This window comes from Nonomuraea sp. NPDC049152 (assembly GCF_040648355.1).
In the GTDB taxonomy this organism is placed as follows: domain Bacteria; phylum Actinomycetota; class Actinomycetes; order Streptosporangiales; family Streptosporangiaceae; genus Nonomuraea.
Map to the genome: position 1 here is coordinate 1 of NZ_JBEZDO010000028.1, position 55,432 is coordinate 55,432.

At 70.7% G+C, this 55,432-nt stretch carries 53 protein-coding genes and 3 pseudogenes; 30 read left to right on the plus strand and 26 right to left on the minus strand.

Annotated elements, in window-relative coordinates:
• Positions 1–482 precede the first annotated feature (482 nt).
• On the plus strand, positions 483–1,784 hold the full coding sequence (locus AB0B45_RS37760) for a hypothetical protein (RefSeq protein WP_358140940.1): 1,302 nt from the start codon (positions 483–485) through the stop codon (positions 1,782–1,784).
• A 176-nt stretch (positions 1,785–1,960) separates the two neighbouring features.
• On the opposite strand, the gene AB0B45_RS37765 is transcribed toward AB0B45_RS37760, so the two are convergent.
• From AB0B45_RS37765 to AB0B45_RS37775, 3 genes are all read right to left on the minus strand, one after another.
• Positions 1,961–2,176: a hypothetical protein gene (locus AB0B45_RS37765; RefSeq protein ID WP_358140942.1), complete on the minus strand. Its 216-nt coding sequence runs from the start codon at positions 2,174–2,176 to the stop codon at positions 1,961–1,963.
• Positions 2,173–2,583, minus strand: coding sequence for a hypothetical protein (locus tag AB0B45_RS37770; RefSeq protein WP_358140945.1), 411 nt, complete (start codon positions 2,581–2,583; stop codon positions 2,173–2,175). Before AB0B45_RS37770 ends, AB0B45_RS37765 begins: the two co-directional genes overlap by 4 nt.
• A 539-nt stretch (positions 2,584–3,122) precedes the next feature.
• Positions 3,123–3,791: a TetR/AcrR family transcriptional regulator gene (locus AB0B45_RS37775; protein ID WP_358140948.1), complete on the minus strand. Its 669-nt coding sequence runs from the start codon at positions 3,789–3,791 to the stop codon at positions 3,123–3,125.
• Between the two features lie 141 nt (positions 3,792–3,932).
• Here AB0B45_RS37775 and AB0B45_RS37780 point away from each other — a divergent pair, with 141 nt between their 5' ends.
• From AB0B45_RS37780 to AB0B45_RS37790, 3 genes are all read left to right on the plus strand, one after another.
• Complete coding sequence (locus AB0B45_RS37780; protein ID WP_358140951.1) at positions 3,933–4,973, plus strand: NAD(P)-dependent alcohol dehydrogenase; 1,041 nt, start codon at positions 3,933–3,935, stop codon at positions 4,971–4,973.
• Positions 4,974–5,060: 87 nt separating this feature from the next.
• On the plus strand, positions 5,061–5,549 hold the full coding sequence (locus AB0B45_RS37785; RefSeq protein WP_358140953.1) for a DUF6326 family protein: 489 nt from the start codon (positions 5,061–5,063) through the stop codon (positions 5,547–5,549).
• Between the two features lie 154 nt (positions 5,550–5,703).
• Entirely contained in the window at positions 5,704–5,886 is a 183-nt protein-coding gene (locus AB0B45_RS37790; protein WP_358140956.1) for a hypothetical protein, read from the plus strand.
• 139 nt (positions 5,887–6,025) lie between these two features.
• Here the strand turns inward: AB0B45_RS37790 and AB0B45_RS37795 are convergent, their stop codons facing one another.
• The gene (locus AB0B45_RS37795; RefSeq protein WP_358141348.1) at positions 6,026–6,367 is read right to left on the minus strand and encodes a Tn3 family transposase; all 342 of its coding nucleotides are present in this window, start codon (positions 6,365–6,367) and stop codon (positions 6,026–6,028) included.
• Positions 6,368–6,437: 70 nt separating this feature from the next.
• A pseudogene (locus tag AB0B45_RS37800) lies at positions 6,438–7,010 on the minus strand (Tn3 family transposase); the annotation flags it as partial.
• A gap of 66 nt (positions 7,011–7,076) precedes the next feature.
• On the opposite strand from AB0B45_RS37800, the gene AB0B45_RS37805 reads away from it, so the two are divergent.
• From AB0B45_RS37805 to AB0B45_RS37815, 3 genes are all read left to right on the plus strand, one after another.
• Positions 7,077–7,490: an FCD domain-containing protein gene (locus AB0B45_RS37805; protein WP_358140959.1), complete on the plus strand. Its 414-nt coding sequence runs from the start codon at positions 7,077–7,079 to the stop codon at positions 7,488–7,490.
• Entirely contained in the window at positions 7,487–8,206 is a 720-nt protein-coding gene (locus AB0B45_RS37810; protein ID WP_358140962.1) for a haloacid dehalogenase type II, read from the plus strand. The genes AB0B45_RS37805 and AB0B45_RS37810 overlap by 4 nt, the downstream gene beginning before the upstream one ends.
• 104 nt (positions 8,207–8,310) lie before the next feature.
• On the plus strand, positions 8,311–8,490 hold the full coding sequence (locus AB0B45_RS37815) for a hypothetical protein (RefSeq protein ID WP_358140965.1): 180 nt from the start codon (positions 8,311–8,313) through the stop codon (positions 8,488–8,490).
• A 67-nt stretch (positions 8,491–8,557) separates the two neighbouring features.
• Here the strand turns inward: AB0B45_RS37815 and AB0B45_RS37820 are convergent, their stop codons facing one another.
• Positions 8,558–8,917: a hypothetical protein gene (locus tag AB0B45_RS37820; RefSeq protein ID WP_358140967.1), complete on the minus strand. Its 360-nt coding sequence runs from the start codon at positions 8,915–8,917 to the stop codon at positions 8,558–8,560.
• A gap of 89 nt (positions 8,918–9,006) precedes the next feature.
• Between AB0B45_RS37820 and AB0B45_RS37825 the strand changes: the two genes are divergently transcribed.
• Positions 9,007–10,245, plus strand: coding sequence for a hypothetical protein (locus AB0B45_RS37825; RefSeq protein WP_358140969.1), 1,239 nt, complete (start codon positions 9,007–9,009; stop codon positions 10,243–10,245).
• Here the strand turns inward: AB0B45_RS37825 and AB0B45_RS37830 are convergent.
• Positions 10,220–10,861 carry a response regulator gene (locus AB0B45_RS37830; protein WP_358140972.1) on the minus strand — a complete coding sequence of 214 codons (642 nt, stop codon included), beginning with the start codon at positions 10,859–10,861 and terminating at the stop codon, positions 10,220–10,222. The genes AB0B45_RS37825 and AB0B45_RS37830 overlap by 26 nt on opposite strands.
• A 94-nt stretch (positions 10,862–10,955) precedes the next feature.
• On the opposite strand from AB0B45_RS37830, the gene AB0B45_RS37835 reads away from it, so the two are divergent.
• The 4 genes from AB0B45_RS37835 to AB0B45_RS37850 are packed head-to-tail and all read left to right on the plus strand — an operon-like array spanning position 10,956 to position 17,193.
• Complete coding sequence (locus AB0B45_RS37835; RefSeq protein WP_162795572.1) at positions 10,956–11,144, plus strand: DUF6229 family protein; 189 nt, start codon at positions 10,956–10,958, stop codon at positions 11,142–11,144.
• Between the two features lie 15 nt (positions 11,145–11,159).
• Entirely contained in the window at positions 11,160–13,997 is a 2,838-nt protein-coding gene (locus AB0B45_RS37840; protein WP_358140975.1) for a type 2 lanthipeptide synthetase LanM family protein, read from the plus strand.
• A 5-nt stretch (positions 13,998–14,002) separates the two neighbouring features.
• On the plus strand, positions 14,003–15,853 hold the full coding sequence (locus AB0B45_RS37845) for an ATP-binding cassette domain-containing protein (protein WP_358140978.1): 1,851 nt from the start codon (positions 14,003–14,005) through the stop codon (positions 15,851–15,853).
• Entirely contained in the window at positions 15,850–17,193 is a 1,344-nt protein-coding gene (locus tag AB0B45_RS37850) for an FAD-binding oxidoreductase (protein ID WP_358140981.1), read from the plus strand. Before AB0B45_RS37845 ends, AB0B45_RS37850 begins: the two co-directional genes overlap by 4 nt.
• A gap of 204 nt (positions 17,194–17,397) precedes the next feature.
• On the opposite strand, the pseudogene AB0B45_RS37855 reads toward AB0B45_RS37850, so the two are convergent.
• A pseudogene (locus AB0B45_RS37855) lies at positions 17,398–17,502 on the minus strand (aldo/keto reductase); the annotation flags it as partial.
• Positions 17,503–17,725: 223 nt separating this feature from the next.
• On the opposite strand from AB0B45_RS37855, the gene AB0B45_RS37860 reads away from it, so the two are divergent.
• Positions 17,726–18,538 carry a hypothetical protein gene (locus AB0B45_RS37860; protein ID WP_358140984.1) on the plus strand — a complete coding sequence of 271 codons (813 nt, stop codon included), beginning with the start codon at positions 17,726–17,728 and terminating at the stop codon, positions 18,536–18,538.
• A complete protein-coding gene (locus AB0B45_RS37865) occupies positions 18,535–18,912 on the plus strand; it encodes a GntR family transcriptional regulator (protein ID WP_326822967.1) in 378 nt (125 codons plus the stop codon). The genes AB0B45_RS37860 and AB0B45_RS37865 overlap by 4 nt, the downstream gene beginning before the upstream one ends.
• Positions 18,913–19,333: 421 nt before the next feature.
• Here AB0B45_RS37865 and AB0B45_RS37870 read toward each other — a convergent pair whose 3' ends face one another.
• Complete coding sequence (locus tag AB0B45_RS37870; protein WP_358140988.1) at positions 19,334–20,620, minus strand: sensor histidine kinase; 1,287 nt, start codon at positions 20,618–20,620, stop codon at positions 19,334–19,336.
• Positions 20,621–21,346: 726 nt separating this feature from the next.
• Here AB0B45_RS37870 and AB0B45_RS37875 point away from each other — a divergent pair.
• Both AB0B45_RS37875 and AB0B45_RS37880 read left to right on the plus strand, forming a co-directional pair.
• Positions 21,347–21,790, plus strand: coding sequence for a CBS domain-containing protein (locus tag AB0B45_RS37875; protein WP_358140991.1), 444 nt, complete (start codon positions 21,347–21,349; stop codon positions 21,788–21,790).
• Entirely contained in the window at positions 21,787–23,079 is a 1,293-nt protein-coding gene (locus AB0B45_RS37880) for an ArsB/NhaD family transporter (protein WP_358140994.1), read from the plus strand. Before AB0B45_RS37875 ends, AB0B45_RS37880 begins: the two co-directional genes overlap by 4 nt.
• Before the next feature lie 58 nt (positions 23,080–23,137).
• On the opposite strand, the gene AB0B45_RS37885 is transcribed toward AB0B45_RS37880, so the two are convergent.
• The gene (locus AB0B45_RS37885) at positions 23,138–23,545 is read right to left on the minus strand and encodes a MerR family transcriptional regulator (protein ID WP_358140997.1); all 408 of its coding nucleotides are present in this window, start codon (positions 23,543–23,545) and stop codon (positions 23,138–23,140) included.
• 49 nt (positions 23,546–23,594) lie between these two features.
• On the opposite strand from AB0B45_RS37885, the gene AB0B45_RS37890 reads away from it, so the two are divergent.
• Positions 23,595–24,479 carry an NAD(P)-binding domain-containing protein gene (locus AB0B45_RS37890; RefSeq protein ID WP_358141000.1) on the plus strand — a complete coding sequence of 295 codons (885 nt, stop codon included), beginning with the start codon at positions 23,595–23,597 and terminating at the stop codon, positions 24,477–24,479.
• An 85-nt stretch (positions 24,480–24,564) separates the two neighbouring features.
• Here AB0B45_RS37890 and AB0B45_RS37895 read toward each other — a convergent pair whose 3' ends face one another.
• The gene (locus AB0B45_RS37895) at positions 24,565–25,494 is read right to left on the minus strand and encodes a LysR family transcriptional regulator (RefSeq protein WP_358141003.1); all 930 of its coding nucleotides are present in this window, start codon (positions 25,492–25,494) and stop codon (positions 24,565–24,567) included.
• A 144-nt stretch (positions 25,495–25,638) separates the two neighbouring features.
• On the opposite strand from AB0B45_RS37895, the gene AB0B45_RS37900 reads away from it, so the two are divergent.
• Positions 25,639–26,538, plus strand: a complete 900-nt coding sequence (locus tag AB0B45_RS37900) for a DMT family transporter (RefSeq protein ID WP_358141006.1) — start codon at positions 25,639–25,641, stop codon at positions 26,536–26,538.
• On the opposite strand, the gene clpX is transcribed toward AB0B45_RS37900, so the two are convergent.
• Both clpX and AB0B45_RS37910 read right to left on the minus strand, forming a co-directional pair.
• Positions 26,535–27,803 carry an ATP-dependent Clp protease ATP-binding subunit ClpX gene (gene clpX / locus AB0B45_RS37905; RefSeq protein ID WP_358141009.1) on the minus strand — a complete coding sequence of 423 codons (1,269 nt, stop codon included), beginning with the start codon at positions 27,801–27,803 and terminating at the stop codon, positions 26,535–26,537. The two genes, AB0B45_RS37900 and clpX, sit on opposite strands and share 4 nt — an antisense overlap.
• 5 nt (positions 27,804–27,808) lie before the next feature.
• Positions 27,809–28,996 (minus strand): cytochrome P450, encoded by a 1,188-nt coding sequence (locus tag AB0B45_RS37910; protein WP_358141011.1) that lies wholly within the window; start codon positions 28,994–28,996, stop codon positions 27,809–27,811.
• 105 nt (positions 28,997–29,101) lie between these two features.
• On the opposite strand from AB0B45_RS37910, the gene AB0B45_RS37915 reads away from it, so the two are divergent.
• The 4 genes from AB0B45_RS37915 (at position 29,102) to AB0B45_RS37930 (ending at position 32,909) form a co-directional block, all read left to right on the plus strand.
• Entirely contained in the window at positions 29,102–30,202 is a 1,101-nt protein-coding gene (locus AB0B45_RS37915; RefSeq protein ID WP_358141014.1) for a helix-turn-helix domain-containing protein, read from the plus strand.
• 106 nt (positions 30,203–30,308) lie between these two features.
• The gene (locus AB0B45_RS37920) at positions 30,309–31,022 is read left to right on the plus strand and encodes a helix-turn-helix domain-containing protein (protein ID WP_358141016.1); all 714 of its coding nucleotides are present in this window, start codon (positions 30,309–30,311) and stop codon (positions 31,020–31,022) included.
• Entirely contained in the window at positions 31,019–31,969 is a 951-nt protein-coding gene (locus tag AB0B45_RS37925) for a VOC family protein (RefSeq protein ID WP_358141019.1), read from the plus strand. Before AB0B45_RS37920 ends, AB0B45_RS37925 begins: the two co-directional genes overlap by 4 nt.
• Before the next feature lie 127 nt (positions 31,970–32,096).
• Complete coding sequence (locus AB0B45_RS37930) at positions 32,097–32,909, plus strand: aminoglycoside 3'-phosphotransferase (RefSeq protein ID WP_358141022.1); 813 nt, start codon at positions 32,097–32,099, stop codon at positions 32,907–32,909.
• Positions 32,910–32,991: 82 nt separating this feature from the next.
• On the opposite strand, the gene AB0B45_RS37935 is transcribed toward AB0B45_RS37930, so the two are convergent.
• On the minus strand, positions 32,992–33,429 hold the full coding sequence (locus tag AB0B45_RS37935) for a transcriptional regulator (RefSeq protein WP_358141025.1): 438 nt from the start codon (positions 33,427–33,429) through the stop codon (positions 32,992–32,994).
• A 113-nt stretch (positions 33,430–33,542) separates the two neighbouring features.
• Positions 33,543–34,274: a class I SAM-dependent methyltransferase gene (locus AB0B45_RS37940; protein WP_358141028.1), complete on the minus strand. Its 732-nt coding sequence runs from the start codon at positions 34,272–34,274 to the stop codon at positions 33,543–33,545.
• A 230-nt stretch (positions 34,275–34,504) separates the two neighbouring features.
• Here AB0B45_RS37940 and AB0B45_RS37945 point away from each other — a divergent pair, with 230 nt between their 5' ends.
• Positions 34,505–35,515 (plus strand): ABC transporter substrate-binding protein, encoded by a 1,011-nt coding sequence (locus AB0B45_RS37945; protein WP_358141031.1) that lies wholly within the window; start codon positions 34,505–34,507, stop codon positions 35,513–35,515.
• On the opposite strand, the gene AB0B45_RS37950 is transcribed toward AB0B45_RS37945, so the two are convergent.
• The 8 genes from AB0B45_RS37950 to AB0B45_RS37985 form a co-directional block, all read right to left on the minus strand.
• A complete protein-coding gene (locus AB0B45_RS37950; RefSeq protein WP_358141034.1) occupies positions 35,512–36,312 on the minus strand; it encodes a transporter substrate-binding domain-containing protein in 801 nt (266 codons plus the stop codon). The genes AB0B45_RS37945 and AB0B45_RS37950 overlap by 4 nt on opposite strands.
• Positions 36,309–37,637 carry a hypothetical protein gene (locus AB0B45_RS37955; RefSeq protein ID WP_358141037.1) on the minus strand — a complete coding sequence of 443 codons (1,329 nt, stop codon included), beginning with the start codon at positions 37,635–37,637 and terminating at the stop codon, positions 36,309–36,311. Before AB0B45_RS37955 ends, AB0B45_RS37950 begins: the two co-directional genes overlap by 4 nt.
• Before the next feature lie 114 nt (positions 37,638–37,751).
• Complete coding sequence (gene menC, locus AB0B45_RS37960) at positions 37,752–38,861, minus strand: o-succinylbenzoate synthase (protein ID WP_358141040.1); 1,110 nt, start codon at positions 38,859–38,861, stop codon at positions 37,752–37,754.
• Positions 38,858–39,619, minus strand: coding sequence for a GNAT family N-acetyltransferase (locus AB0B45_RS37965; RefSeq protein WP_358141042.1), 762 nt, complete (start codon positions 39,617–39,619; stop codon positions 38,858–38,860). The genes menC and AB0B45_RS37965 overlap by 4 nt, the downstream gene beginning before the upstream one ends.
• 54 nt (positions 39,620–39,673) lie before the next feature.
• Entirely contained in the window at positions 39,674–41,242 is a 1,569-nt protein-coding gene (locus AB0B45_RS37970) for a helix-turn-helix domain-containing protein (protein WP_358141045.1), read from the minus strand.
• Positions 41,239–42,774 carry an amidohydrolase family protein gene (locus tag AB0B45_RS37975; protein ID WP_358141048.1) on the minus strand — a complete coding sequence of 512 codons (1,536 nt, stop codon included), beginning with the start codon at positions 42,772–42,774 and terminating at the stop codon, positions 41,239–41,241. The genes AB0B45_RS37970 and AB0B45_RS37975 overlap by 4 nt, the downstream gene beginning before the upstream one ends.
• A 209-nt stretch (positions 42,775–42,983) precedes the next feature.
• Positions 42,984–44,456, minus strand: a complete 1,473-nt coding sequence (locus AB0B45_RS37980) for a serine hydrolase domain-containing protein (RefSeq protein ID WP_358141050.1) — start codon at positions 44,454–44,456, stop codon at positions 42,984–42,986.
• Positions 44,457–44,777: 321 nt separating this feature from the next.
• On the minus strand, positions 44,778–45,389 hold the full coding sequence (locus tag AB0B45_RS37985; protein ID WP_358141053.1) for a TetR/AcrR family transcriptional regulator: 612 nt from the start codon (positions 45,387–45,389) through the stop codon (positions 44,778–44,780).
• Between the two features lie 92 nt (positions 45,390–45,481).
• Here AB0B45_RS37985 and AB0B45_RS37990 point away from each other — a divergent pair, with 92 nt between their 5' ends.
• Complete coding sequence (locus AB0B45_RS37990; RefSeq protein WP_358141056.1) at positions 45,482–45,886, plus strand: hypothetical protein; 405 nt, start codon at positions 45,482–45,484, stop codon at positions 45,884–45,886.
• A gap of 116 nt (positions 45,887–46,002) precedes the next feature.
• Here the strand turns inward: AB0B45_RS37990 and AB0B45_RS37995 are convergent, their stop codons facing one another.
• Entirely contained in the window at positions 46,003–46,761 is a 759-nt protein-coding gene (locus AB0B45_RS37995; protein WP_358141059.1) for a class I SAM-dependent methyltransferase, read from the minus strand.
• Positions 46,762–46,874: 113 nt separating this feature from the next.
• Positions 46,875–47,840, minus strand: coding sequence for a helix-turn-helix transcriptional regulator (locus AB0B45_RS38000; RefSeq protein WP_358141062.1), 966 nt, complete (start codon positions 47,838–47,840; stop codon positions 46,875–46,877).
• A 208-nt stretch (positions 47,841–48,048) separates the two neighbouring features.
• On the opposite strand from AB0B45_RS38000, the pseudogene AB0B45_RS38005 reads away from it, so the two are divergent.
• A pseudogene (locus AB0B45_RS38005) lies at positions 48,049–48,582 on the plus strand (aldo/keto reductase); the annotation flags it as partial.
• A gap of 116 nt (positions 48,583–48,698) precedes the next feature.
• Here the strand turns inward: AB0B45_RS38005 and AB0B45_RS38010 are convergent.
• The gene (locus AB0B45_RS38010; RefSeq protein ID WP_358141065.1) at positions 48,699–49,937 is read right to left on the minus strand and encodes an MFS transporter; all 1,239 of its coding nucleotides are present in this window, start codon (positions 49,935–49,937) and stop codon (positions 48,699–48,701) included.
• 110 nt (positions 49,938–50,047) lie between these two features.
• Between AB0B45_RS38010 and AB0B45_RS38015 the strand changes: the two genes are divergently transcribed.
• The 5 genes from AB0B45_RS38015 to AB0B45_RS38035 all read left to right on the plus strand — a co-directional run bounded on the left by AB0B45_RS38015 (position 50,048) and on the right by AB0B45_RS38035 (position 55,215).
• Positions 50,048–50,614, plus strand: a complete 567-nt coding sequence (locus AB0B45_RS38015; protein WP_358141068.1) for a TetR/AcrR family transcriptional regulator — start codon at positions 50,048–50,050, stop codon at positions 50,612–50,614.
• 51 nt (positions 50,615–50,665) lie between these two features.
• On the plus strand, positions 50,666–51,850 hold the full coding sequence (locus AB0B45_RS38020) for a Cmx/CmrA family chloramphenicol efflux MFS transporter (RefSeq protein ID WP_358141071.1): 1,185 nt from the start codon (positions 50,666–50,668) through the stop codon (positions 51,848–51,850).
• A gap of 30 nt (positions 51,851–51,880) precedes the next feature.
• Positions 51,881–52,471 (plus strand): winged helix-turn-helix domain-containing protein, encoded by a 591-nt coding sequence (locus tag AB0B45_RS38025; RefSeq protein ID WP_358141074.1) that lies wholly within the window; start codon positions 51,881–51,883, stop codon positions 52,469–52,471.
• A 68-nt stretch (positions 52,472–52,539) separates the two neighbouring features.
• Positions 52,540–53,697, plus strand: a complete 1,158-nt coding sequence (locus AB0B45_RS38030; protein WP_358141077.1) for an MFS transporter — start codon at positions 52,540–52,542, stop codon at positions 53,695–53,697.
• 654 nt (positions 53,698–54,351) lie between these two features.
• The gene (locus AB0B45_RS38035) at positions 54,352–55,215 is read left to right on the plus strand and encodes an alpha/beta fold hydrolase (RefSeq protein ID WP_352068816.1); all 864 of its coding nucleotides are present in this window, start codon (positions 54,352–54,354) and stop codon (positions 55,213–55,215) included.
• Positions 55,216–55,432: the final 217 nt, after the last annotated feature.

The window sequence follows — 55,432 nt, forward strand, 5'->3', positions numbered from 1 at the left end:
TCAGTTGCACTCGCGTCACGGAACAAGATCTACCGGTCCAGGCCTCACCACGAGGGCGAATCGACAGATTGATCACGACCCAATACGCGCCCTAGATGAGACACCGAGTGCGCGCGATCGGGGAGTCACGCCAACTAGGTGAGACGGAACGGCGAATCACGCCAGGTAGATGAGACGCACGCCAGGTCTCTTGAGATCCCTGGCCACTCTGATCTCGGGCAGAGACTGTGCACGAGGTCGTTAGACAGGACAGCTGCGGGAACTGCACTTCTCGCAAGTTTGGTGCCCATAGCCGCAGCGCAACAGATCGTATTTTCTGATTTTTATTTTCTGGAAAACCATTAATGCTAGGGTCGGCTTGTGACAGCGGAGACAACGGTCGTGACAGAGTGACGCCGTGTGCGCACTGTGGGGCGCCGATCGAGCAGCGCAAGGGCAGGGGTCGTCCCAGGGCGTACTGCGCCGATACCGACTGTCAGGCGGTGGCCAAGCGTGAACGCGAGCTTCGCAGGGCGACGCCGGGGCTCGAAGGTTCGCTGGCCAGGGCCGAGCAGCTGTACGAGCGCATGGAGACGGGGCTGGCCGCCGCGATCGAGCCGCTGGCGCGGGCACTGGCCGAAGAGCTCAGTCCTGCGGGGGTGGAGGCCAAGCTGAGCGCGGTGCAGGCCGAGGCGCACACCAGGGTGGCCATCGCGAGGACGGAGCGGGAGCAGGCGTTCGAGCAGGTACGGCTGGCCCGCGAGGCCGCCGAGCACGCCCGCAAGCAGACCGCGGAGATGCGTCAGGTGGCCGAGGAGGCGCAGGCCGAGCGGGACACGGCGCTGCGTGATGCGGAGACCGCGCGCGAGCAGGCGCTGGCGGCGTTGCGCGAGGCGGCGACCACCGAACGGGTGGCCAAGCAGGCGGCGGTCGCGGCTGAGGGCCGGGCGGGGGAGGCCGAGCGGGCGCGGGATCAGGCGGTCAGGGAGTTGGCCGAGCGGGTGGAGGCGGCCGAGGCGCTGGTGGCGGAGGCGGAGGCGCGGGCCGCGGGGGTCCAGGAAGAGGCGCGGGCCGAGATCGCGAGGGTACGGGCGGACGCGAAGGCCGAGGTCAAGGCCGCTCGCGAGGAGGCCAAGGCGCAGGTCAGGAAGGCTCAGGAGGAGGCGGAGCGGGCGGGGCTCGCCGTACGGCACGCACAAGAGGAGGCGGAGCGGGCGGTCGCGGTCGCGTGGGAAGAGCGCGACGCGGCTCAGAGTAGCGCGGCCCAGGCGACGAAGGCGCGCGAGCGGGCTGAACGAGAGCTCGCTGCTGCGCAGGCACGGGCTGTGGCGGCGGAGGCCGAGCGGGACAGAGCCGCCGGGCGAGCCGAAGCCGAGCGTGACCGGGCTGTTGAGCGGGCGGAGGCCGCCGAGGCACGCGCCGTGCAGGCGGGTGAGGCGAACGCCAGGCTGGCGGCTGAGGTCGAGGCCAGGATCGCGGCGGTCGAGAAGGAACGCGACATGGCGGTGAGGGCTGCTGAGCGGGATCGCGACGCTGCTGTGGCGCGGGCCGAGAGCGAGCGCGACCACGCCGTGGCGGAGGCCGGGCGGGAACGTGACCTCGCCGTGGCGGCTTCGCGGGAGGACGGGGCGCTGGTGGAGGAGCGTGACCGGCTACGCATGGAGTTGCGGCTGGAACAGGCGAGGCTCGAGGACCTTCGCGCCGATCTGGAGGTGGTGCGGGCGGAGGCGGCTCAGCTGCGAGAGCGGGCGGTGGCGGCGGAGCTCCGCGCGGGCGCGCCGAGGGACAACCCTGACGGGGGATGAGTGCGGATCGGCCCGGGGCGGGGGATTGTTGACGTCGCTGCACCCGGTCGCCGGCGTCAAGCGACGCCAGGTCGACAGCGCCCGCATGCGCGCCGCCGCCCGCCGCGACCCGCGACAAGACGAGCTGAGCGGGGCCGGAATACGGCACGAACGGCGGCGGGCACTCGGGCCCCGGGTCACTGACGTCGGCGCATTAGGGTGCGGACGCCGAGGTCGTAGGCCATGGAGCCCAGAGCGAGGACGACGAGGGGCCAGACCAGAGGGGAGTCGGCGGAAACCATACCGGTCAGCAGCGCAGTGCCCACCGAGCTGGTGCTCAGTACGGCAGTGGCGGTGGGGACGCTGGGCACCCGTACGTAGATGGGGCGCTGTGCGCGGTTGGAGTGGTTCACCGGGCACCATCCCGGGTGACGGCGGCCTGGGATCGGGCGGTGTAGCGGTTGCCAAGTCGCTTCAGCTTGCGTCGCACCCGCTCGCCGTACGCTTCCGGGTCGGCGGCGCCCGCGAAGCGGGCCGCTTCTGTCCAGGTGGCGATGGCCGGGTGGGCCCAGGCCATCGCCACGCGGCGCTCGGCCGCGTCGAGCTGTGCGAGGACGGCGTTGATGCGTTCGTCGTCGAAGGCGGCCTCGAAGACCAGATCGTCCATCCGCAGCTCGCCGACGATCAGGTCGCACAGGGTCAGGTTGTCGCCGTACGGGGTCTCCAGGAGGAGCACGCGGGAGCGGCGCACTCGGCGTCGCCAGATCGGCACCAGCTGCCGGTGGGTGGTCTGGGCGTCGGATTTGATGCGGCTCAGCACCGACTGCGCGGCAGAAGCCCAAGCTCAACCCCGACAGGAAGCTCACCTGGTAAAGCTGCACCGCGCCGGCCAGCACACCACCTCCGAACTGGCCGAACGGTACACCGTGGAACGTACAGGCATCAAACCAGGCCAATGGGTAACTGGCGCTGCGCGGTCAGATCAAATAGCCGAGCATTTCAGGCCAAGATCATCGTTAGCGCCAGCCTTTACAAGATCACGCATCGTGGTCGTCAACTCAACGGGTTCGGGCTCCCCCCATTACCACATCAACGATGAGAGCGCAATCATTGCCTTGCTCGTCATGCACTGCAAAGATCGCTCCCCGCCGCTCACCACGTGGTGAGTTCGGCAGCGGGTGTTGTTAGATGCGGACAACTGGCTGTGGCCGATGTGGCTGCTGTTGCCAGTGCAGCAGAGGCAATCGACGAAGTCACGTAGGCACCCCAGGCGCACGGCCGCTACGAGCCCCACTACAACACGGCGGTTATGGATCGGAGCTGCGGTGCAGAGGGCCGCGCGACGGTCCGTGAGCGTCGCTATGCGGAGGCTCTCAGGGGCTCGAGGGCGGCTAGGATGAGGTCGAGGCCGAAGATGAACTCCTCTGCCGGGTCGTAGCCGGCAGCGACGAGCGCCGCGGCGGACTCGTTGAGGTAGGGGAACTCGTCAGGAGGAAGCTGGGGCAGGAAGACGTCCTCGGCCATGTCCGCGAACTCATCGGCGGTGTCGAACGGCAGGCTGGCTTCCTGCAGGGCGAACCCGTAGACGTAGACGTCGAGCAACCAGTTGGCGTGCGTCGCCATCAGAACCGGGAAGCCAGCCCTCCGCAGGCAGGCGGTGACCGCTTCGCGGTGGCGGAGGTGCGCGGGCCCCGGCGATGTCCGCGACTCCATCAGGCCGATCGCCCACGGGTGGCGTGCGAGAACCTGTCGGGCGGATACCGCCCGCCGTCGCATCGCCGACTGCCAGTCGGTCTCCTCGGGCGGGAGCTCGATCTCCTCGAACACGACGTCGATCATGGCGTCCAGCAACTCCTCCTTGCTCGCCACGTAGTGGTAGAGCGACATCGCGCCCGCGCCGAGCGCGCCAGCCAGCCGGCGCATGCTCAGCCCGTCGACCCCCTCGCGGTCGGCGAGCCGGACCGCCTCGACCACCACCCGCTTCTTGCTCAGCCCCGCGTCTGACGCGACCTGGCGTTGCTTCCTCACAGACACGGGTCTCCTCGCTCCCTCGAACGGCTTGACTATCGTACAGCGTACGAGCATAGTACGGCGTACGAGCATAGTACGGCGTACGACGTACGGTGTACGAGCAAGCGAGGGTCGCAGCTCGGACGTGAGGAGGCTCCTATGGGAACCGAACAGCGATCGAACGGCTCAGCACGCCTGGTGCCAGGGGCCAGTCCGGCCGGGGCGGCGACGATGCGGGCCGCCGTCCAGCACCGCTACGGCCCGCCCTCAGTGCTCGAGTCGTGCGAGGTCGGGCTACCGCTGCCCGGTCGAGGCGATGTGCTCGTCCAGGTGGGCGCGGCCTCAGTACATCCCGGCGACTACTTCGTCATGACCGGTGAGCCGTACGTGGTGCGGCTGGCGTTCGGGCTCCGCCGGCCGCGCCACGGCATCCCTGGCAGGGACCTCGCTGGCGTGGTGGCAGCGGTCGGGAAGGATGTCACCGCTCTCCGCCCCGGCGAGGAGGTGTTCGGCTGGAGCACCGCTGGAACGCTCGCGGAGTACGCCTGCGTCCCGGCGGACAACCTCGTGTCCGTGCCTGCCAACCTGTCGGTCGTGGACGCGGCAGCGGTCCCCACGTCGGCCATGGCGGCGTTGCAGGCATTGCGCGACATCGCGAACGTTCGACCGGGCCAGACGGTGCTGGTCACGGGCGCGTCGGGCGGCGTGGGCTCCTTCGCCGTACAGATCGCCAAGGCGTTTGGCGCCGAGGTGACGGGTGTGTGCAGCACCCGCAACGTCGACTTGGTCCGGTCGCTCGGTGCCGACCACGTCGTTGACTACACGAGGACCGACTTCACCCGCACCGAGCAGCGCTACGACGTCATCCTCGACAACGTGGAAGCTCAGCCCCTGGCGGCTGTCCGCCGAGCGCTGACGCCCACCGGCACCCTCATCCCCAACAGCGGACGCGGCGGCCGCTGGCTCGGCCCCCTCGGTCGGATCGTCAAGGCGCGCGTGCTGTCCGGGTTCACCCGTCAGCGGCTGAAGCCCTTCCTGTCGGTCCCGAAGCGCCAGGACCTGCTCACCCTGGCCGACCTGCTCACGACCGGGCAGGTCACGCCCGTCATCGACCGCACCTACCCCCTCGACGAAGCAGCCGACGCCCTCCGCTACGTCGCGGCCGGCCACACCCGAGGGAAGGTTGTCGTCACCGTCTGACGACCAGACCGACCCAACCCGTGCGTATGCACGCCCAGACCTGCCGCCACTCCGGCGGAGGGACCGCTCCTCTCGAAAGAAGAACCGATGACCATCCGAACGAACACCCCGAGCCTGCTCGACAACCCGCCGATCCCCGTGCAGGCCAAGCTCGCGGCAGCCTGGACCAGCTTCATGTTCCTCTACATCTACGTCGACTACTTCCACCTCTACAAGCCCGGCGCCATCGACGAAATCCGGGGTGGCGTCATCTTTGAGTTCGACATCAGCGGGACATTGTTGACCATTTTCCTCGCGCTCATAGGGATCCCGGCCCTGATGGTGCTGCTCTCCATGACGCTGCCCGCCCGTGTGAACCGCGCCACGAACCTCGTCGTTGCATTGCTTTACATCCCCGTCTCGGTGTTCAACGCGGCAGGGACGTCCTGGGACTGGGCCTCCTTCTACGGCCTCTCCATCGGAATCGAGGTGCTGATCCTGGCCTTCATCCTGCGCTCCGCCTGGACATGGCCTCGAACCCCCGCCGTCCCAGCCGGTCCCGCGACGACCGACCTTCGACAGGACCTTCGACAGTAGGTATCCGTGTAAAGTCCTACGGCGTGAAGCCCGCCGCCGCGGACACCGGGCCGACCGTGACCAGCTCAGTCGCGGTATACGCAGAGAACCTGCTCACGAACGGTCCGGTGTCCTGTCCGCGCGGGGGCTCACTGGCCGGTGGACAACGCCCGTGATGGGGACCCTGCTGCCGACACCGGTGCTACTCATCGCCGGCCTGGTCCTTCTCGTACGGGCGAAGGATCTGCGCTCCGGTTGGCGTGTTTCGCTTATGGTCTCGCTGTTAGCTGGAATAGCGTTCATGGTGTTCCAGGTCACCGCTCTCGCGTCGACCATGACGGCATGGACCTTGAACTGAGCTTGGTCCGTATCGAAGCGCCAGTCGTCTGAAAATCCTCGTTGAAGGGATCGCCGCCCGGCATCCGGCTTCTTGAGTCCATAGAATCGCGCCCGCTCCGATGCCGGAGCGGGCGCGTTCGTCTACAAGCGTCCACAGCTCAGCCCTCGTCATCGGTCTGGTCCGGGTCCCGTAGCGGTCGCCATGTTCCGCCGAGGTCGGGCAGTTGGAATGAGTAGTGGCCGTGGACGTTGATGTGCTTGCGCACGTAGGCCGAAAGGCGGGCCACGTCCTCGTCCAGCACCGGGTAGTCCTGGGCTCGCAGCACGTCCAGGGCCCGATCCAGATATACGGTGTTCCACAAGGTCACGCAGTTCAGGACGAGTCCGAGCGCGCCGAGCTGGTCTTCCTGCCCGTCGCGGTACGCCTGGTGCAGTTCGCCTTTGCGGCCGTGGAAGATGTGCCGCGCGAGGTCGTGGCGGCCCTCGTTCAGGTTGCGCATCGCCTTCGGGCAGGTCGGCCGGGACCGGCCGGTAGTCGAACCCGAGCAGGGTGACGATGCCGAACACGATGTCGGAGTAGGAGCCCTGGTCGGTGATCAGCACTTCGGGCCGGTGGTCGCTGTCGGGGTTGTAGACGAGGTCGACGAAGTGCAGGGTGTCTTTCGGGGTGCCGGACACGACCTTCCCTGCGAGGCCGACGCGCTGGTCGGAGATCATGTTGAGCCAGGTGACGCCCTTCTTGCGGGCGAAGTATTTCGGGTTCGGCCGCGCGTCGATGCTGCGCACCGGGACGATGAACCGCAGCCCGTCCACGGCGGCGACCATGCCGCCACCCCACGCCTGCGCAAGCGTGATCTCAGCTTGGGCGTCGATGAGGACTCCGTTGGCGGTCGAGTAGTTCTCCGACCGCAGATAGTGCTGGTCGACGTGGGCGAGCCGGTCGCGGGTCAATGCCGGCGAGTCTCCGAGCACCGGCGGGAGTCCGACGTTGAGCGCGTGCGCGGTCAGCAGCGCCGCGACCGACACGTGCAGATCGGCCAGGCGCGTCGCGCCGCCGCTGACCGAGGTGAACGCCGCGGCGAACCCCGGCTGCCACGACATCACCTCCAGGATCTGCTCCGACAGGTCAACCCGCGGGATCATTCCTTCCAGCCGTTTGCGCAGGTCTTTCAGGCTCGGTCGGTCCTCCAGCGCGTCGTCTTTGCCCAGGTGCAGGCGGCCGTCGGCGTCCACCGTCACGTCCGCGTTGGCGACCAGCGCACCGGCCGTGTCGCGCCACACCGAGTCCAGGTCCGCGCTCACGCCGGCCAGCAGGGCGGCCGGGTCCTCGGACAGCAACAGCGCACCCAGGGCCGGGCCTCTCGCCGTCTCCCACGCCAGCCCGGACAGCAGCTTGGCGCGCGGGTCGGACCAGCGGTCAGACAGCTCAGCGCCGAGCTGCGCCTGCTCATCGCTCAGCTTCACCCGACCTACGGCAGCGTCTCCGACCTGGCGTACGAGCACGAGCTGCTGCTCGAGGCGCTGCGCTCCGGCAACGTCCAGCGGACCAAGGCCGCTTGGAACGAGCACTTCGACGGCTCGGAACGGTTCTTCCTCGAGCTCATCCAGGAGCGTGCACTGTGAACTCCAGCGACTTCGATGCCCTCAGCTTCGACTGCTACGGGACCCTCATCGACTGGGAGGCCGGCATCGCGGCCGTGCTGCGCAAGTGGGCCGACGCGCATGGTATGCAGATGACCGATGAGCAGCTGCTGACGGCGTACTCGACGCACGAGGCGCAGGCTGAGGTCGAGCACCCCAGCGACCTCTACCCGCAGATCCTGGCGCGGGCGATGCGTGGCCTGGGTGCGAAGCTCGGCGTGCCGGTCAGCGACGACGAGGCCGAGTCGCTGGCGGTCTCCGTGCCTGACTGGCCGGCGTTCCCCGACTCGGCGGAGGCGCTCGAACGGCTCGCGAGCCGGTACAAGCTCATCATCTTGTCCAACGTCGACCGGGCCTCCTTCGCCGGTTCGAACAAGCGCCTCGGCGTCACCTTCACCAGCATCCTCACCGCTGAGGACATCGGCTCCTACAAGCCGTCTCCCCGCAACTTCGAGGCGCTGGTGCGCGAGGTCGAGCGGCTCGGGGTGCCCGAGGACAACTTGCTGCACGTGGCGCAGAGCCTGTTCCACGACCACGTGCCGGCCAAGGCCGCGGGCCTGCCGACAGTGTGGATCAACCGCCGTCACGGCAACCCGGGCGGGGGTGCGACGCCGGAGCCGTCGGCCGACGTCACCCCGGACTGGACCTTCACGTCCATGCGCGCGTTCGCGGACGCGGTCGATGCCGAGAACCCCTGACCCTCCTTCTTCTCGCCCGCCCCGCCCCGGTGACCTGCACCGTTGATGTTGGCGAAGCCGCTCGTTTGGGCCGTGTGACGCGATTCTTGCCACCGGGCCAAGTAGTGCATACCTTCCGCCCAGCCGCCGCCGACATCTGCCCGCACACCGGCCGAGCCCGCCTCGGCTACGATCGCGCCCGCGTCCTGCTCGACACCTACGCCGGACTCGACCTCCACCGACTGCGCCACAGCGCCGCCACCCACCTCGGCGAAGCCGAGGTCCCGCTCCAGCCCTCTGACTGATCTTCGGTGACCTCCACCCGCAAGACCCCAGGGGCGCGGTCGCCGGCCAGGTGGCGGCCCACCGTAGCTACGGGAGGGCGGAACGTGGGCTACTACCGGTAAGCCTGATCGACCAGGCGGCGGTGACCAGCTCGTAGGTGTGACGCCCGGCCGTCAGCGGCGACGGGCGGCTCGACGTCCCTGAGATCAGCCCGGTCGCGGTGGACGACATCTTCAGCGTCCGCGCGAGCCCGAAGTCGATCACCCGGGAGCCGTAGGGACCGAGCAGGACGTTGTCCGTTTTCATGTCCCTGCGGATCGCGCCCGCGTCGTGAATCGCGGTCAGCGCGGTGGCGACGCCGCTCGCCGGCCGGTACAGGTCTCCCGCGGTGAAGACCCTGCCGTTCCGTACGGCCGCGCCCGGACCGGGCCCCCTCGGGGGGCGCAAATCTGGACATCCGTTTACGGCCTGCACTTGAGATCACGTCGCGCTCGATGGAACTTTGAAGCCAGCTCGTCAGAAGGGCATCGATCCTCATGCAGCCACCACCCGCGCGTGACCCCGTCGAGCAGGCCGCGGCGGGCGGGAGGGGCTCCCTCGGCTGGCGAGATCCGCTGTTCCTCGCGTCCAGGCCCAGCGGCGAGCGGGTGCGCCGGTTCGTGGCGATGCTGCTGATGTTGCAGCGGCTCAGCTACCTGCTGCCCGCGTGCGCGAGCCTGGTCGCCGACGAGGCGCTCTTCTCCGACCGCGGACGCAACGCGATGCTGCTGACGCTGGCGCTGGCCTGGAACGTGAAGCTGTTCCACTGGGTCGCGCGGCGCGGCTGGTTCGCGCCCCGTGCCGTGGTGATCGACGTCCTGGCCACCTGCGTGTTCATGATCGGAGTCACCGGTGCCTGCCTGCCCGAGTCGGGCACGTGCGTGGCCAACTGGTCTTCGCACGCCCTGCTGGCGACCGGAGCGCTGATCGGTGCGGTCAGCGAGCGTCCGATCCAGTTCGCCGCCCTGCTGCCGCCGATCGTGGTCTACGCGATGGCGCACGCCGACGATCTCGGCCAGCGCTTGCCGCCTGTGCTGGAGCTGGCCGTGCGAGTCAACAGCTACGTCTGGTTCGCGGTCATCGTCTTCTTCATCCGCTCCTACCTGGCGGCCCAGGCGAAGCGGCTGGACGGGCTGGCCGAGCAGCGGCTGGCGGCCGAGGCGGAGAGGGGCGCCGAGCAGGCCCAGCTGGCGCACTACCGGCAGTTGCACGACACGGTACTGGCCACGCTGACCGCGATCGCCCGAGGAGGGCTGGATCACCACACGGAGGAGGTAAGGCGGCGGTGCGCGGCCGACGCGGCCTACGTGCGGGCGCTGATCAGGCAGGATGCCGCGGGCCCCGCCACCGGGCTGTGCAACGGCCTGGCCCGCGCCGTGGCCAGGGCGGCGGGGCTGGGGTTGTGCGTGCGCTACGCCGCCGAGGCGTTGCCCGAGGATCTGCCCGCCGACGTGGCCGTGGCCATGGCGGAGGCAGGCGCGGAGGCGCTCAACAACGTGGCCAGGCACTCCGGGGAGCGGGAGGCCTGGCTCACCGCCGTCGTGGTGGACGGCGTGGTCACCGTCCGCGTGGTCGACCGTGGCAGGGGCTTCGATCCCGGCTGGGCCGAGCCCGGTTTCGGGCTGCGTTCCTCGGTCATCGGGCGCATGAGCGAGGTCGGCGGCTGCGCGAAGATCATCACGGCTCCCGGGGAGGGAGTGTGCGTGGAGCTCAGCTGGCCAAGCCGTCCTCCCTGACGCGGGCGGCGAGCTCCAGCTTGGTGTAGGTGGGACGGCCCGCCTTCCGGTACTTGTCCTTGACGCGTTCCAAGTAGTTCTTGGCGGTCCCGGGCTGCACCCCGGCGCTGCGGGCCGCGGCGGTGAGCGTCATGCCGGAGGCATAGGCGAGCAGCACCGCACGTTCCTGCGGAGACAGGATGGGCCGATCGCCGTCCCGGTCGGCCAGCCAGCCCAGCGCCAGTTCGGGGGACATGGCCACCTCCTCCTTCGCCACCTCTCTGATCTTCTCGACCAGGGCCGCCAGGTCGTGGTCCTTGGTGAGGTAGCCGCCCGCTCCCGCGTCGATCATCTGCCTGGCCATGTCGCCCGAGGTCACCACGCTGACCACGAGCACCCGCCGCCGCAGCCGTACCAGCGTGCGCACGTTGCCCACGGGGTCGGAGCGGTCGGCCAGCAGCAGGTCGAGCAGCACCACGTCGGCCGGTGAAGGCTCCGTTCTGAGAAGCTCGGCGACGGTCGCGGCCCATCCGGTCAGTCGTACGTCGGGCACAGCGGCCAGCCAGGCGGCCAGCCCCTCGATGAGCATCCGGTCATCGTCTACTACAGAAACGGTGATCACGCCTGTCTGTCTCATATCCGGAATGTCATGTCAAGTGAGCAGTTATGGCGGCTACCGGTCATAGGCCCCGCAACGGGAGCATGGCGCCAAGTCCGAGAAGGGAGCAAGCATGACCGTCACCCTCGAGAGGGCCGAGGAGATCATCGCCGCCTGGAGGACAGGCGACGACCCCGACAGTCCGGTTGGCCCGCTGCTGCCCGGTATGTACGTCGAGTCCGAGATCACCATGACCGGGCCGGGTCACTCCGGCAGGTGCGGGACCGCCTGCTCGGGTTCCAGAACCTATCAGTGCTGCTGAGCGGGGGCGGAGCGCATGGCCGGTGAGTTCGACCCTCCACTGGACCCGCTGATCGGACCGGCTCTGGCCGACCTGAAGGCCCGGTTGGGGGCGCTCACCGGCCTTACCCCGGCCGAGCGCCGTGCCGTCCTGGCGGGCGCTGCTCGGTCTGTCGAGGAGGACGTCCGCCGCAAGATCACCAGGGTGCTGGTGCTGGAGCTCAACGCCGCCCGGTTGTCCGGGCGCCTGACCGCCGCCGACCCCGCAGCTCGATGGGAGGAGTGGAAGCGAAGTGTGGCCGAACCGGCGTTCTGGCACGCCCTGGCGGTGCCGTACCCCGGCATGATGGCCAGGCTCACGACGGCCGTACGCAACAGGTGCGAGGCCGCCAACCTCATGGCCGAACGCTTCGCGGAGGACCGCGCGGTGCTGGCCATCCTTCCTGGAGCACCGTCAGGTGCGCTCGAACGCGTCGAGTTCGGCGCCGGCGACAGCCACCGGGGCGGGCAGACGGTCGTGATGCTGCACGGCGAAGACGGCCGGGTGATCTACAAGCCACGCTCGCTGGCGGTGGACGCGGCGCTCGCCGACCTGCTTACCCACCTCGGCGTCTCCACCATGCGTGTGCCCGCGGTCGTGACCAGGCAGCGGTACGGCTGGGCCGAGCACATCGAGCACCGGCACTGCGCCGACGCCGAGGAACTGCGCGCGTTCTATCGCGGCATGGGCCACTGGCTGGCGCTCATGCGCCTGCTCGGCGGCAACGACCTGCACGCCGAGAACCTCATCGCCGCGGGCCCGCACCCTGTGGTCGTCGACTGCGAGACCCTGTTCACCCCGCACGCCAAGGCGCGTCCCTCCGGGTACGGCCAGGCCTTCGACCGGGCGGTGGAGCTGGTGAACACCTCGGTGATGCGCACCGGACTGCTCCCGGGACGAGGGGTGGCCCTGGGCTGGCGGGGCGTGGACATGTCGGCGACGGGCGCGCTGCCCGGCCAGCAACCGCAGATCGAGCTGCCGGTGGTGCTTGGCGCGGGCACCGACAGCCCTCGGCTGGGCACCGAGCGGGTGGAGCTGCCCGCGGCGGCCAACCATCCCAGCCCCGAGCCGGTGCTCGGCCACTACTGGGACGCGATCATCGCCGGATTCGACGAGCTCGACGACCGCCTGACCGACCTGGACCGGTCGGGCAAGCTGGAGCCGCTCCTGGCGGGCTTCGCCGACTGCCCGGTCCGTGCGGTGCTGCGCTCCACCGAGGCGTACGCCGAGCTGGGCCGCATGCTCTGGCATCCCGCCGCGCTGCACGACGAGGCGCCCGCCCGCGCGAAGGCCGCCATGCTGCTGGCCAAGATGTCGGAGAACGTGCCGGGCGCTCCCGGCGACCCCGCCATCATCGCCGCCGAGGTGGACGAGCTGTGCCAGGGTGACATCCCGATGTTCGACACCACCCCGCGCGTCGGCATGCTGCGCGGCCCCGGCGACACCAGGTGCGGCCCGGAGAGCGATCTGATCGCCGACGCCGTGACCCGCTGGCGGGCGCGCGACCACGGCCTGGACCGCAGGGTGGCGCAGGCGGCCCTGGTCAGCGCCTACCTCAACGAGGGCTGGATGCCGGACCTCGAGCGGCTCTCGCCGGGCCTCGTCCGTGCCGACCGACTGGAGCCCCGGCGGCGCGCGGCCGCGGCCGGCATCCTGCGCGGCGTGCTGGACAGCGCCGTGCGCGGCGCGGACGGCACCGTCACCTGGATCACGCCCGTGCTCAACCTCACAGGCTGGGCCGTGCAGCCGCTGTCGCTCGACGCGTACGGCGGAGCCCACGGCGTGGCGATCCTCCTGACCGCCTACCTCCAGGAGACCGCCCACGGCAGGGCCGAACCGATCGAGGAGCTGTCCGATCTCCTGAAGGCGGTCCTGCGCACCATCCGCGTCACGGAGGACCGCGACGCGGCCAGGCGGGAGGAGGGCATGCGGATCCGGCCGGAGCCCCCCGGCGCCTACATCGGGATCACCTCGCAGGTGTGGGGCTGGCTGCTGCTGCGCGCCTTCGGCGTGGCCGGAGGCGAGGCGCTGGCACGCGCTCTCGCGCTGGCCGAGCTGCTCCCCGAGTCGATCGAGGCCGACGACAGCTACGACCTGCTCTCAGGGATGGCTGGGGCGATCGTCCCTCTCCTGCGGCTGAGCGAGCAGGCAGGAGAAGCGCGGTGGGCCGAGCTGGCCCGATCGATCGGAGCGCGCCTCGCAGACCTGGCGGAACGCCGGCCCGGTGGGGTCTGCTGGCCCAGCCCGCGCTTCCCGCAGGGGCTCGGCGGGCTGGCCCATGGCGCCACCGGCATCGGCTGGGCCCTGGCACGGCTGGCGGAATCCCCCGGCGGCCCCGACGGCATGCGGGAGCTCGCCGAGGCGGCGTTCGCCTATGAGGACACCCTCTACGACCCCGACCAGCGCGGCTGGTTGGATCTGCGTAACGACGGCTTCACCGCCAAGGCATGGTGCCACGGCGCGGGCGGTATCGGGCTCGTCGCCGCCGACCGGCTGGCCCGCGAGGGCGGCGCCCGGTGGCGCGACATGCTGGAGCGCGCCGCCGCCTCCTGCTGGGCCGACGGCATCGGCTGGAACCACACGCTCTGCCACGGCGATCTCGGGTGCTGGGAAGTGATCGAGCAGGCGCGAGCGGCCGGGGTCGCGCCGGTGGACCGGGCGCGGCTGGACTCCCACATCCTGGGCAGCCTGGAGGCCAACGGCCCGGTCAGCGGCCTGGCCAGGGACGCCTTCGCGCCGGGCCTGCTGCCCGGCCTGGGCGGGGTGGCCTACCAGCTGTTGCGCATGCACCGGGACTGCACGCTGCCTTCCGTCCTGCTACCGGACCTGGAGTGAGCCCCGTGGAGGAGGAACTCGTCACTCCCTACTGGCACCTGGACCGGACGGACGGACCTCGGCGTACGCTACGGCGCCTGCCGGCGCTCACCACGCCGGTGCTGCGACTCATCTGGCAGTGCGGGCGGTGGCCCGCACTCACCATCCTCGCCCTCCAGCTCGCCGCGGGCGCGGCGACGGCCAGCGGGCTGCTGGCGACCACGGCGGTGCTGGACGAGCTGCTGGCCGAGGGGGCGGCGCCCGATCGGCTCCTGGCGGCGGTGCCCGGCCTGGCCCTGGTCGCCGCGATCGTGGCGCTGCGCGGGGCGGCCGAGGCGGCGGTGGAGCTGGCCAGAGCGCGGCTGGAGCCCGCGCTGCGGCGGGCGGCGGAGGAGCGCCTGTTCGCCGCCTCCCTCGGCGTACAGCTGGCCGACTTCGACGACGTGGACTTCTACGACGGCCTGCACCGGGCACGCGACCGCGGGCTGTTCCACCTCGACCGCGCGGCAGGCAACACCATCGACCTGCTCGGCGCCACCTGCGGGGTGACGGCGGCGGCCGTCGGACTGGCCGTCCTGCACCCGCTGCTCGTGCCGCTGATCGTGGCCGGCGTGATCCCGGAGGCGTGGGCGGTGCTGAAGGCCGCGCAGCGCGGATACACGGGCATGAGAGGCATGGTCACGCTGAACCGCCGCGTGGACATGCTCGCCGAGCTGGCCACCGAGCGCGAACCGGCGGGCGAGTTGCGGGCCTGCCAGGCCCAGCCGTACGTGCTGGCCGAATACCGCCAGGCGGCAGAGGTGCTGAAGGGGGAGGAGACGCGGGTCGGGCTGTCCATGGCGCGGGTCAGGGCCGCGGGCCGGGCGGCGGGCGGCCTGGCCATGGCCGGGGTGCTGGCCGTACTCGGGCTGATGCTGCACGCCGGCTGGATCGCGCTGGCAGGGGCGGGCACCGCGGTGATCGCCGTCAGGGTGGCGGCCGCGGCGCTGAGGCAGCTCGCCCAGGCCGCCAACCAACTGTTCGAGCAGTCCCTGTACGTGGCCGACTACCACGACTTTCTCGCCGACGCCGAGGCCAGGAGGCGACCGGCAGGCGGTACGGCGGCGCCGCGCTCTCCCGAACGCATCACCCTGCACGGCGTCGGCTTCACCTATCCGGGCAGCCCGCGCCCCGCGCTGCGGGAGATCGACCTGACCATCCACGCGGGCCAGACGATCGCGCTGGTCGGCGAGAACGGTTCCGGCAAGACCACGCTGGCCAGGCTGCTGGCCGGGCTCTACCGGCCCACCAGCGGCACCATGCGATGGGACGGGCTCGACAGCGCCGACCTGGACCCGGACACTCTGGCCGACCGGGTGGTCCTGGTGCCGCAGCACCCGGTCCGCTGGCCGCACGACGCCAGGACCAACGTCCGCATGGGCCGTCACGACCGCCCGGACCCTGGAGACCACGCCCTGCGCGAGGCCGCCTCGCTCGCCGCGGCCGACGACGTGGTGGCCGGCCTACCCGCCGGCTGGCACACCCTGCTGTCCAAGCAGTTCAGGGGCGGTCACGAGCTGTCGGCGGGGCAGTGGCAACGCCTGGCCGTGGCCCGCGGGCTGTTCCGCGACGGGCCCCTGCTGATCTGGGACGAGCCGACCGCGCCGCTGGACGCCAAGGCGGAGTACGCCGTCTACGAGACGCTCCGCAAGATCGCGGGAGAGCGGACCGTCCTGCTCATCACGCACCGGCTGACGAGCGTGCGGCACGCCGACCGCATCTACCTGCTGCACCGGGGGCGTGTCGCCGAGGAGGGCACGCACGAGGAACTGCTGGCGTTGCGGGGACGCTACGCCGAGCTGTACGCGTTGCAGACCGGGAAGGCGGCCCGCCGATGAGGGGCCCGCACGTGATCCACCCCGGTGAGCCGGGCTACCAGGCCAGGCGCAAGGCCTTCCTCGGCACGCTCGCCGAGGAACTGCCCGCCGCCGTCGCCTGCTGCGCCTCGGAAGCGGACGTGGTGAGCGTTCTGGAGCTCGTCCGCGCCCGAGACCTGCCGTTCGCCCTGCGCGGCGGCGGCCACAGCTTCGCCGAGCACTCCTCCACGACCGGGCTGCTCGTCGACCTCGGCGCGATGAAGGGGATCGAGGTCGGCGCTGACAGCGTGCGGGTGGGCCCCGGCGTGCAGATCGGCGAGCTGGCCCAGCGCCTGGCCGCGCACGGGCGCATGGTGCCCTGCGGCTGGTGCCCCACGGTCGGCGTGGTCGGAGCGGTGCTCGGCGGCGGATACGGCGTGTTCGGCCGCCTGTACGGGCTCGGCGCCGACCATCTGCGGGCGGCGCGCGTGGTTCTGGCCAACGGGCGGAGCGTCGAGGCGGGAGACGACCTGCTGTGGGCGCTGCGCGGAGCCGGTGGCGGCAACTTCGGCGTGGTCACACAGGTGACGCTGCGCACCCGGCCCATCGTGCCGATCACCACCGTCCAGGCGATCTGTGACTTCGGCCGCGCCGCCGATCTCATCGACGCATGGCAGCACTGGGCGCCCGAAGCGCCGGACGAGGTCAACCTGGAGATCGCCGTCATCGCGGGCGACGAGCCCGAAGAACCGCCCCACGCCGTGCTCTTCGGCATCGTCGCCGGGCCGGAGGAGTGGGCCAGGAAGCTGGTCGGCGAGCTCGCGCCGTTGGACCGGCTCCGGCTCACCCGCGTGGAAGGCGCCGCGGCCGCCTGCCACCACGCCTACGCCGACGGCGGGGAGGGCGCCGTCACGGAGCTGCCGTACGGCGAGCGACCAGGGCTTCGCCTGAACAAGTCGGGCTTCTTCGACGGGTACCTGCCCCGGACGGCCGTCGAGGACCTGCTGGGACGGCTCGCCGCCGACCGCGTGCGCGGCGAGATCCGGGATCTGGAGTTCGTGCCCTGGGCGGGCGCGATCGCCCGCGTCGCCCCAGGCGCGAGCGCCTTCGTCCACCGCGCCCCGCGCTTCCTGCTCAAGCAGGCCGTCCAGGTGGGATTCCGCGCCACCGACAGCCGCAGACGGGACGCGCATGCGTGGCTGTGCCGGTCGTGGGCGCGGCTGTCGCCGTGGGCCTCCGGCGCCGTCTACCCTAACTACCCCGACGCCGACCTGGAGAACTGGGCGCAGGCGTACTACGGGAGCAACCTGCCGCGGCTGCGAGAGGTGAAGGCCGCCTACGACCCCGTCGGCCTGTTCCGCTTCGCCCAGTCCCTGCGCTGAAGCGGTCCGCACCCGCCGGCCATGGCAGAGGCACCTTCCCCAACCCCACCAAGACGGTGGTCAACCTCATCCCTGCCTCCTGAGTCTCCCTTGCGATGGGAAGCGGCGGCGGTGAAAGAGCCACCGAGGGGCCAGACGTGGTCCCGTCGCGACGGGTGAACTCGCCGGACAGGATGCCACCGGCCAGCGGCGACCATGCCGCCCGTACAACACCTTGCCGGCGCGGACCACGTCGTCCAGGGCCCGGATGGTCTCTTCGATCGGGGTGCCGGGATCCCAGATGTGGACCCGCAGCAGGTCGATGTAGTCATGGACAGCTCGCGCCCGATCTGCCGGCTGGACAGGCCGCGGGCGACGGCGAGGACTACCTCGTGCTCGCGGTCAGTCCTCCCGGGCCGTGACAAACGCGATTGCGTGTACCTGGTGACAGCTTCGTCAACGACATGCCGACGACGAGAGTCCACGGGGCGTTGACTTTGTCGCAAGATATGACGCACCATGTTGCTACAAAGCTTGCGACAAAGGAGGCGCTATGACCCGTGAACCGTTACCGGACGCCGGCCCGCCGGCGCGTGCGGCCGATCTGCGACTGGCGGGCGCGTGGCTGGCCCGGCACGACCTGGCCGGCGCCCGCCCGACCCCGCTGCTGGCCAGCCGGCTGGCGGTCCGGAGACGCGCCCGCCTCGCCGCTCACGTCATCCTGGCCGCGCTGATCCTCGTGAGCGCCCTCGCCGCCACTTCCGCTTTCGGCGGTCTCCAGCCGCATCGCCCGCTACCGCTGCTGGCCCTGACCGCGTCGGTGGCCGGGCTACTGCTGGCACAGTCCCTGCTCGACCGGTGGGTGCGACGCGTCGACCAGCGGGCCGGCGCGACGCTGTCGCGCCGGGCCGCCCATCCGATCCAGCCCGGCTGGCGGACCGTGCTCGGCCAGCCGTACGCCGTCTTCGCGGTCGCCACGTTCGCCGGTGGGATGGTGCTGGCCGGGAGCGCCCTGGCCGTTCCCGAGCCCACCGTGCGGCAGCTGGCCGTCGTCGTGCTGATCGGCCTGCTCGGCGCGACGGCCATCACCGCCATGCAGCTGCGCCACCTGCTCAGGTTCCCGGTCGTGGCGGAGGACGAGGAGTCGCTGACCGCCGACGTCATCATGCGCGTCGAGGACGCCCGCGAGCTCACCACGCCGAACGTGCAGTGGTCGCTGCCGGTGGTGCTGTTCGGCACCGCGCCCGGCTGGTGGAGCGCCGCTTCGGTCGCCTACCTGATCCTGGGCCTGGTCGCGTGCGTCGCGCTCCATGCCAGGACGCCGTCGTGCGCGACGGTGGCCCGGCGGGCCATGAGCCTCCGATGATCGTCATCGACGCGGCCTCGCCGGTGCCGCCGTTCGAGCAGCTGCGGGCCCAGCTCGCCCGGCAGATCCAGGACCGCACGCTGGCCGTGGGCGCCCGACTGCCGACCATCCGCCACCTCGCGGCCGACCTCGGCCTGGCCGTCAACACGGTCGGCCGGGCCTACCGGGAGCTGGAGGAGGCGGGGCTGATCGAGACGCGCGGGCGGGCGGGCTCGTTCGTGTCGGCCGCCGGCGAGGAGGGCCGGGAGCGGGCCCGCCGGGCCGCCGCCGACTACGCGGCCGTGATCGCCAGCGTCGGCATCGACGCGGGCGAGGCAATCCGCATCGTGCAGGCGGCTCTGACGTCCGGCGCGGCGGCACCGGCCTCGTCATGACCGCGACCCGGCCGCGGGGTCACGTCGCCGGGCGCACGACGCCGGCATTGTCTCCTCAGACACCGTTGAGCGAGCCGAGAGCGCGGTGCTCAACCGGGCGCTTAGATCGAGGCGTCGCTCGGCGGCGGCTTAGCCGGATCGCCTTGGCGAGGTCGCTCTCCTTCGGCGGGGTGTGTCGGCGCTGGGCAGTCGCCGACCCGAGACAAGTCCGCTTACCAGCGACTCAGCGGCTCACTGCCCCTTTCTCCGTACTTGGTCTGCCCTCCTATAGGAGTTCGGGGCCGGAACGGTGGATGGCGGCAACTCCGCCGGCGTCAGCCTGCTAACGCCACTGACCGTTCCGTTGTCGATCAAGCCCCGTCTCTGCCCGAGCAGTGAGAGCCCCATGGCTTACACGCCTCCTGCCGCCTTCCCCCAGCGACTACGGGGCCGAGGCCCCGTCCGGCACGGGCAGGGCCGCCCGCACCTCGAACCCGCCGCCCGCCAGCGGTCCCGCCTCAAGCGTGCCGCCCAGCAGGGTGGCGCGTTCGCGCATGCCGAGCAGGCCGTGCCCGGCCCCCGTGGGTCCCGGGGACGCGCCGCCCGGCCCGTTCACGACGCGCAGCCGTACCTCCTGGGCGGTCCGCGTGATCTCCACCGCCACGGCCGAGCCCGGCGCGTGCCGCATCGCGTTGCTCAGCGACTCCTGGGTGATCCGGTAGACCGCCAGCTCTACCGCCGAGGGCAGTCCCTCCAGCGGGCCCGAGCGCTTGACCGTGACCGCGATCCCCGCCGCGCGGGTGGTCGCGACCAGCTCCTCCACCCGGTCCAGGCCGGGTTGCGGCGCGGTGTCGGTGCGGCCCTCCTCATCACGCAGGACGCCCAGCACCTGCCGCAGCTCCGCCATCGCCTCCAGTGACAGCCCGCGGATCTGCGCCCAGCCCTTCTCCAGCAGCTCGGGGTCGCCCCGAGCCTCCAGCGGGACGGCCTCGGCCTGGATCGCGATCACCGACATGTGGTGGGCGACCACGTCGTGCAGCTCGCGGGCGATGCGCGTCCGCTCGGCGAGCACGGCCTGCGCCCCCTCGGCGAGCTCGGTGCGCCGCTCCTCCTCCACCAGCTTGGCCGTGGCGCTGCGCCGTACGCGCACGTTGTAGCCGAACAGGACTGCGACGGTCACGACGATCATCTCGATCACCACGCCCGTGTCGGGGTTGCCCACCCACAGGGTGAGGACGGTGAGGAACCACACGACCAGGGAGACCGCGGGTTTCGCGCGGAGGCCCACGGCGTAGAGCACGAGCAGATAGGTGATCGCCGCCGGGGTGGAGTACGGCAGATCGTCGGGGTTGAGCCGCGTAGTGACGTAGATCGCGAACGGGTAGGACAGTGCGGCGGTCCGCCAGGCCGCCAGCGGCCATCGGTCGCGCAGGGCCAGCGGCACGGAGAAGGCCAGAGCGGCCACGTAGACCAACAGGACGGGCACCCCCACCAGGGGGCGGGTGGCCCAGAGCAGCTCGTTGGCGTTGAGGAACTCCGAGAGCGTCGAGCCGAAGAAGAGGCCGGCCAGGACGAGGTCCCCGACCCGGACCACGTCGATCGTCCGGAAGGGCAGCGGTCCCGCCCACCGGGGCATGGGCCAGCGCAGGCGGGGGGAGCGGGGAGTCGGCGGGTCCGCGTCGCCCCGGGCCAGCGTGTCCCAGAGGGCGTTCAAGACGGCCGAGATCACCGGACTAGCCTACGAGCTCTCTGACCTGGATCGCATCACCCCTGAGAGGGTCACTCCCACGGACTACTTACATAACGACGATCGCTGTGAGCGAACGTTGGCACGTTCGGAAACATTCGGGACTCCCTAAGTTAGCCCGTATAACTCAACCCTTTGGAGTTCAGTGAAACGCCGTGCCGTCAGCGCTGGGTTGGGTCGTCGCGGCCGCCAGTATCGCTGTCGGAGCCGGGGAGGGCGCTGGGTGGACTCTCGGGCATTCGATTAGGCCAGCAAGCTGGAACACGCCAGGCTGTGACCTTGAGCACGCGGCGGTGGTGCGGGCGGATGTCGAAATCCAGGCCGCGGGCCTGGATTCACCACAGCAGGGGAGCCGGCCTCCTGCACCGACCTCGAGCGCGTCAGCCGCGAGGCCCGAAGAGCCCGCGCCGAGCGAGCGCGGTGCGGCCGAAGCCGCCCAGGACGCCGCCGAGCCGGTGCTGACCGCGGGTTGAGTGTTGCCGAAGCGGCATCTTCGGGCGTGCGGTTGGAGATCGCGCTCGTTCGAAGCGGAGTGGCGCTGTACTGATCGTTGATTCGCGAGATTGACGCAGCGTCAAGGTCAACCGGAAAAGCGCTGGATAGGTATCCCCGGCCGCTGTCGTGATCTTGAGGCTCCTTGATAGGTTCTTCACAGGTGTGCCGGGAAGTCTGGTCGGCAGTCGTTTCGTCGATCTCGAAAGGCACATCATGCGTGCTCGGGACCTGCTCGCCGCCTTCCCCACGGTCACCCTCGACACCGCGGTGATCGACGCCGCTCGGCTGCTGGCCGACCAGGATCTGCCCGGGCTGATCGTCGTCGACGATCGCGGCCTGCCGTCCAGCATCCTGCCCGGCACCCAGGTGCTGCGCCTGGCCGTGCCGGGCTACTGCCAGGACGATCCCGCGCTGGCGCGCGTGGTGGACGAGGAGCACGCCGACACCTTCCTCACCTCCCTTGCCGACCGGACCGTGCGCGAGGCCCTGCTCGCCCAGGCGCGTGAACTGCCGGTCACCGACCCTGAGGCCACCGCGCTGGAACTGGCCGCACTGATGGCGCGCACGCACAGCCCGGTGGTGGCGGTGGTGAGCGGGGGTCGCCTGCTGGGCGCGGTCACCCTGCAGGCGCTGCTGGACGGGCTCCTGGCGACGTGAGCACGCTCGCCTGGCTGTCGGTCGCCGTCTTCCTCGGCGCCTACGCGCTGATCGCCACCGAACGCGTCCACCGGGTCGCCGCCGCGCTGGGCGGCGCCGGGATCATGCTGCTGATCCATGCCAGCGACGCGGGAGCGGCGTTCTTCTCCGCGGAGACCGGCGTCGACTGGAACGTCATCTTCCTGCTGCTGGGCATGATGGTGATCGTCGGCGTGCTCAGGCAGACCGGAGTCTTCGAGTACCTGGCCATCTGGGCGGCCAAACGGGCGCGGGGCAGGCCGTACCGGCTGATGGTGCTGCTGGTGGTGATCACCGCCTCGGCCTCCGCGGTGCTGGACAACGTCACCACGGTGCTGCTGATCGCGCCGGTCACCTTCCTGGTGTGCGAACGGCTGGCGCTGCCGGTCGCGCCGTACCTGATCGCCGAGGCGATGGCGTCCAACATCGGCGGCACCGCCACCCTGGTCGGTGACCCACCGAACATCATCATCGCCAGCCGCGGCGGGCTCAGCTTCAACGACTTCCTCCTCCACATGGCGCCGATGATCGTCGTCCTGGTGGTCGTGTTCATCGGGCTGTGCCGGATCCTGTTCCGCAGGGCCTTCGCCTACGACCCGGCGCGGGCCGCGGAGATGCTGCGGCTCGACGAGCGTGAGGCGATCGCCGACAGGCGGCTGCTGTGGCAGAGCCTGGCCGTGCTGGCGGTGGTGATGGCCGCCTTCGTGCTGCACCCCGTACTGCACTACGAGCCGTCCGTCGTGGCGATCCTCGGCGCGGGGATCTTGGTGGCCGCGACCAAGGTGACCACCGAGCAGGCCATCGCCGACGTCGAGTGGCCCACCCTGGTGTTCTTCATGGGACTGTTCGTCATGGTCGGCGCCCTGGTGGAGACCGGGGTGATCGGCGAGGTGTCCCGGCTGGCGGTGGAGGCGACAGGAGGGCGGCTCGGGCTGACCACCATGGTGCTGCTGTGGGCCTCGACCGGGCTGTCGGCCATCGTGGACAACATTCCGTACGTCGCCACCATGAGCCCCATCGTCGCGGAGCTGGTCCAGGCGAGCGGCGGCAACGAGTCGGCGCAGGTTCTGTGGTGGGCGCTGGCCTTCGGCGCCGACCTCGGCGGCAACGCCACCGCGGTCGGCGCGGCGGCCAACGTGGTCGTCATCGGCATCGCGGCCCGCAACCGCACGCCGATCAGTTTCTGGGAGTTCACGCGGTACGGCCTCGTCGTCACCTTCGTCACGGTGGCTCTGGTGACGCCCTACCTGTGGCTTCGCTACCTCCTCTGAGGACCGTCCGGGGCTTGACCAGCGCCGGAAAGAAGGCCGAGTGCCCGGTCCCGGTTGCTCAGGCGGGGATGGGCTCCAGGTCGGCACCGTCAAAGGGTGGATAGCTCTGGCCGCCCATTCGCTCGGCCGCATCAATGTAGTCGGCAAGAGCGTCGCGGGATTGAGCGAGCATGTGCATCTGATCGTCCAGTCGCTGTAGCCGTGACCGCATCGCGGCCAGCAACTCGGGACACCCCAGCAGCTCCGGGACCTCTCCGACCGCACAGGGCAGCAGGTACGCGATGTCCTCAGAGGACAAACCGGCACCAAGCAGGTGCCGGATCTGCTTCACCCGCAGCACGGCGTTCTCGTCGTACTCGCGGTAACCGTTCGCGCCGCGGTCTGCCTCCAGCAGGCCCTGGGCTTCGTAGTAGCGCAACTGATGGGCGTTCACGCCCGTCCGACGACTCAGTTCCCCGATCAACATCGAAACCTCACTTGACCTTCATACCGGTATCAACGTTGACGATGCTGCCATGAACAGCAAAACCGAAACACCCGTGACAGTCATCGGACTCGGACTGATGGGCCGGGCACTCGCCGGCGCGTTCCTGAAAGCCGGGCATCCCACAACCGTGTGGAACCGCACGACCTCCAAGGCCGACCAGCTGGTGGCCGACGGTGCACGGCTGGCGCCAACGGTCGGCGACGCGCTCAAGGCAGGTTCCCTGACGATCATCTGCGTCACCGATTACCAGGCCATGCACGACTTGCTCGGCGCGAGCGATATCGAACTGGACGGCACGATGTTGATCAACCTGACCTCGGGCGACTCGGCCCAGGCCCGAGAAGCCGCCCAATGGGCCGAGCAGCGCGGTGGCCGTTACCTGGACGGCGCCATCATGGCCATCCCGTCGGGGATCGGGACCGCCGAAGCGGTGATTCTGCACAGCGGGCCGCAGGCGGACTTCGAGGCGCACAAGTCAACGCTCGACGCGCTCGGTACCGTCACCTACCTTGGTGCGGACCATGGGCTGGCGTCCCTGTACGACGTGGCCGGCCTCGCCATGATGTGGAGCGTACTGAACGCCTGGCTCCAGGGCACGGCGCTGCTCAGGACGGCCGGTGTTGACGCCGCAACGTTTGCGCCGTTCGCGCAGCAGATCGCTGCCGGTGTGGCCGAATGGCTGCCTGGGTATGCCGAGCAGATCGATGCCGGCTCCTTCCCGGCCGAGGTGTCGGCCCTGGAGACCGACGCGCGGGCGATGGCACACCTGATCGAGGAGAGCGAGGCGGTGGGTGTCAACGCCGAACTGCCGAAGTTGATCAAGGCGATGGCCGACCGCTCGATCGCCGCCGGACATGGTGGGGAGCAGTATCCCGTGCTGATCGAAGAGTTCAGCAAGCCCCACGCCGACTGACCGATCCCGACACCGGGATCCACTCCCGCTACCCCTGGCCGCTGACCTGGGAAATCGCCGCCGTTCGAGCGTGCACAGAAGGCGGTCAGGAGGTTGTCGTGGTGAGGCGGCCGACGTCGGCGGCGGCTTCCTGCAGCAGTGTGACCAGTCGCCGGATGTCGGGACGCCGGGCCGTTCCCGCGCGGCTGACCGTGAAGATCGTGCGGGTCACCGGCCGTACGAGCGGATGCAGGCTGATCGGCCCGCTCGCCGCGGGCAGGGCGAGGCGCGGGAGGAGGGCGACGCCGGCTCCCGCCGACACCAGCGCGATCAGGACGGAGAAGTCGCTGCTGCGGGCCCGGATGGAGGGTACGAAGCCGGCGGCGCCGCAGGTCCGCTGGATCATCTCGTAGCAGGAGGCCTCGGGCCCCGGCGTGAGCCACGGCGAGTCGGCGAGCCGCGCCAGGTCGACGGGCTCGCCCTCGCGCACTCCGAGCCGGTCGGCGTGGTCGGGGTGCAGTGCCAGCAGGACGGGGTCATCCATGAGCGTGGACTGTTCGCAGCCGGCGGGAAAGTCGCGGGGGAGCACGGTGTAGCCGTGGACGACGGCCAGGTCGGTCTCCCGCTTGCGCAGCGCCTCGAGCGCGTCTTCCGGCTCCTGTTCGACGAGCTGCAGGGTCAGCGAGTCGTCGGCCAGGCGCCGCCATACGGCGGGCATCAGCGTGCGGGCGGCGGAGGCGAAGGCCGCGACGCGCACCAGGCCGTGCTGGCCGCCGCGCAGGGCGGCGAGATCGGACTCGGCGGCGGCGAGGTCACCGAGAACGACCTCGGCGTGGGCGACCAGGAGCTCGCCCGCGGGGGTGAGGCGCAGGGTGCGGCCCTGCTTCTCCACGACGGGCACCCCTGCCTCGCGTTCGAGGACGGCGAGCTGCTGGGAGACGGCGGGCGCGGTCAGATGCAGGGCCTCGGCGGTCGCGGCGACCGTGCCGTAGGTGTCCAGGTGCTGAAGGATCCGCAGGCGGCGCACGTCTAGCATGTAGGAAAGCTTACTCTTTCTCGCTCAACCACCAAAGCCCGCTTTAGGTTGGTCGAGCCGCTACGCAAAGACATAAGTCGGGCTTATGTATCCACAAAAGAAGACTAACTGGATCTTTTCTGTTTCGGCCCGCAGGCTGGAGGCATGAACACTCGAAGCCTGCTCGCCCTGGCGGGCACCGTCGTCCTGTGGGCCTCGGCCTTCCCCGCCATCCGTGTCGGAGTGGACGGCCTGGGCGTGGCCGCGCTTTCCTTTCTCCGCCTGGCGATCGCCGCGGCGGCGCTGGCCGCGGTCGCGCCGTTCGCGAAGGTCCGCCTGCCCAGGCGCCGCGACCTCCCGCTCATCGCGCTCTGCGGCGCCACCGGCATGACCGCGTACCAGATCCTGCTCAACTGGGGCGAGGTGCACGTTCCGGCCGGGACCGCCAGCCTGCTGATCTCCGTCGCACCCGTCTTCAGCGTCCTGCTCGCCGGCATGTTCCTGGCCGAGCCCGTCACCCGCAACGTGGTCGTCGGCAGCGTCATCGCGATCGCCGGTACGGCGGGCGTCACGCTCGCCGATGGACTTTCGGGATTCTCCGCCGCCTCACTGGCCGTCCTGGCGGCCGCCGTCGTCCAGGGCGTCTACCACTTCGCCTCCAAGCCGCTCCTGCGCCACTACACAGGACTCGAGGTCGCGACCTACGCCATGGTCGCCGGCACGATCTTCGCTCTGCCCCTCGTGCCCGCCACCGTCGGGGCCGCGCTCGCCGCCCCCGCCTCCGCGCTGGCGTCGGCGGCGTTCCTCGGCCTGCTTCCCTCCGCGCTCGGCTTCGTCATCTGGGGCTACGCGGTCGCCAGGCTTCCGCTGTCCGCCTCGACCGCGGCCCTCTACCTGGTGCCGGCCGTCGCGCTCGTCGTCTCCTTCGTCTGGCTGGGCGAGGCGCCGCACCCGGTGGAGCTCATCGGGGGAGCCGTCACCATCGCCGGCGTCATCCTGATCAACCGCCGCACCGCCGCGAAGGCGCCGCGGGTTCCCGAGCGGGAACCCGTGACGACGTCCTAAGCCGACCGTTCGCGGCGCTCTCGGTCGGCGGAGCGCGGAACCAGGGCGGGGTCGGCGTGGCCGAGCACCGTGTCGCGCCCGATCACCACGCGGGCCACGTCGTCCCTGCCGGGCACCTCGTACATGACCGTGAGCAGTACCTCTTCGAGGATCGCGCGTGCCGCCCTGGCCCCGGTACGGCGCAGCAGCGCCAGCTCGGCGATCGCCTCGACGGCATCGTCGTCGAACTCCAGGTCCACGCCGTCGATCTCGAACAGTCGCTGGTACTGCCTGATCAGCGCGTTGCGCGGCTCGGTGAGGATTCGCGTCAACGCCGCCTTGTCCAGCGGCTGGAAGGTGGACAGCACGGGAAGGCGGCCGACGAACTCGGGGATCAGACCGAACCGCAGCAGGTCCTCCGGCATGACTTGAGCGAACGGATCATGGTCGGCCTCCGCTTCGACCGTGGCGCCGAACCCGGCGCCGCCCCTGCGGCTCACCCGCTGCTCGATGATCTGCTCGAGCCCGGCGAACGCGCCCCCGGCGATGAACAGCACGTCGCTCGTGTCCAGCTGGACGAGGTCCTGCTGCGGATGCTTGCGGCCGCCCTGCGGAGGGACGCCGGCGACCGTACCCTCCAGGATCTTCAGCAGCGCTTGCTGCACGCCCTCGCCGGAGACGTCACGGATGATCGACGGGTTCTCGTCCCTGCGGGTGATCTTGTCGATCTCGTCGATGTAGACGATGCCCTTCTTCGCCCTGCGGACGTCGTGGTCGGCCGCGTGGAGCAGCTTGACCAGGATGTTCTCGACGTCCTCTCCGACGTACCCCGCCTCGGTGAGGGCGGTGGCGTCCGCGATCGCGAACGGGACGTCGAGCAGGCGGGCCAGCGTCTGGACGAGGTGGGTCTTGCCGCAGCCCGTCGGGCCGATCAGCAGGATGTTGGACTTGCCGAGCTCGACCCGCTCGTCCTTGGGGCCGGACTTCGAGCGGTCCGCGTGGACGCGCTTGTAGTGGTTGTAGACCGCCACGGCGAGCGTCCTCTTCGCCCGGTCCTGCCCGATGACGTACTGGTCGAGGAAGGCGTGGATCTCCCGCGGCCTCCGCGGCTCGGGCAGCGTGTCCGCGGGGTCGAGGTCCTCCTCGATGAGCTCGTTGCACACCTCGACGCACTCGTCACAGATGCAGATCCGGCCAGGACCCGCGATCAGCTTCTTGACCTTCTTCTGGCTCTTGCCGCAGAACGTGCAGGTCAGCACGTCATCCCAGCCTCCTGCGCGGGCCACCGCGGTCAGAGGGCCACCGGCAGCGACGCCATGCGCCAGGTGCCGGGGTCGGGAAGGCGTCCCGCCTGGCCCTCGGGTACGGCCAAGGCCAGGCAGGGGAAGCGGCGCAGCAGCGCGGCGAGCGCGACCTCGGTCTGCACGCGTGCCAGCGCGGCCCCGAGGCAGAAGTGGGGACCGTGGGCGTACCCGAGATGCCCGGACGCTCCAGGAACGCGGGTGATGTCGAGCCTGTCGGGGTCGGCGAACGCGCGCGGATCCCGGTTGGCGGACACGATGACGGCGGTGACGGGCTCGCCCTTGGGGATGGCCACGCCCGCGAGCTCGACCTCCTCGCTCGGGCGGCGGGGAATGGTCAGCAGTTGCGGCCCGCACCAGCGCGTCAGCTCCTCGACGGCGCGGGGCATGAGGCCGGGGTCGGCGCGCAGCGCGGCCAGCTGGCCGGGGTCGCGCAACAGCGTGTCGACAGCGTTGGCGATGAGGTTCGTCGGCGTCTGGCCGGCGAGGACCAGGTGCCAGACGAAGGTGACCAGTTCGGTGTCGCTGAGGCTGTCGCCGTCCCCTGCCTGGACACGGATGAGGTCGGAGATCAGGTCGTCGCCCTCGTCGGCCCTGCGGCGCGCGACCGCGGCCTTCGCCCCTTCCATGATGGCGGGGACGGCGTCGGCGAACCGCTGCCCCCAGCCCGCGGCGACGGCGGCGCCGTACTCGCGCCAGCTCGCGCGGTCCTCGGCGGGGATGCCGACCAGCTCGCAGATCACGTCCATCGGCAGTGGCCTGGCCAAGTGCGTCAGCAGGTCGACCCGACCGTCCTCGGCGAGGCCGGGCAGCTCGTCGAGCAGCGCGTCGACGAGCGGTTCGACGCGGGACCTGAACGCGGCCGCCCTGCGCGCGGTGAACGAGGGCGAGACGAGCCTGCGCAGCCGGGCGTGCTCGTCGCCTTCCATCGCCTGCATGGTCCGCATGTAGACCAGGCACTCCTCCGGTACGGCGGGGCGCATGAAGCTGTCGGCGCTGAGCTCGAACCTGGGATCGCTCAGCATCGCCCTCGCCTCGTCGTATCGCAGGACGGCCCACATCGGGCCGAAGCCGGGGGCAATCAGGCGCGCCACCGGCGACTGCTCCCTGACGCGCCCGTAGCCGGCGGCGGGGTCGCGCAGCAGTTCGGGATCGGTGAGGTCGATCTCGGGGGTCACGAAAACCTCCAGGTTCACATGGCGTCAACATCCAGATGATGATGTCATTCGGATGGTCACGCTATCTTGGATCTCCGGGGACGGCAAACGCCGACGAGGAGGACGATGGGCCGGCTCAGCAGGGCACAGACGCAGGAGCGCAACCGCGCCAAAGTGCTGGCCGCGGCCAGGGAGGAGTTCGCCGAGCGCGGCTATCGCGAAGCCAAGGTCGACGGCATCGCCGAACGCGCCGAGCTGACCCGCGGCGCGGTCTACTCCAACTTCCCCGGCAAACGCGCGCTCTACTTCGCCGTCATGGCCGAGCTCGCCGAGCTCGCCATCGAGCCCGCGCACCCGGAGCCCGGCCGTACGGCAGGCGAGGCGCTGCGCGCCTTCGCGCGCGCGTGGGTCGCCAGACTCCCGCTGGCCACCGACGGGGCGCGGAGCCAGGCCAGGCTCGGCATGGACGTGCTGCCGGAGGTGCTCGCCGACGAGCGCACCAGGGAACCGTTCGCGCAGCTCATGAGACTCGACGCGATCATGCTTGGGCTCGCGCTCGAACGGCTGGGCCCGCAGGATTCCGGGCGCATGGTGCGGGTGGCCGAGGCCGTCCTCACGACCTTGCACGGGGCGAGCCAGCTGGCCGCCGCGGCACCCGGGTTCGTCGAACCGTTCAACGTCATCAGCACCTGCGAGCGGCTCGCCACTCTCGACCTCGACGACCGGTGGCCGCCTCCGCACCTCGCCTACGCTCCGGCGGCGCTCCCTGCCGACGAGCCGTGGACACCCCCGCACGCGATCGACGCCGTGCGCGGCGAGCCCGTACTGCCGACGGACGACGGCGTGGTGGCGATCCTCGGCCTGCACAGGCTCGAAGCCGCCGAGGAGGCGGTGCGAGCCGCGCCGCCGGGTGCGGAGGTCACCGCCGTCCTGGTCACCGGCGAACCCGCCGAGCTGCTGCCGCTGGCCAGGTTGGCCGTCGCCGAGGTGGTCGGGTGCTTGCGCCAGGCGTTTCCTCCCTCGGCGTGGCCGCCACTCCGTGTGGTCTACGACGAGTCGGGCGCTTTCGCGGCCGCGGCGGGCGTGCACGAGATCGGCGAAACGACCGAGGTCGCCCTCCGCGTCGAGGCGGGGCGCGTCGTCGCCCGCGCCGAAGGCCGCGGCGCCTGCCATGCCGCCGCCTCCGCCGACAGGACCCGGCCCGCATCGCGGCGGCCCCACCGGTAGGGCCGCCGACCCGGTCCATCGATGTGCTCCTTTCTGCTGCGGATTACATCTATGTGACCAATCTGCTAATTTGGTCACGAGTCATCGGTCACCTGAAGGGAGTGTCATGGCCGAACCGTTGAGTGCCGTCGATCGGCTGGCGCGCGCCGACCGGATCCTCGACGCCGCCAAGGACCTGCTCCTGCGCTGGGGCTACCGGCGGGCGGCGATCGACGAGATCGCCAAGCTGGCCGGTGTCGGCAAGGGCACGGTCTACCTGCACTGGCGCTCCCGCGAGCAGTTGTTCCTCGCGGTCGGGGCCAGGGAGGCGACAGCGATGATCGGTGAGGTGGTCGCCGCGATGCGCGCCGACCCTGCCGAGATCGCCCTGCACCGCTACATGCGCAGGTTCTTCGTGGAAGCGATGGAACGCCCCGTGCTGCGCGCGATCTTCACCAGGGACCTCGACACCATGGGCGCCTTCCTGGACAGCCCCGCCCGCAGGCCGCTGGAGAGCGCCAAACTGCTGGCCTCGCGCGAATACCTGGGCGTGCTCGCCGAGCACGGGCTGCTGCGCGAAGGCCTGCGCCCCGAGGACCTGGACTATCCGCTGCCCACGATCGTCTACGGGTTCTTCGCCATCGAGCCGTTCCTTCCGCCAGAGGTCACGCTCGGACTGGAAGACAAGGCCGACCATCTGGCCGACACCCTGCACAGGACGTTCGGGCCCGCCCGGGTGCCCACCGGATCCGGATGCGCCCGTGCCGCGGACAGGGTCATCGCGATATTCGAGCGGCTCGGCCGCGACTACAGGCAAGCGGCGTACGGAGACGACGCATGACAGTTCTCGGTCTGCACCACATCGGCCATGTCGTCAGGAACATGAGGGAGGCGGTCGAGCGGTACGGCACGCTCGGCTTCACCTTGCCGCCTCCGGCCTATCCCGTCCTGCCCCCGACGCCTGGCGCGCCCGCCGAGCCCTTCGGGGTGGCCAACACCCACGCCTACTTTCCCGGCAACTTCCTCGAACTGGTGACGCTCGTGGGTGGCGAGGCGGCGAGCCCGATGCCGGTCGACGCTCGCCCCGTACCCTTGCGGGTCCCCGACGACAGGTTGCAGGGCATCGTCGCGGCGATCCGCGACACCACCGCGAACCTGGCCGCCTGCCTCGACCGGTTCGAGGGCGTGCACATCCTCATGCTCGATACCGACGACGCGGGGAGCGAGGCCGAGCGGCTCACCGCGGCGGGTGTCGGGCACGGTGGCGTGCATGCCGTCCAGCGTCCCGTCGAGACCGCACAGGGCACCAGGATGGAGCCGGTCCGCTACCTGGAGATCGACGGGGTGGCGGCGGGGCTGGTGGCCGAGGGCAGGGTGGGGCTGGCCGAGAACGCGGCGTCCGAGCCCGGCCCGCACCCCAACGGAGCGGTGGCGCTCGTCGAGTGCGTGCTGTGCGTGGCCGACGCCGCGTTGCCGGAGGCCGAGGAGCGCTACACCCGCTACCTCGGGGTCCCCGCCCGCGGCGAAGGCGCTGCCAGGGTGTTCGACCTGCGCGACGCGGCTGTCACGCTGGTGGGCGCGTCGGCTCTGGGCGACCTGCTGCCCGGCGAGCGTCCCTCCGCGCTTCCCGGGTTCGTCGCCTGCACCGTGGCGACGCGCGATGTGCGGGCGACAGAGCGGTTCCTGCGCGACAGGGGAGTGCCGCTCGGCAGGACGGCCAGGGGCGAGATCTTCGTACCCGCCGACGCGGCACTCGGCGTCGCGATCGCCTTCCGCCCGCTGGACTGACGCCGTGGAGGAGCGGGCCGACAGCCGGACGACACCTCGGAGTCGGCCGACCTCCCGGCGGGAGGCTTCGTTTCCGGCGCGAAACCCATTCGCGCCTGCGCCGGCTCCTTGGGAAGATCATGTCTCCATGAGCAACCCCGTCTTCTCCGAGATCCCCACCGGCCCCGTGACCGTCCCCGACGTCGTCACGGCCCTCGCCGACGGCGACACCGTCATCCCGGTCTGGCGCAACGAGCTCGGCGGCCTGACGTTCCGTCTCGAGGACGGGCGGGGCGGCATGCGGTACGCCAAGTGGGTCGCCGCCGGCACCCCTGAGATCGACCTTCCCGGCGAGGCCGAACGCCTGGCCTGGGCGCAGCCGTGGGTGAGCGTCCCGCGCGTCATCGAGCACGGCAGGGATGCCGACGGCGCGTGGCTGGTCACGGCGGCGGTTCCCAGCCTGTCGGCGGTGGACCCTCGATGGATCGCCGACCCGGCGACCGCGGCGGCCGCGATCGGCCGGGGGCTGCGACTGCTCCACGACGCCCTGCCCGTGGAGCGGTGCCCGTTCGAGTGGAGCATCGATCGACGGCTCGCCCGCGCCGACGAGCGCATCGCCGACGGCGAGGGTCCGGCCGACTGGTCTCCCGAACACCGGCATCTCGAACTCGCGCAGGCCCGGGCGCGCATCGGCGAGCCGCCCGCGATCGACCGCCTCGTCGTCTGCCACGGGGACGCGTGCGTCCCCAACACCCTGCTGCACGACGACGGCACGTTCGCCGCGCACGTCGACCTGGGCTCACTCGGGGTGGCCGACCGATGGGCCGACCTCGCCGTCGCCGCCTGGAGCACGGAGTGGGACTACGGCCCCGGCTACGACACCGTCCTGTACGACGCGTACGGCATCGCCCCGGACCCGGAGCGCATCGCCTACTACCGCCTGCTCTGGGACATGGCATGACCGGTTGCGGCCGCCGGCACCCGTGCTCGAGACGTCACGACTGTGGGCATGCTCGATCGTCGCGCCCCGGTGGCGCGAGAGGTCAGCCCTGCTTGAGGTGGTCGTTCAGCCAGGAGATGGAGTCCCTGGCCGAGCGGATGCGCCTGGTCTTGGCGTCATCGTCCCAGCCGAGCTCCAAGCCCTCGTCGGCAAGCCGGTCGAAGGCGGCGAAGGCCTGGAGCTTCTGCCTGATGACCTTCTCCCATGCGTCGTCCTCGATCTGGTAGTAGACCGTTCGCTCACCTGGTTTGCGGAAGCGCCGTACGAGCCGGATCGACGTCAGAAGCTGCATGCTCGTGGTGAGGGAGGCGCGGCTGGCGCCGATCGCGTCGGCGATCTCGCCCGCCGTCTGCGCCGGTGGGTCGCAGGCCATCAGCCAGCCCATGATGCGGCCGGTGATCGGGGCGAGGCCCCACTCCTCGGAGACGAAGGTGGCTACCCGCTCCACCCAGTCGCGTACGCGCTGCGGGTCTTCCGGCATGTGATCAGTCCAGGGTGGGTGTGACGAGCGGGGCCCTGCGAAAATACCTGCGGCACCCCTGGATCGCCAGTTGCGCCATCGTGGTTGCCAGTAGTTTCAACACAAATCCGTCGTCAGACACGCCGCGCGATCGTGACGATCGACCGGCTGGTACCGGTGACGGGCTCGTGGTCCCAACCACCGTGCTGCGCCTCGATCTCGAAGCCCGCCTCGCTCAGGAACGCCCCGAGCCTCGGCACATCCAGGAATCGCAGACTCGTACGATCGACGTACAGGACGGTGCCGTCCTGGTCGCCGGTCGTCTCGGTGAACGTCACGACATCGTCGACCACAGACTCGACGTGATGTGACACCCGCAGCGTACGGCCGGCCTCGTCCACGACCTCGGCGGCGTTCCCCGGGTTCCAGCCTTCCCACGCGCGTGCCCCAGGATTGCGTGTTTCGAACGCGAACCGGCCGCCGTCCCGCAGAGCCCTCCGGATCGCGGCCAGTGACGTGCGCAGCTCCTCATCGCCGACGATGCACTGGAAGGCATTGCTGGCCATTGTGGCCAGGTCGAACTCGCGATCCCATGCAGCGTCCGCCGCAACGCCGGCAACCCACTCGATGTCGGTGCGTCGCCGGGCTCGGTCGAGCGCGGCCGGGTCCGGGTCAATCCCGACGAGCCGTCCGCGGTGACCGAGTTCGCGCGCTTGATGCAGCATGCTGCCCGTGCCGCAACCCACGTCCAATACGGCGTCCGCAGCCATCACGAGGTCGTTGTAGAACACACAGCTGCGATAGCGGTTGACGTCCCACGGGTTGAGCAGGTCATACAGAGCGGCAGCGTCGGCATCGGTGAACATCCCCGCAGTATCACGACACCGTCAGCGGTTGCCAACCGAATATCCCGAGCCGCGGACCTGCGTGCGAAGCCAGGTGACGGGTTGTCCCGCAACCCTCGGCTCCTCGTCGGGCTGCATGACCTCGTCCTGGTAGGTCGGCCGAGCGGAGATCGGTTGCGTGACTCTCGTGACGGAGTGTCGAATGGGATCGGGCACACGGGTGAGACGTCGGCGAACCCCTTGGAGAGGCAATGAGGCCGTTAGCCATCGCATTGGTAGCGGTCCTGATGGCCGCGGGCTGCTCGACGCCGAGACGGGACAAGATCACGGTCGCGTGCGGCGCGAGCGAGCGGTGGTGCGCGATGATGGCCAAGCGGTTCTCCGATGCCACCGGCGTGGAGGCCGACTTCGTCCGGCTGTCGAGCGGGGAGGCGCTGGAGCGGATCAAGGCGGCCAGGGCTCGGCAGGAGTTCGACGTCTGGCATGGCGGTCCGGCCGACTCCTACGTGGCCGCCAAGAGTCAGGGGCTACTGGAGCCGTACAAATCCGAAAAATCCGGTGAAATCCGGCAAGGGTGGGCTGATCGGGATAACGCCTGGAGCGGGATCTACGCCGGCGTGCTGGCCTTCTGCAACAACACCAAGGAGCTGGCCAAACGAGGCATGCAGCCGATCCGCTCCTGGCGGGAGCTGCTGGACGAGCGGCTGCGCGGCAGCGTCGCCATCGCCCACCCCGCCACGTCCGGAACCGCCTACACCGCCCTGTGGACGCAGGTGGAGCTCAACGGCGGCGATCATGAAGCGGCCCTCGGCTACATGCGCGGCCTCCACCCGAACGTGCTGAGATACAACTCCTCCGGCAGCGCAGCCGCCTTGCAGGCGGCCAAGGAGGAGGCGGCGGTCGGCGTCGTCTTCTCCCATGACTGCGTCGCCGCCCAGGAGCAGGGCTATCCGAACCTGCAGGTGACCTTCCCGCAGGAGGGCACCGGTTACGAGCTCGGTGGCCTGGCCGTGCTGGCTGGAGCCCACAACCCCGACAGCGCACGCAAGTACGTCGACTGGGCGCTGAGTGGGGCATCCCAGCGGCTGGGGCCGCTGGTGGAGTTCTACGCCCTGCCCACCAACACCAAGGTGCCGGCGCACTCCAAGGCGGCCGACCCGGCGACGGTCAAGCTGGTCTCCTACGATGTGGAGGTCGCCGGGCGCGCCAAGCAGGCGCTCGTCGACAGGTTCAGCGCGGCGATCGCCGAGCCGCCTGCCTAGGAGCAGCCCTCGAACTGCGGAACCGAGACCACCGACAGGTCAATGTCTGACTTGCCGAACCACTTGTCCAGCAACATGTGCGCCGTGCCGTCCTGGTACATCTGGGTGATGGCCCTGTTGAGCTCCTCACAGCCGTCGACGTCGCCCTTGCGAACGCCGATCGCCGTGCGTTGCTCGTTGAAAGTCGCGCCGACCAGGCGCAGGTCGACGCCCGGCTTGGTGAGCAGCCCCGCCAGGATCTGGCTGTTGGTGGAGATGGCGTCGATTCTGCCGTCCTTGATCATCTCTAGGCAGACGTTGTAGTCGGGTGCCGGGACGGCGATCGCCTCGACCCGGCGCTCGTCGACGATCCGCTGGGCGATGTTCGTGCCACGCACCCAGCAGATCTTGCGGCCCTTCAGGTCGCGGACGTCGCGGATGACGCCCTTGTCGGCCGGCCGTACCGCGATGTCCTGGAAGTCGACGTGGTACGGCCCGGCGAAGTCGATCACCTTCTTCCGCTCCGGGGTGACCGACATGTGGGCGAAGACCAGGTCGGCACGCCGGTCCGTGAGCACGGTGAGCTGGTCGCCGGCCTTGATCTCCAGCCAGCGGATCCGCTTGCCCAGCCGGGAGACGAGATCCTCGGCCACGTCGATGTTGAAGCCCTCGTAGGCGCCGTCCTGCCCCTTGAAGCTGATCAGCGGGACGTCGGAACGGATGGCGACGATCAGCTCGTCCTTGTCCACCAGGGATTCCGGCCGCACGGCGCCGCAGGCGGTGAGCAGCAGGATCAGGCAGATCAGCAGTCCTCTCACCTGTACTCCCTGAGTCGTGGCCAGACGCCGACCAGGATGAGCAGGGCGCCGGCGGTCAACCCGGCGGGGATCCACCGCCACAGCGTCTCCAGTGCTCCGTCGCCGCTGTCGATGGCGCGCTCGAAGTCGGACTCGTGCCGCCGGACCAGTTCCTCCAGCACCTTGTCGTAGCTTTCGTAGGCCTGGGTGAGCTCGCCGTCCCAGAACTTGATCGCCGCTTCGGCCGACATGGTCCGCATCCGCCCGTCGGCCTGCTGGAACCTCTGGTAGACGGCGAAGAGCCGTTCCCTGTCCTGGCCCGTCAGGCTGCCGAGCAGTCCCTGGAAGTTCGCGTGCAGCTTGCTCTGGTAGTCGGGCAGGCTGGTGGACTCGACGGCCGCGATCGTCCGGGACTTGTCCAGGAAGGTGTGTTCGTAGGTGTCCTTGCGGAAGCGGTCGAGCAGGTAGCGGCTCTGGTCTCCGTGCATGCTCTTGCTGATCGCCCGTGCTCTGGTCAGGGTGAGCACCGAGTCGAAACCGCGGCGCTTGGCCTCCTCCAGCGCCTGGCCCTGCCGGTTGAGCAGGGCCGTGCCGGTCACCAGACCGGCCGCGGTGAGCACGGTGGCGACCATCAGTGCCGGCGCGAAGACCCGGCGGAACCTGCTGGTCAGGTAGGTCTGCAGGCCCAGCAGGCAGGCCAGCGCGAGCAGCCCGGTGACGATGACGGCGGAGCGGGCCAGCGAGGTGGTCGAGCTCTCGGCGTCGTGCGCGCGCCTGACGATCGTCCCGGTTTCCAGGGTCAGGTTGTAGGCCTGGGGGAGCAGTTCGCGGTGCATGAGATCGGTGGCCTTCTGATATGCCTCGACCACATTGTCGGGCGGCTGTCCCGCGGTGTGCTCGGATTGCGTGTCCAGCAGCCGGGCCTGGGTCGCCAGCCGTTCGTAGCGGCCCAGCCCCTCGATCAGCGACTCGACCGTGCGTTGCTCGGCGGGGTTGTCCAGGGCCAGCCGGTAGGCCTTGAGCAGCCCCTCGGAGATCTCCAGCCGCCGCTGGTCATAGCTGGTCAGGTCGGCCTGCTGCTGCGGGCCGTACTCCCTGCCCAGCAGCAGGGTCTCGGCCACCAGCGCGTCCATCTCCGACATCTGCCGATACAGGCCCGTGGTGGCGAGCACCTGCGGCCCGGCGTCATGCCCGATGGTGCGCAGGCTGGAGCCCGTACTCGCCGCGCCGCCCAGGATCGCGGCCAGCAGCAACACCAGCGTCAGCAGGGACAGCCCGGCCAGCGTGCGCACCCGCCGGGAGACCGACTCCTTGCGCCGGACCGGAGGCATCGCCGTCACCGTCATGGCCTGCTCCGGCGAGAGACGCCCGGATCATCGGTGTGCACCGCGCCTCCCGAGATCGACTCGTGCTGGAAAATCGAGCATGGCTGCGGGCGCGGCAGGTCCGCAAGAGGGGCTTCAACGTTCGCAGCTCACCGTGTCCACCGCCGTCGTGCAAGCCTCCAGGCCCTCTTCGTCGGGCAGTACGCCGAGGCCGGGCTCGGCCGGAACCAGCAGTTCGCCGCCGTCGAGCACGAACGGGCGGGTGATGTCGCGGTGGTAGTACCGCTCGGTGGCGGAGATGTCGCCCGGCAGCGTGAAACCGGGCAAGCTGGCCAGCGCCAGGTTCGCGGCCCGGCCGAGGCCGGTCTCCAGCATGCCGCCGCACCAGACCGGCACGCCGTTCGCCTGGGCCAGGTCGTGGATGCGGCGTGCCTCCAGATAGCCGCCGACGCGGCCGGGCTTGATGTTGATGATCGAGCAGGCGCCCTGCTTGATGGCCTCGGCCGCGTCGCGCGCGCTGGTGATGCTCTCGTCCAGGCAGACGGGTGTGTCCATGCGGGCGGCGAGCGCGGCGTGCGCGCGCAGGTCGTCAGGGGCGAAGGGCTGCTCGACCAGCGCGAGCCCGTAGGCGTCGAGTTTCGCCAGGTGCCTGAGGTCGCCGGGCTGGTAGGCGGTGTTGGCGTCGACGATGAGCATCACGCCGGCGCCGAACGTCTCACGCACCGCCCTGACCGGCTCGAGGTCCCAGCCCGGCTCGATCTTCAGCTTGATCCTGGCGTAGCCGGCGGTCAGATGCCGGTCGACCGTGTCCAGCAGCGCGTCGACGGTCTCGGTGATGCCCACGGAGACGCCCACGCGCACGCGCTGCCGTACCCCTCCCAAGTGGGCGGCCAGGCTGGTGCGGCGTGCCCGCAACCAGCAGTCCAGCACCGCCATCTCCACGGCCGCCTTGGCCATCGGGTGCCCGCGCAGATGCCGCAGCGCGGGGCCGACCGCCGCCGGGTCCAGGTCGAGCGGGGCCAGTGCGGGCAGCATGAACCGCTTGATCACGTCGGCGGCCCCTGCGAGATATTCGGGGCAGTACGTCGGCTCGTCGTCGGCCACGCACTCGCCCCAGCCCTCGCCCTCGTCGCTGAGCACCCGCACGAGCAGCGCGGTGCGTACCGTCTGGGTGCCGAGCGAGGTGCGGAACGGACTGACCAGCGGCAGCGCGACCTCGCGCAGTTCGACGGCGTCGAGCTTCACGCGGCACCCCCGCGGGCGAGCAGGTACCAGCCGGAGCGCGTGAACCCGGTGACCCGGTATCCCCGGCCGAGCGCGCCACCGAGCCCGCTCTCCAGCGCCGCCCGCCACCGCTGGGCCACCGCCGGATCCGCTGAACGGAGCGACTCGACGTCCGCGGGAGTCGCGCACCGCAGCAGCGGCGCACCCTCGGCCTCCCGTACGGTCCCCGTCTCGTCCACCACGACGACCCCGTCGCGATCCGAAACCGGCGGGGGAGCGGCGGCCTCGGTCGGCCAGGTGACGAAGAGCCGGTCGGACGGCCCGCCGTCGTTGATGCCGTCGCTCATCGGCCCGTAGAAATCGGGCATATAGGCACCGACCTGAGCACCCAGGCGAGTCAGATTGAAGAAGGCGTTGCGCCGGACCAGCGGGTCGAACGTCCACGACACGGCCACGAGCCCGTGCTCGGCCGCCCAGGCCCGCTGGTGTTCCTTGAGCGCCCGGCCCACGCCACGTCCGCGCGCCCTGGCGGTGACACCGGCGACGTGCGAGTGCAGGCTGTGGCCGGCCGCCCGGAAGCCTGCCGCCACCCCGACGAGCTCGTCGTCGAGGAAGGCGCCGCCCACGTACCCGCCGGTGTGGGCGAACGCGCACAGCAGGTCGAGGGCCATCGGCGGATCGTCACCGCGTCTGGTCCCCCAGACCTCGCGCAACAGTCGGTCGGCACGCCGCAGCGCCCCGGTGCCGTGGAGGGAACGGATGATGAGGTGTTCGGCCATGGGCCTCAGCATCGCGGCGCGCGCCGCCCGGGGCGTTGGCGTCCACGCCGAACTTCACCCGGTCTGCTTTGTGGCGCCGTTCAGCCTCAGCTGGAGGGCGAGCACCAGGCGCGTGTCCGGGTCGTCCAGCGCGATCAGTTCGCCGATCCTGCGCAGCCGGTACCGCAGCGTGTTGGGGTGGAGCGACAGCAGCTCGGCCGCGCGGGGCACGTCGTAGTGGGCGCCGATCCAGACGGTCAGGCTGTGCACGTAGTGGGTGCCGTGCCTGGCGTCGTGTCCGGCGACCAGCGCCAGCGGCTCGCCGGACAGGGAGGGTCTGGCGCGCAGCGCGGCCTCCGTGTCCATGAGGAACAGCGCAGCCGACAGCTCCTCGTGCGAGCCGGCCAGCTCCTGGGTGAACGGCCCGCAGACCGCGCGCAGCGCCTCTTCCGCCTGCCGCGCGCCGACGGGCACGGCGGCGACGGAGGCGACGGTACGGCCGATGCCGGCCCGCCAGCCGCCGCCCAGCCGCTCGCTCACCCTGGCCAGGGTGTCGACGGTGATTCTGCGGAGCAGCGGCGCGGACGCCTCGGCCGCGACGATCGCGTAGGCGCGGCCGTTCACCACGCCGGTCGCGGCCCTGATCCGGTAGGCCACGAACGCGGTGCGCAGCAGGTCGGCGGCGTGCGTCGCGGCGAAGGCGTCGGCCGAGCCCGCGTGGGAGCCCAGCGTCACGACCGTCACCGCTTCGCGCGGCAGCAGGCCGAAGGAGGTGGCCAGCTCGTCGACCGCGCCGATGCCGCGCAGCAGCCAGCCCAGGCACTCGTCCCGTCGGCGCCTCGCCTCGTCGGCGGCCAGGTTGATGCGCGCCAGGTGCGGCGCCGCGGCCGCGGCCGCCTCCGCGAGCACCGCGGCGGCGTCGTGAGCCAGCGGCTGCTCCGCCTGCACCGCCCAGATCGTGCCGAGCGCCTCGCCGTGCGCCCGGATCGCGATGGCCAGGCGGGGGTAGAACTCGCGCGGCACGCGACTCCAGACCACCCCGTCGGCGCGCAGCACGGCCGCGTACTCCTCGGCGTTGGTCGGGTGCTCGGGCACCCGGCGGCCCAGGATGCCCTCCTTGCGCAGCTCGTCGATGCGCTGGCCCTCGACCGTGGAGTAGGCCAGCACCCGCATCGCCAGATCCTCGATGGCCACCGCGCCACCCACCCGGACCGCCACCTCGTTGGCCAGCACGAACAGGTCGGCCGCCCGGGTTGCGCCCGGGTCCTCGGCCGGGGCGACCATCGCGAGCAGGGCGTCGACGAGCGTGTAGAGCTGCCCCCAGGACAGCTCGGGCGGTGCGGCGAGCAGCGCCGTGCCCGCCGCCTTGGCCGCGGTGGCCAGCGCCTGCTCGTCGCAGGTGCCCGGCTTGGCCACGACGACGGCCACGCCGCTGTCGCCCGCGCGGGCCAGGATCTCGGCCGACGGGCGGCCGGTCACCAGCAGGACCGTGCCGTCGAGCCCGGCCTGCGGCCCTTCGGGGTCGTAGATGACCGGGGTTCCCACCAGCGGCTCCCTGCCTCGCGGCAGCGCCAGCGGGCGCACCACGTCGGGGCCGAGGCTGTCGATCAGCACGCCGAGCGTGACGCGCCCGCGCGCCGTCACCGGGCGCCCCGCCTGAGCATCCTGCCGTGCCTGCCACCGGTGAACTCGCCGTCGGCGATCACCTGGTGGCCGGCCAGGAAGACGTGCTCCACGCCGGTCGGACGCACGTCAGGCCGCTCGTAGGTGCCCGCGTGGCCGATCGTGTCCTGGTCGAAGACGCAGAGGTCGGCGATCGCGCCCGGTCCGAGCCAGCCGCGCCCGGCCAGGCCGAACTGCGCGGCGACGGCGGAGCTGACCTTGCGGATCGCCTCAGGCATGTCCTCCTTATCGACGTACGTGCCGAGGTAGGTGGGAAAGGCGCCGAACGTCCGCGGATGGTTGGGGCCGACCGGAGGGCCGCCGTCGGAGCCGATGGAGACCAGCGGGTCGGCGAGGAACGCGGCCAGATCCCGCTCGTGCATGGTGTGGAAGACGCCGGAGGCGTGCGGGTCCCGCCTAAGCAGGTCGCACAGCGCCTCCCACGGGTCGCCGCCGAGGTCGGCCAGCCGCTTGCCCTCGATGGCCGGGTCGTTGTGGGTGAGGATCTGCACGTCCGAGGGGTGCAGCTCGCGCCAGAAGCCGACGCCGGTGCCTGTGTCCCGGCTCTCGGCGAGCGCGCGCAGCGCGGCGCGCTCGGCGGGATCGGCCAGCCGCGCGAGCAGCGCCTGCTCGCCGCCCTCGCACGCGATCGGCGGAAGCACCGCGACCAGCACGGTGCCGAAGGCCAGGTAGGGGTAGACGTCCGCGCGCACGTCCACGCCCGTGCGGCGAGCCTGGGCGAGCTTGTCGAGCACCATCGCGGAGGCGCCGTGCACCGCCCGTCCCGAGGCCTTGCAGTGCGAGACCTGCAGCCGGATGCCCGCCCGCCTCGCCACCGTGATCGCCTCGTCGAGCGCGTCGGCCAGGCCCTCGCTCTCGCTGCGCATGTGCGTGGCGTACGGCAGGTCCCAGCGCTTGGCCACCAGCGCGAGCGCGACCAGCTCGGACAGGTCCGCGTAGGCGCCGGGCACGTACTCCAGTCCGCTCGACAGCCCCACCGCGCCCGCCTCGAAGGACTGCGCGGCCAGCTCGCACATGCGCGCCAGCCCGTCCGGCGTGATCTCGGCGCTCATCCCCGCCACTGCCAGGCGCAGCGTGTTGTGCCCGGCCAGCACGGCCAGGTTGTTGCTCGGCCCGGCCGCCTCGGCCGCGTCCAGGTACTCGCCGAGCGTGGGGAAGGACGCCTCCGCCAGTTCGGCGGGCACCAAACCCCTCGTCTCCGGGTCGGCGGGGCCGCACGAGAATCCGCAGTTGCCCACGATCTCGGTGGTCACGCCCTGCAGGAGCTTGAACGGCTGCGGCGCCTGCAGGAAGGGCACGGTGTCGGAGTGGCTGTGCGGGTCGACGAACCCAGGGCTGACGAGCAGGCCGGAGACGTCGATCACGCGCCGGACCGGGCCGAGGTCGTGCCCGACGGCGACCACGCGCCCGTCCGCGATCGCGACGTCGGCGCGCCGCGGTGGTCCGCCGAGCCCGTCGTGGACCGTCCCGTCACGAAGCAGCAGGTCATGCATGGCGCTAGGCTCCCTTGCCCGCCATCGCGGGCGCTAGATACGGAAGGATGAAATCTCAGGGCGTGGCGGGTGCGGAGGCCAACAGCCGCTCTCCACCCGACAACCCGGCCGGCCGCCTTCCCGCGTACGCGGCCGGCGGTCCCCCAGCTCAAGCAGCTCGGCCACGGTGAGCCTGTCCTCCGCCGGGCCCCGCGCCGCCTGCAGGCCAATCAGCCTTCGAAGCGCATCCGGCGCAGACCGCATCCGCTCACCAGCAGGTCCCCTTCCTGGAGACGGAGTGTGAACGGCCCCGCCGTCCATGCTCCGCCCGGGGCCGGTGCCACCGGCAGCTTCAGCTCGCGGCCGATGCGCACCTCGTCGGCGCTCACGGTGGCGTCGACGCCGAGCTCCCGGCTGCGGAAGACGCCGTCGGGCATCGGCACGTCCGAGGGCGGCTCGGCGGTGTCGAAGGCGACAGGTGGGCGCGATAGGGGGCCGGTGCGGAGCAGCAGGCGGTCACCGTCGATCTCCAGCCAGGCTCCCTCGGCGTCACCCGCCCCGTGCCAGCGCCCGTCGGCGCCGGCGGTGAACACTCCCACGTCCGGGACCGCGATGCCCTCAGCGGTGGGTTCGAGGGTGAGCGTCCCGTCCCCGGCCGGATCGTGCCAGTGCAGCCGCTCCGGCGGCGCGAGCGTCCCCGGCTCGGGCGTCGTCGGCTCCTCCTTTCCGAGCAGCAGCCGCGCCAGCCGGTGCGACAGCCCCACCGGATCGACCGCCGTATGGTTGGCCAACACCGCGATGCCGATCCCAGGATCGGGCAGATACAGCAGGTTCGACCGGTACCCGTGCATGCCGCCCGCGTGACCGAACCAGCCCTCGCCGTGATAGATCCCCAGCGCGTACGGCTGGACCGTGCCGTCGGCCAGCACCCCCCTCTCCAGCAACCGCTCGCGCAGATCGGCCCCGAGCACGCGACCATCCGCCAGGAATCCGAACCACGGCGCCAGCTCCGTCACGCTCGTCACCAGCCCGCCGTCGCCGACCGCGCTCTCCTGGGTGTCGGCCCTGCGAGGCTCGCCCTGCGCGTTGGCATAGCCGTACGCCAGCCGCTCCAGCGGCACCGACGCGTCGTCACGGAACACCGAGTCGGCCATCCCCAGCGGTTCGAAGAGCCGTTCCCGCGCGAACTCCGCCAGCGACGAGCCCGCCACCCTGCCCACCACGACCGCAGCGAGCACGTACCCGGTGTTGGAGTAGGAGAAATCCGTGCCCGGCGCGAACGTCGTCCGTCGGATGCCCGTGAGCACCTCCAGCAGCCGTTGCTCGGTCATCTCCGCCAGCGGCACACCCGTCAGCGCCTGCAGCGCGTACCACTCCGGCAGGCCGCCCGTGTGCTGCAGGCACTGCCGCAATGTCACCGGCGCCTCCAGGCTCAGCTCCGGCACGTGCACCCGCACGTCGTCGTCGAGCCCCAGCTTCCCGTCGCGCTCCAGCAGCAGCACGCACGCCGCCGTGAACTGCTTGCTCATGCTGGCGATGTCGAACCGGGTGCGCTCGTCGACCGGCACGCCGAACTCCACGCACGCCGCTCCCTGGGCGACCGTGAGCACCGCGGCGCCGTCGGCGTACACTCCTACGGCCAGGCCGGGAGTATGCGGGCTGACCAGCGAGAACACCTCACGCTTGACTCGTTCGAGATCCATGCTGCCAGTATCACCAGGCGAGCGCTGCCGCCCTTTGGCGTGCGCGACGACGGATGCGCGCCGTTCTTTGTCCTGCGGGCACAAGAGGGCACCGGGCCTGGGTTCCCTGTGAAGGTCAGCGGCGGCCGTACAGGGCCATCCGGCTGATCATGGCGTCGGCGGTGAGGTGGTAGCAGACCGTCACGCAGCCCAGCACCTCCGTGGGATTGCCATCGTCACAGGCTTTCACTCGGGTGTACGGCGGGCTTTGTCGCCGGGGCCGAAGCTGGGCGCCCGCCTTGGGCGTCCCGCACAGCGGCGGGGATCACGAAAGCGACCTGGCTAGGCCGGGCCGAGCACCCTGGGCGTGACCAGGGACGTCGCGACGTCGGCGAAGTACTCCTCGGAGCTGCCCTGGACGCCGAGCACGACGGCCTGCCCGAGCCCGGACAGCAGGGCCTTGAGCGCGCGGGCCAGGCGCACGGCCTGCTCGCGCGTGATGGGCACGCCGGCGTGTTCCCGGCCCGCGAGGTGCTCCGCGAGCAGGGCCTCCGAGGCGTTGATCGCCGCGTTGAGCTTGGCCAGCAGTTCGGCGTCGTTCAGCACGAGGTCCATCACGCGGATCTCGAACAGCAGCATCGCGGCGGCCTCAGGGTCGGCCGACATCCGCCAGTACTGCCGGGCGATGGCGGCGACGACCTCCTCCAGCGGCCGGTCCTGCGCGATCTCCACGACCGGCTGGAGGTCGAGCGGGCCCGTATAATCGTCGACCATCGCGACGATCAGCCCGTTCTTGCCGCCGAACAGCGAGTAGACCGCGCCGGTCGTCAGGCCGGCCAGCTCGGCGATGTCCTCCAGCTTCGCCTGCGAGCCCTCCTTCCCGACGATCTCGCGTGCCGCGTCGATCAGCGCGCGCTTGTTGACGGCCTTGCTTTCCGCCCTGGTCAGCCGCATGGCGTCGGAGTCTCCCGGTTTCTAGGATAGGCAAACAATAATGTGAATTATTAGAACAATCCAGATTACTAGCCCGCGACATGGAGGCCACGATGGACGTCGACCAGCACATGAGCCGGGTGCTCGACTACGCCGCGTTCCCCACCATGGACCAGATGCACGCCGAGCTCGACGACCTCGCCGCCGCCCACCTCGACCTGGTACGGCTGCGCCGCATCGGAACCTCGCGCCTGGGCGAACCGCTGCGCGTGGCCACGATCGGCGCAAGTCCTCACGACGCGGTGATGGGTCCCGGTAGCAATCGCGGAAAATCCCACGAACCTATCGCTGACCTGAGATTACCCGGGTTCTCGAGACTGCTGATGATCTCTGTCGCTAGGGTTCGTTCCGGTTCCGGTACGTCCGTGGAGATTGGTGGGGGTTGGCGACTCAGTTCTTCTCTGACGAGCAGATGGAGCGGCCGCGCTCGTACCCGGACATCGGCCGGGAGGAGCTGATCAGGTTCTTCACGCTGATGCTGCGACCTCGCCCATCCTCAGGCTCGGGACCCGCACACTTCGCACGTGCCGAATGGTTCGTTGCAACGCAGGCCAACGAGGCGCCGTTGGCATCACTAGCACCGTTCGAGCGTGAGCAGCGGCTCAGAAAACACAGGCGCTGGTGCGCCGGGATCTGCGGCAACAGCCTGCTCCAGGCGGCGGAAGCCGTCCTCCAGCTCGTCGGGACTGAGCTGAGCGAAGAACGAAAGGGTGCGCAGGCGCAGCCGTTCGAGCATGTCACCGCGGGTGCCGGAGGACGGCTCGGTAACCGTGCCGAAGCTGGCAACGCGCCAGCCGGCCGACGTGAACATCGCGATGACCTCGTGCAGCGGCTGAAACAGCGAGGCGTCCACCTCAAAGCCGCGGGGGAAGTGCTCCAGCCACCACGGCCGGGGATGGTGGTCGCTGAAATTCGCGCGCAGTAGCAGCCGCCCGCCGGGCCTGAGCACCCTGGCCAGCTCCCGGGCCGCCCCCGGCTTGTCCTGGACGTGGTGCCAGGACAAGAACATGAGAGCGTAGTCGGCGCTGCCGGACGGCACTGGCATGTCCTCGGCGGAGCCTGCCACATACCGCACACCGGGATGCAGGGACTGCGCCTGCGCTATCTCGCGCATGCGGACCGAGGGCTCGACGCCGGTCACCGGCCCGAACGCTCGCGCCAGCGCGGGGGTGAACCTGCCCGTCCCTGAGCCGACGTCCAGCCCCGCCAGCGGGCGCCGCTCGGGCAGCAGGGCTACGAAGGCGCTGATCCATACCTGCAACTGCCGCTCGGTGAGCGCACGGCCACGCGCGTAGTCCTGGTACTGCTCCGTGTCGTAGTCGATCCGTCTCATCACAGCTCCCGCGTGAGCCGGGCTACGGCAAACCGTCGGCCCGATATATCGACTTGATACATCGGCACGATATGCGGTGTCGCGTCATGCCACAAGGGACCGCGTCGACTCACCTACGCGGGCATCCTTGATGTGTCAACGCGGTCCCCTGGGCAACTGCTACCCGCCACTCGCGGCTGTTGGACCCGCGGCCGGTCAGGGGTGGGGTTCCTCGTGGGGAAGGGGGTTCGGCTGGTCCTGAGTGGCGGCCCAGGTGGCCAGGAGACGCAGGCCGTCGGCGCTGGGGGTGTCCGGCGCGGCCGTGTAGATGACGAGGGTGAGGGTGGGTCGGAGGCGGGGGTCATGGCTTCGAAGTGGAGTTCGAGGTCGCCGACTTCGGGGTGGTGGAGCTTCTTGGTGCCGGTGCGGTGGTGGCGGACGTTGTGGTCGGCCCAGCGCCGCCGGAAGACCTCGCTGCGGGTGGACAGCTCGCCGATGAGGTCGCTCAGGTCCTTGTCGTAGGGGTTGCGGCCGGCCTCGACCCGGAGCACGGCGGCGACGTCGTCGGCGACCTTGTCCCAGTCGCTGAAGAACTCGCGGGCGGCGGGGTCGAGGTAGGTGAACCGGGCGGTGTTCGCCGGCCGACGCGGATCGGCGAGGATCGGCGCGAACAGGGCGGCCGCCAGCCGGTTGACGGCCACAAGGTCGTGGCGGTCGTTGCCGATCCAGGCGGGGGCGTCGCTGATCGCGTCCAGCATCTGCTGGAGCGCGGGCCGGATCTTGCGGGCGGCCGGGCGGCGCCGCGGCGCGGCCGGGGCGGGACCCCGCCGGGCGAGGTCGAACAGGTGGTCGCGTTCGGCGTCATCCAGGTGGAGGGCGCGGGCGACGCCGTCCAGGACGCCGTCGGAGGCCCCCGACAGGTTGCCGCGCTCGAGCCGGACGTAGTAGTCGACCGAGACCCCGGCGAGCATCGCGACCTCTTCGCGGCGCAATCCCTTCACGCGGCGGTTGCCGCCGTAGGCGGGCAGCCCGGCCTGCTCGGGGGTGATGCGGGCCCGGCGGGAGGCCAGGAACTGCTGGATCTGCGCGCGGTCGTCCATGGATCTCACGGTAGGCGACGCCCCAGTCGCGAAGCAGGTACTGGCGTTACCTGGAACGACAGGCACTGCCGCATCCGGGCAAAGAGACGTTTGCTGGAGGTGAGCCCCCGGAGAATCCTCGGCTGACCCGGCCGGGGTCGGGCTCTGATCAGCGCCGTCCAGGGCGGTAGGGCCACCGCGGCCGGTCCGCTCTCAAGGAGAAAAGATCATGAAGCAGGTGAAGCTAGGCGGACTGGACGTAGCCCGGATCGGGCTGGGTGCGATGGGGATGTCCCACGGCTACACCGATTCGGGCACCGATGAGGCCGAGTCGATCCGGACCCTGCACCGGGCGCTTGAGCTGGGCGTCACGTTGATCGACACCGCCGAGATCTACGGCCCCTACGCCAACGAGGAACTCCTCCGCCGGGCCCTGAAGGGCCGCCGTGACCAGGTGGTGCTGGCGACGAAGTTCGGGCTGGTCGCCCACGCAGGGGCGGGCCCGTGGAACCTGGACTCCAGCCCGGCCAACATCCGCACCGCGGTGGAGGGGTCGCTGAAGCGGCTCGGTACCGACCACATCGACTTGTACTACCAGCACCGCGTCGACCCGAACACGCCGATAGAGGACGTCGTCGGGGCCCTGGCCGAACTCGTCGAGCAGGGCAGGGTCCGGGCGATCGGCCTGTCGGAGGCCGGGCCGGACACCATCCGCCGCGCGCACGCCATCCACCCCGTCACCGCCGTCCAGTCGGAGTACTCGCTGTGGACGCGAGGGGTACCCCGTGTCGGTGGAGCGCGGCGGCGGCCGCGACCTGGAACCGGCACCTGTCCGCTCGCACCTCCTTCACCGCCTGGGCGCAGCGCTCGCTACTCCTCCTACGGCCTGATCCACCTCATCGCGCCCCTGCCGCTCCCGCCGAACGCCGACGCCGCGGCCGTTAGCCCGGCCGTCACCGCCATGAGGAGGGCGATCGCGCCGCCGGTCGTCATGGCGGCGGACGGCGAGGCCGCGTCGACCATGATCCCGCCGAGCAGGGCGCCGGCAGCGATGGTCGCCTGGAAGGAGGAGGTGAACAGGATGGCGGCGGCCTCGGTCGCGTGGGGGGCCGAGGCCGCGAACCAGGTCTGCGAGCAGACGGGCACGGCACCGTAGGCCAGGCCCCAGACGACGAGCAGGGCCAGCGCGCCCGCCTGGCTGCCGCCGAGCACGGGCAGCAGCAGGGTCGAGCAGGCGATCATGAGGCCGCTGACGGCGAACGTGGCCTTCACCGCCCTGGTGACCACGGCCCCCGCGACGAAGTTGCCGACGATGCCCGCCACGCCGTACACGAGGAGGAAGGTGGTGATCTGGCCGGGGCCCACCCGGGTGACCTGCTGGAGGAACGGCGTCACGTAGGTGTAGGTGCCGAAGTGGGCCAGCACGACGAGGAAGGTCAGGGCGAGTGCCGTCCAGGTCCCGCGGCTGCGCAACAGTCCGCCGAGGACGCTCAGGCGGGTCACCTGGTCGGCGGGCAGCTTGGGCACCAGCGCGACCAGCGCCACGAAGACGGCCATGGCCATCACACCGAGAACGACGAAGGCGGCCCGCCAGCCCGCCAGGTGTCCGATGAGCGTGCCGGCGGGCACGCCGAGCACCGATCCCAGCGGGACGGCCGAGAAGATCACCGCGGTCGCCGTGCCGACCCGCTCGGGCCGCACCAGCCGTACGGCCAGGCCCGCGCCGATCGACCAGAAACCGCCGATGACCAGCCCGACCAGCACCCTGGACACCGCCATGACCCAGTAGGCGGTGGCGACGGCCGCGAGGAGGTTCGCGACGGCCAGCAGGAGCATGAGCGCGCAGAGCATCGTGCGCCGGTCGAGCCGCCGGGTCGCGACGGTGACGGTGGGCGCGGCGATCGCGGCCAGGATGCCCGGCACCGTCATCATCAGGCCAGCCGCGCCGTCGGAGATCGCGAAGCTCGATCCGATCGACGTCAGCAGGCCGATCGGCAGGATCTCGGCGGTGACGATGGAGAAGATCCCCGCCATCACCGAGACGACGGCCAGCCAGCCGATCAGCGGTGATCGCGTGGATCCTGGGGCGGTGAGGGTGGAAACGGTCGCTGTGGGCACCCGTCCAGTTCAGCAACCGTGGCCTGCGGACGCTGGCGGGATTGAGACCTCACCAGAACCGCCCCCAGAAGTATTGAACTGATCTGTCCAGAACGTGCTACGGTGAAGCCATGGCACGGCCGAAGCAGTTCGACGAGGACCTGGCGATCGACGCGGCGATGCGCGCGTTCTGGACCGCGGGCTACGAGGCCACTTCGACGCAGGACCTCTGCGAGGCGACAGGGCTGGGCCGCAGCAGCGTCTACAACACGTTCAAGAGCAAGCGCGACCTGTTCGAGAAGGCGCTGCGTCGCTACATGGACGACAAGAACGCCCCGTTCCTCGACCTGCTCGGCAGCGGCCTTCCCCTGCGCGAGAAGGTCAGGGAACTGCTGTGGGGGGTCGTCGAGTCCGACGAGCGGGATCCGCTCGGCTGCCTGGTGGTCAACTCGATGGTCGAGCTCGCGCCGCGCGACGAGGAGGTCGCGGCGATGCTGCGGCGCGATCACGACCTGCGCTTCGAGGCGCTGCGGACCGCCCTGGAAACCGGCAGGCGGCTGGGGGAGACCGACAAGGATCCCGCCGAACTCGCCCACTTCCTGATCGCCGTCATCGGCGGCATGCGGGTCGCGGTGCGCGGGGGAGCCGGCAGGTCCGTGCTCGAGTCGATCGCGCGCAACGCGCTCGACGCGCTCTGATTTTTTCGTGTGCCAATTTTGTACTGATCTATCTAAAAGGAGGCGCGGCTCATGCCGTTGGCCGTCTACATCCTTGGCCTGGCCATCTTCGCCCAGGGCACCTCCGAGCTCATGATCGCGGGACTGTTGCAGGACATCGCCACCGATCTGGGCGCATCCGTTCCCGACGCGGGCCTGCTGATCTCGGCGTTCGCGATGGGCATGCTGGTGGGTGCCCCCGTGCTGGCCGTCGTCACGTTGCGATGGCCGCGCCGGACGGCGTTGCTGGCGTTTCTCGCGCTGTTCGCCGTGACGCACGTCGTGGGGGCGCTCGCGCCGGGCTTCGGCGTGCTGTTCGCGACCAGGGTCGTGGGCGCGTTCGTGTACGCGGGCTTCTGGGCCGTCGCGGCGATCACCGCCGTCGGCCTCGTGCCCGCCGGCGCGCGCGGCAAGGCCATGGGCGTCGTCGCGGGCGGGCTCACGTTGGCGACCATCTTCGGCCTGCCCGCGGGGACGCTCATCGGCCAGCACTTCGGCTGGCGCGCCGCCTTCTGGGCGGTAAGCGTGCTGTCGGTGCTCGCGATGGCGGGGGTGGCGGCCACCGTGCCCGCGGGCCGTACCCATGGAGAGGGGACGCCGGTGCTGCGACGGGAGCTGCGCGCGATGGCCAGCCCGCGGCTCTGGCTCGCGTACGGCACGACCGCGCTGTCCACCGGCGCCCTGCTCGTCGTCTTCGGCTACCTCGCGCCGCTGCTGACCGGCACCACGGGACTGCCCCCGGCCTGGGTGCCCGCCGTCCTCGCGCTGTACGGCGTGGGCGCCTTCATCGGCATCACCATCGGCGGCAGGACCGCCGACGCGCACCCGTTCGCCACGCTGCTCGTCGGCCTGGCCGGGCTGCTCGTCAGCGCGGTGGCGCTCGCGCTGACCGCCGAGAGCCCGGTGGCGGCGATCGCACTGTCGTTCCTGCTCGGCGCGTTCGGCTTCGGCACCAACCCCGCGCTGAACACACGGGTGTTCGCGCTCGCGGAGGACGCGCCGACGCTGGCCGCCAGCACGAACTTCTCCGCCTTCAACGTCGGCATCACCGTGGGCCCATGGCTGGGCGGCCTCGCCATCGAGGCGGGCTGGGGCTACCCGTCGGTCGCGTGGATCGGCGCTCTCCTCGCGGTCGCGGCGACAGCGACCGTGGCGGTGGCCGCCGCAAAGCAGCGCCCCCTCGCCTCCCTCCGCGCCGAAACGGCCCCATCTTCCTAAAGATACCTTTAGCAAGATATCTTTAGGATTATGGAAGAGGAGATCGCACGCGTTGCCGACCCGCAGCGCATCCGGGCGCTGGCACACCCGCTGCGCATCGAGTTGATCGAGGTGCTCGGTGCCGAAGGCGAGGCCACAGCCACGCGGTGTGCCGAGATCACCGGCGAGAGCGTCGCCAGTTGCTCGTTTCACCTGCGGATGCTGGCCAAGTACGGCTTCGTCGAGCCAGGCGCGCCGCGCGGGAGGGAGAAACCGTGGCGGCTGGCCGCACGCACCCGACGTTTCGGCACCGACGCCGACGATCCCGCCTCGGTCCAGGCGATTCAGGAGTGGGCCGCCGTCGTGGTGGAGCGGGAGGCCGATCGGCTGCGGGAGTGGATCGCCCGGGTTGCCGCGGAGCCCCAGGAGTGGGTGGAGGCGTGCCGGCTGAACACCTCGACGTTCTGGGCCACGCCGGAGGAAGCGGCACAGGTCAGCCAGGCGCTCAGCGAGTTGACCGACCGGTTCGCGCGGCGGCGGGACGACCCGGCGTCCAGGCCTCCAGGCGCACGGCCGGTGCGACTCTTCGGAGCCGTCAGCGTCGACCCGCACTGGTCGCGCGCTGAAGAGGAGCCGTCATAGACGCGGGCCCTCCAGCCACCTCGCTGGTCAACTGGAACAAGGTCGGCTTCCTGGTCGGCGGGCAGGCCGTGTCGCAGGCGGGAAGCTTCGTCCTGCTGATCGCCATGGCCTGGACCGCCGTGCGGCTCGGCGGCAGCACCGGCGTCAGCGCGCTGATGCTCGCCGCGACCCTGCCCCGCGCGCTCATGCTGCTGTTCGGCGGGGCCGTGGCCGACGTGCTCGGTCTCCGCTACGTCCTCCTGCGCACCATGGCGGCGCGGGTCGTGGTGCTGCTGAGCGGCGCGTTCGTGGCTTTCCACGTGGAGCGATTATGGCCACTGATCGTGATCAGCCTGCTTGAGGGCACGTTGCTCGGTCTCGGCGGGCCTTCGTCGACTTCCGTCCTGCCGCAGCTGGCCAAGGGCGATGCTCTGGCGCGGGCGAACTCCCTCTACTCGATCGTGCTCCGGCTGGCTCCCATCGTCGGCGTGCCCGTCGGGGCCTGGCTGATCGCTCACGGTCAGGTCGGGCACGCGTTGCTGGTCAGCGCCTTGGCCTGCATGGCGGGGCTGGGCAGCCTGCTGTACGTGACCCGCGGAATCACTCCGCCGGGCCGCGAGCCCGGCGAGTCGATGCTGCGGCGGTCGGCCGACGGCCTCCGGCTGCTGGTTCGGTATCCGCGGCTGCGCTGGATGTTCGTCGCCTCCTTCTCCCTCGATCTCGCGTTCAACTGGCCCACGGAGGTGGCGCTTCCCCTGCTGGTCTCCGAGCGCGGCTGGAACGTCGGCGTCGTGGGGTACGTGGTCGCGGCCTTCGGCGCCGGCGCCATCGTCTCCAGCGGGCTGGGTGCCGTTCTCGCTCATCGGATACCGCTGTTCGCCCGGCTGGTGGTCGCCGGGGCAGGCATCGCCGTCGGCATCGTCGCCATGGCGCTGGTGCCTTCCATCGCGGCGCTGTGCACGCTGATCTTCGTGGTGGGGCTGATGTTCGGTCTCACCGGCCCCGCCATCATCACGGTCTACCAGGAGTCGGCGCCGCCCTCACGCTTGGGCGCGGCCATGGCGTCGTTCTCCTTGTCGGCCATCGGCGCGGCACCGCTCTCCATCGCCGTGTTCAGCGGCCTCTCAGCGCTGCTCGGGGTCGCGGCCACCTGGGTGGTGTGCGGCGTGGTCGCCTTTGGCTGCCCTGTCGCCGCCCTGCTGGCGTTGCGTCATCCGACGAGACGCTCGATCACGTCGACGACGTGATCGGCGTACGGTCGCACGCGCGGCAGGAGATCGTCCCAGCGCTCCTGCTCGGGGTGCTGGTAAGAAACGTGTCAGTGCGCCATGGAAAGCGCTGCTTGTCCGAACGGAGGTGAAAAAACCACCGTCGCTCTGCCGTCGTAGCGGTGGAGTGATCCGTTACCGCTATCGCGGCACCAAGATTCCGACGCCGTGGTCATCACAACCGGCAACCGCCGCCGTCGGCGGATGACCACCGGGCAAGACACGTGGAGAGCCCGGTGCATGGAGACATGCACGCCGGGTTCGGCGGGCGGGTCAGGGAAACGGGCTGGCCGCAAGACCAGCACCGCGCCCTGGCCCGACCCAACCCAGGTACACGGGATTGCGCCGCCGCAGGTCAGCGCTCGACGGTAGTTGGTATGACATCGAAGCGGCCACGTCAGTGCCGGCGCTGGGGTGCGGGTCCGGCCCGGCCCGGCCCGGCCCGAAGGACTGCACCGAGTGAAACGCGAAGGCGGGGCCATCGCCTCATCCGCTACAGTTGGCCTCATGTGTTCCGTCATCCACAACTGGCAGGCGATCCGCACCCGGTCGGCGTTCTGACCGCGGTGCAGGCCGTCGCCTGCACCGGGTCCCGTGTCCACCGTTCACCTCTGGATGACGAGGATTCCTTTCATGCGCGCAACCTCGCGCCCCACTTTCGTGTTCGTTCATGGCGGCTCCAGCAACGCTCAGGCCTGGAGACCCCTACAGAACGAATTGGCCCTGCTCGGTCACCTTTCGTACGCCGTCGACCTGCCAGGCCACGGCGACCGCGCCGACACCCCCGCCGCCTACTACCGGCTGCCGCAAGACGCCGCGGCACTGGCCGACGCCCCCTCCCCGATGCGCGCCGTCACGTTGCAGGACAACGTGCGGCACGTGGTGGACATCGTGCGCCGGCTCGCCGAACAGGGCCCGGTCGTCCTGGCCGGCAACAGCCTCGGTGGCCTGACCATCAGCGCCGTCGCCAACGCCGTACCGGAACTGCTCGACCGCGTGGTCTACCTCTCCGCGCTGTGCCTGAGCAGCCCGGCCATGCTCACCGAGGCGTGGGACGTGGTCGACGACAACCTGCTCGACGCCGCGGCGGCCCGGATCGCCGTGCCGGGTGTGCCCGACCCCGGTGTGGCCCGCCTGAACTGGCGCAGCGCCCACGCCGACCCGGAACTGTTCGCCGAGTTGAAGACCGCCATCATGGCCGACTCCACCGACCACCAGTTCCGGCTGCTGCTTGACTCCATGGACCCGGATGAGAACTATACGGTGCTGGAGCCGGCGGCGCTGGTCACGGCCGACGGATGGGGACGCGTCCCGCACACCTACATCCGCCTGTCCGAGGACCGCGGCATCACCCCGGCCGTCCAGGACTACATGATCCGCCAAGCGGACGCGCTGACCCCGCACAACCCCTTCGACGTGCACACGCTGGCGACCTCGCACGTCGGCTACTTCAGCCGGCCGCAGGTCTTCGCGGAGCTGCTGGCGGACCTCGCCTGACGCTCTTTGCCGCCCCCGCCGCCGTCCTCGGCGGCGGGGGCGTGCTACGTCAGCTCGTCCAGGTCACGTCGCGTCCGCAGGGTCTCCAGGTGGGTCGGCCCGAGCGCGCGGATCCTGCCGTCCAGACTTCTCTCCAGCTCATGTCTGCCGCGTTCCGCCTCGCCCCGCCGACAGAGCAGGGTGGCCACTGAAGTACCGCGCCTCCACCCGAGTCACG

Bases quoted from the DNA above. Each gene is read 5' to 3' on its own strand.
- AB0B45_RS37840 (WP_358140975.1), top strand. From the start codon at position 11,160: ATGGCCGGTGAGTTCGACCCTCCACTGGACCCGCTGATCGGACCGGCT.
- AB0B45_RS37965 (WP_358141042.1), bottom strand. From the start codon at position 39,619: ATGGCCGAACACCTCATCATCCGTTCCCTCCACGGCACCGGGGCGCTG.
- AB0B45_RS37825 (WP_358140969.1), top strand. From the start codon at position 9,007: ATGCAGCCACCACCCGCGCGTGACCCCGTCGAGCAGGCCGCGGCGGGC.
- AB0B45_RS37920 (WP_358141016.1), top strand. From the start codon at position 30,309: ATGGCCGAACCGTTGAGTGCCGTCGATCGGCTGGCGCGCGCCGACCGG.
- AB0B45_RS37835 (WP_162795572.1), top strand. From the start codon at position 10,956: ATGACCGTCACCCTCGAGAGGGCCGAGGAGATCATCGCCGCCTGGAGG.
- AB0B45_RS38020 (WP_358141071.1), top strand. From the start codon at position 50,666: ATGCCGTTGGCCGTCTACATCCTTGGCCTGGCCATCTTCGCCCAGGGC.
- AB0B45_RS37935 (WP_358141025.1), bottom strand. From the start codon at position 33,429: ATGCCGGAAGACCCGCAGCGCGTACGCGACTGGGTGGAGCGGGTAGCC.
- AB0B45_RS37780 (WP_358140951.1), top strand. From the start codon at position 3,933: ATGGGAACCGAACAGCGATCGAACGGCTCAGCACGCCTGGTGCCAGGG.
- AB0B45_RS37790 (WP_358140956.1), top strand. From the start codon at position 5,704: ATGGGGACCCTGCTGCCGACACCGGTGCTACTCATCGCCGGCCTGGTC.
- AB0B45_RS37915 (WP_358141014.1), top strand. From the start codon at position 29,102: ATGGGCCGGCTCAGCAGGGCACAGACGCAGGAGCGCAACCGCGCCAAA.
- AB0B45_RS37830 (WP_358140972.1), bottom strand. From the start codon at position 10,861: ATGAGACAGACAGGCGTGATCACCGTTTCTGTAGTAGACGATGACCGG.
- AB0B45_RS37890 (WP_358141000.1), top strand. From the start codon at position 23,595: ATGAACAGCAAAACCGAAACACCCGTGACAGTCATCGGACTCGGACTG.
- AB0B45_RS38035 (WP_352068816.1), top strand. From the start codon at position 54,352: ATGCGCGCAACCTCGCGCCCCACTTTCGTGTTCGTTCATGGCGGCTCC.
- AB0B45_RS37850 (WP_358140981.1), top strand. From the start codon at position 15,850: ATGAGGGGCCCGCACGTGATCCACCCCGGTGAGCCGGGCTACCAGGCC.
- AB0B45_RS37990 (WP_358141056.1), top strand. From the start codon at position 45,482: ATGGACGTCGACCAGCACATGAGCCGGGTGCTCGACTACGCCGCGTTC.
- AB0B45_RS38025 (WP_358141074.1), top strand. From the start codon at position 51,881: ATGGAAGAGGAGATCGCACGCGTTGCCGACCCGCAGCGCATCCGGGCG.
- AB0B45_RS37875 (WP_358140991.1), top strand. From the start codon at position 21,347: ATGCGTGCTCGGGACCTGCTCGCCGCCTTCCCCACGGTCACCCTCGAC.
- AB0B45_RS37945 (WP_358141031.1), top strand. From the start codon at position 34,505: ATGAGGCCGTTAGCCATCGCATTGGTAGCGGTCCTGATGGCCGCGGGC.
- AB0B45_RS37975 (WP_358141048.1), bottom strand. From the start codon at position 42,774: ATGCATGACCTGCTGCTTCGTGACGGGACGGTCCACGACGGGCTCGGC.
- AB0B45_RS38015 (WP_358141068.1), top strand. From the start codon at position 50,048: ATGGCACGGCCGAAGCAGTTCGACGAGGACCTGGCGATCGACGCGGCG.
- AB0B45_RS37865 (WP_326822967.1), top strand. From the start codon at position 18,535: ATGATCGTCATCGACGCGGCCTCGCCGGTGCCGCCGTTCGAGCAGCTG.
- AB0B45_RS37930 (WP_358141022.1), top strand. From the start codon at position 32,097: ATGAGCAACCCCGTCTTCTCCGAGATCCCCACCGGCCCCGTGACCGTC.
- AB0B45_RS37980 (WP_358141050.1), bottom strand. From the start codon at position 44,456: ATGGATCTCGAACGAGTCAAGCGTGAGGTGTTCTCGCTGGTCAGCCCG.
- AB0B45_RS38000 (WP_358141062.1), bottom strand. From the start codon at position 47,840: ATGGACGACCGCGCGCAGATCCAGCAGTTCCTGGCCTCCCGCCGGGCC.
- AB0B45_RS37925 (WP_358141019.1), top strand. From the start codon at position 31,019: ATGACAGTTCTCGGTCTGCACCACATCGGCCATGTCGTCAGGAACATG.
- AB0B45_RS37785 (WP_358140953.1), top strand. From the start codon at position 5,061: ATGACCATCCGAACGAACACCCCGAGCCTGCTCGACAACCCGCCGATC.
- AB0B45_RS37885 (WP_358140997.1), bottom strand. From the start codon at position 23,545: ATGTTGATCGGGGAACTGAGTCGTCGGACGGGCGTGAACGCCCATCAG.
- AB0B45_RS37900 (WP_358141006.1), top strand. From the start codon at position 25,639: ATGAACACTCGAAGCCTGCTCGCCCTGGCGGGCACCGTCGTCCTGTGG.
- AB0B45_RS37985 (WP_358141053.1), bottom strand. From the start codon at position 45,389: ATGCGGCTGACCAGGGCGGAAAGCAAGGCCGTCAACAAGCGCGCGCTG.
- AB0B45_RS37795 (WP_358141348.1), bottom strand. From the start codon at position 6,367: ATGCGCAACCTGAACGAGGGCCGCCACGACCTCGCGCGGCACATCTTC.
- AB0B45_RS37860 (WP_358140984.1), top strand. From the start codon at position 17,726: ATGACCCGTGAACCGTTACCGGACGCCGGCCCGCCGGCGCGTGCGGCC.
- AB0B45_RS37995 (WP_358141059.1), bottom strand. From the start codon at position 46,761: ATGAGACGGATCGACTACGACACGGAGCAGTACCAGGACTACGCGCGT.
- AB0B45_RS37895 (WP_358141003.1), bottom strand. From the start codon at position 25,494: ATGCTAGACGTGCGCCGCCTGCGGATCCTTCAGCACCTGGACACCTAC.
- AB0B45_RS37940 (WP_358141028.1), bottom strand. From the start codon at position 34,274: ATGTTCACCGATGCCGACGCTGCCGCTCTGTATGACCTGCTCAACCCG.
- AB0B45_RS37955 (WP_358141037.1), bottom strand. From the start codon at position 37,637: ATGACGGTGACGGCGATGCCTCCGGTCCGGCGCAAGGAGTCGGTCTCC.